49 protein-coding genes and 1 riboswitch (2 of these 50 cut by a window edge) are annotated in these 57,671 nt (G+C 45.8%); of the genes, 23 read left to right on the top strand and 26 right to left on the bottom strand.

Annotated features, from left to right (window positions below; genetic code table 11):
- A protein-coding gene (gene pyrE / locus NX845_RS12815) for an orotate phosphoribosyltransferase (RefSeq protein WP_004735727.1) crosses the window boundary here: on the bottom strand, positions 1-22 show its 5' portion. Its footprint begins 620 nt before the window's first position; the window shows 22 of its 642 coding nt (coding positions 1-22); the start codon lies at positions 20-22; its stop codon lies beyond the left edge, outside the window.
- Positions 23-237: 215 nt separating this feature from the next.
- Entirely contained in the window at positions 238-954 is a 717-nt protein-coding gene (rph, locus tag NX845_RS12810) for a ribonuclease PH (protein ID WP_004735726.1), read from the bottom strand.
- A gap of 283 nt (positions 955-1,237) precedes the next feature.
- Here rph and NX845_RS12805 point away from each other — a divergent pair, with 283 nt between their 5' ends.
- The gene (locus NX845_RS12805; RefSeq protein WP_029405802.1) at positions 1,238-2,104 is read left to right on the top strand and encodes a YicC/YloC family endoribonuclease; all 867 of its coding nucleotides are present in this window, start codon (positions 1,238-1,240) and stop codon (positions 2,102-2,104) included.
- Positions 2,105-2,415: 311 nt separating this feature from the next.
- On the opposite strand, the gene NX845_RS12800 is transcribed toward NX845_RS12805, so the two are convergent.
- The 4 genes from NX845_RS12800 to NX845_RS12785 form a co-directional block, all read right to left on the bottom strand.
- A complete protein-coding gene (locus tag NX845_RS12800; protein WP_004735656.1) occupies positions 2,416-2,628 on the bottom strand; it encodes a cold-shock protein in 213 nt (70 codons plus the stop codon).
- Positions 2,629-3,098: 470 nt separating this feature from the next.
- Positions 3,099-3,731 (bottom strand): alternative oxidase, encoded by a 633-nt coding sequence (locus tag NX845_RS12795; protein ID WP_017081678.1) that lies wholly within the window; start codon positions 3,729-3,731, stop codon positions 3,099-3,101.
- A gap of 212 nt (positions 3,732-3,943) precedes the next feature.
- Entirely contained in the window at positions 3,944-4,369 is a 426-nt protein-coding gene (locus NX845_RS12790) for a phosphate-starvation-inducible protein PsiE (RefSeq protein WP_017079068.1), read from the bottom strand.
- Positions 4,370-4,603: 234 nt separating this feature from the next.
- Positions 4,604-5,974, bottom strand: a complete 1,371-nt coding sequence (locus NX845_RS12785) for an NCS2 family permease (RefSeq protein WP_017080820.1) — start codon at positions 5,972-5,974, stop codon at positions 4,604-4,606.
- A 58-nt stretch (positions 5,975-6,032) separates the two neighbouring features.
- Positions 6,033-6,132, bottom strand: a riboswitch (purine riboswitch).
- Between the two features lie 348 nt (positions 6,133-6,480).
- Here NX845_RS12785 and gmk point away from each other — a divergent pair.
- From gmk to recG, 4 genes are all read left to right on the top strand, one after another.
- Positions 6,481-7,104, top strand: coding sequence for a guanylate kinase (gene gmk, locus NX845_RS12780; protein ID WP_017109197.1), 624 nt, complete (start codon positions 6,481-6,483; stop codon positions 7,102-7,104).
- 292 nt (positions 7,105-7,396) lie between these two features.
- The gene (rpoZ, locus tag NX845_RS12775) at positions 7,397-7,669 is read left to right on the top strand and encodes a DNA-directed RNA polymerase subunit omega (RefSeq protein WP_004735648.1); all 273 of its coding nucleotides are present in this window, start codon (positions 7,397-7,399) and stop codon (positions 7,667-7,669) included.
- Positions 7,670-7,714: 45 nt separating this feature from the next.
- Positions 7,715-9,841 (top strand): bifunctional GTP diphosphokinase/guanosine-3',5'-bis pyrophosphate 3'-pyrophosphohydrolase, encoded by a 2,127-nt coding sequence (gene spoT / locus NX845_RS12770; RefSeq protein ID WP_004735646.1) that lies wholly within the window; start codon positions 7,715-7,717, stop codon positions 9,839-9,841.
- A 457-nt stretch (positions 9,842-10,298) separates the two neighbouring features.
- Complete coding sequence (gene recG / locus NX845_RS12765) at positions 10,299-12,377, top strand: ATP-dependent DNA helicase RecG (RefSeq protein ID WP_102448468.1); 2,079 nt, start codon at positions 10,299-10,301, stop codon at positions 12,375-12,377.
- A 275-nt stretch (positions 12,378-12,652) separates the two neighbouring features.
- Here recG and envZ read toward each other — a convergent pair whose 3' ends face one another.
- Together envZ and ompR are read right to left on the bottom strand one after the other, a co-directional pair.
- Complete coding sequence (gene envZ / locus NX845_RS12760) at positions 12,653-13,948, bottom strand: two-component system sensor histidine kinase EnvZ (protein ID WP_102448467.1); 1,296 nt, start codon at positions 13,946-13,948, stop codon at positions 12,653-12,655.
- 316 nt (positions 13,949-14,264) lie between these two features.
- The gene (ompR, locus tag NX845_RS12755; protein ID WP_004735642.1) at positions 14,265-14,984 is read right to left on the bottom strand and encodes a two-component system response regulator OmpR; all 720 of its coding nucleotides are present in this window, start codon (positions 14,982-14,984) and stop codon (positions 14,265-14,267) included.
- A 178-nt stretch (positions 14,985-15,162) separates the two neighbouring features.
- Between ompR and greB the strand changes: the two genes are divergently transcribed.
- Together greB and NX845_RS12745 are read left to right on the top strand one after the other, a co-directional pair.
- Positions 15,163-15,645 carry a transcription elongation factor GreB gene (gene greB / locus NX845_RS12750; RefSeq protein WP_017079316.1) on the top strand — a complete coding sequence of 161 codons (483 nt, stop codon included), beginning with the start codon at positions 15,163-15,165 and terminating at the stop codon, positions 15,643-15,645.
- Positions 15,646-16,361: 716 nt separating this feature from the next.
- Positions 16,362-18,692 (top strand): Tex family protein, encoded by a 2,331-nt coding sequence (locus tag NX845_RS12745; RefSeq protein ID WP_065682033.1) that lies wholly within the window; start codon positions 16,362-16,364, stop codon positions 18,690-18,692.
- 261 nt (positions 18,693-18,953) lie between these two features.
- Here NX845_RS12745 and NX845_RS12740 read toward each other — a convergent pair whose 3' ends face one another.
- The gene (locus NX845_RS12740; protein WP_004735616.1) at positions 18,954-19,427 is read right to left on the bottom strand and encodes a hypothetical protein; all 474 of its coding nucleotides are present in this window, start codon (positions 19,425-19,427) and stop codon (positions 18,954-18,956) included.
- Positions 19,428-19,601: 174 nt separating this feature from the next.
- Positions 19,602-20,378, bottom strand: coding sequence for a pimeloyl-ACP methyl ester esterase BioH (gene bioH / locus NX845_RS12735; RefSeq protein ID WP_065682032.1), 777 nt, complete (start codon positions 20,376-20,378; stop codon positions 19,602-19,604).
- Positions 20,379-20,471: 93 nt separating this feature from the next.
- Here bioH and NX845_RS12730 point away from each other — a divergent pair, with 93 nt between their 5' ends.
- The 5 genes from NX845_RS12730 to NX845_RS12710 all read left to right on the top strand — a co-directional run bounded on the left by NX845_RS12730 (position 20,472) and on the right by NX845_RS12710 (position 26,120).
- On the top strand, positions 20,472-21,185 hold the full coding sequence (locus NX845_RS12730) for a ComF family protein (RefSeq protein WP_181258648.1): 714 nt from the start codon (positions 20,472-20,474) through the stop codon (positions 21,183-21,185).
- 109 nt (positions 21,186-21,294) lie between these two features.
- On the top strand, positions 21,295-21,879 hold the full coding sequence (gene nfuA / locus NX845_RS12725) for a Fe-S biogenesis protein NfuA (RefSeq protein WP_004735612.1): 585 nt from the start codon (positions 21,295-21,297) through the stop codon (positions 21,877-21,879).
- Between the two features lie 389 nt (positions 21,880-22,268).
- Positions 22,269-22,820, top strand: coding sequence for an ADP compounds hydrolase NudE (gene nudE, locus NX845_RS12720; RefSeq protein ID WP_017079321.1), 552 nt, complete (start codon positions 22,269-22,271; stop codon positions 22,818-22,820).
- A 36-nt stretch (positions 22,821-22,856) separates the two neighbouring features.
- Entirely contained in the window at positions 22,857-23,684 is an 828-nt protein-coding gene (cysQ, locus tag NX845_RS12715; protein ID WP_004735610.1) for a 3'(2'),5'-bisphosphate nucleotidase CysQ, read from the top strand.
- A gap of 228 nt (positions 23,685-23,912) precedes the next feature.
- Positions 23,913-26,120 carry a VWA domain-containing protein gene (locus NX845_RS12710; protein WP_017094149.1) on the top strand — a complete coding sequence of 736 codons (2,208 nt, stop codon included), beginning with the start codon at positions 23,913-23,915 and terminating at the stop codon, positions 26,118-26,120.
- A gap of 78 nt (positions 26,121-26,198) precedes the next feature.
- On the opposite strand, the gene NX845_RS12705 is transcribed toward NX845_RS12710, so the two are convergent.
- From NX845_RS12705 to gspC, 12 genes are all read right to left on the bottom strand, one after another.
- Positions 26,199-26,978, bottom strand: a complete 780-nt coding sequence (locus NX845_RS12705; protein ID WP_054547987.1) for a type II secretion system protein N — start codon at positions 26,976-26,978, stop codon at positions 26,199-26,201.
- Between the two features lies 1 nt (position 26,979).
- Positions 26,980-27,468 (bottom strand): type II secretion system protein M, encoded by a 489-nt coding sequence (locus tag NX845_RS12700; protein ID WP_017086954.1) that lies wholly within the window; start codon positions 27,466-27,468, stop codon positions 26,980-26,982.
- Between the two features lie 20 nt (positions 27,469-27,488).
- The gene (gspL, locus tag NX845_RS12695) at positions 27,489-28,736 is read right to left on the bottom strand and encodes a type II secretion system protein GspL (RefSeq protein ID WP_065682031.1); all 1,248 of its coding nucleotides are present in this window, start codon (positions 28,734-28,736) and stop codon (positions 27,489-27,491) included.
- Complete coding sequence (gene gspK, locus NX845_RS12690; RefSeq protein ID WP_076646114.1) at positions 28,705-29,754, bottom strand: type II secretion system minor pseudopilin GspK; 1,050 nt, start codon at positions 29,752-29,754, stop codon at positions 28,705-28,707. Before gspK ends, gspL begins: the two co-directional genes overlap by 32 nt.
- Complete coding sequence (gene gspJ, locus NX845_RS12685; protein ID WP_405054870.1) at positions 29,738-30,505, bottom strand: type II secretion system minor pseudopilin GspJ; 768 nt, start codon at positions 30,503-30,505, stop codon at positions 29,738-29,740. The genes gspK and gspJ overlap by 17 nt, the downstream gene beginning before the upstream one ends.
- A gap of 40 nt (positions 30,506-30,545) precedes the next feature.
- The gene (gspI, locus tag NX845_RS12680; RefSeq protein WP_017086958.1) at positions 30,546-30,941 is read right to left on the bottom strand and encodes a type II secretion system minor pseudopilin GspI; all 396 of its coding nucleotides are present in this window, start codon (positions 30,939-30,941) and stop codon (positions 30,546-30,548) included.
- On the bottom strand, positions 30,928-31,521 hold the full coding sequence (gene gspH / locus NX845_RS12675; RefSeq protein ID WP_108185763.1) for a type II secretion system minor pseudopilin GspH: 594 nt from the start codon (positions 31,519-31,521) through the stop codon (positions 30,928-30,930). The genes gspI and gspH overlap by 14 nt, the downstream gene beginning before the upstream one ends.
- A 117-nt stretch (positions 31,522-31,638) precedes the next feature.
- Positions 31,639-32,082, bottom strand: a complete 444-nt coding sequence (gspG, locus tag NX845_RS12670) for a type II secretion system major pseudopilin GspG (RefSeq protein WP_004735601.1) — start codon at positions 32,080-32,082, stop codon at positions 31,639-31,641.
- Between the two features lie 88 nt (positions 32,083-32,170).
- The gene (gspF, locus tag NX845_RS12665; protein WP_004735600.1) at positions 32,171-33,391 is read right to left on the bottom strand and encodes a type II secretion system inner membrane protein GspF; all 1,221 of its coding nucleotides are present in this window, start codon (positions 33,389-33,391) and stop codon (positions 32,171-32,173) included.
- Between the two features lies 1 nt (position 33,392).
- Positions 33,393-34,895: a type II secretion system ATPase GspE gene (gspE, locus tag NX845_RS12660; protein WP_004735599.1), complete on the bottom strand. Its 1,503-nt coding sequence runs from the start codon at positions 34,893-34,895 to the stop codon at positions 33,393-33,395.
- On the bottom strand, positions 34,895-36,919 hold the full coding sequence (gene gspD, locus NX845_RS12655) for a type II secretion system secretin GspD (protein WP_017094144.1): 2,025 nt from the start codon (positions 36,917-36,919) through the stop codon (positions 34,895-34,897). Before gspD ends, gspE begins: the two co-directional genes overlap by 1 nt.
- Positions 36,920-36,960: 41 nt before the next feature.
- Positions 36,961-37,857: a type II secretion system protein GspC gene (gene gspC / locus NX845_RS12650; RefSeq protein WP_029222215.1), complete on the bottom strand. Its 897-nt coding sequence runs from the start codon at positions 37,855-37,857 to the stop codon at positions 36,961-36,963.
- Positions 37,858-38,174: 317 nt separating this feature from the next.
- On the opposite strand from gspC, the gene hslR reads away from it, so the two are divergent.
- The 4 genes from hslR (at position 38,175) to NX845_RS12630 (ending at position 43,561) form a co-directional block, all read left to right on the top strand.
- Positions 38,175-38,561, top strand: a complete 387-nt coding sequence (gene hslR / locus NX845_RS12645) for a ribosome-associated heat shock protein Hsp15 (protein WP_017090220.1) — start codon at positions 38,175-38,177, stop codon at positions 38,559-38,561.
- Positions 38,562-38,579: 18 nt separating this feature from the next.
- Positions 38,580-39,473 carry an Hsp33 family molecular chaperone HslO gene (hslO, locus tag NX845_RS12640; protein WP_017086961.1) on the top strand — a complete coding sequence of 298 codons (894 nt, stop codon included), beginning with the start codon at positions 38,580-38,582 and terminating at the stop codon, positions 39,471-39,473.
- A 337-nt stretch (positions 39,474-39,810) separates the two neighbouring features.
- Entirely contained in the window at positions 39,811-41,436 is a 1,626-nt protein-coding gene (pckA, locus tag NX845_RS12635; RefSeq protein WP_004735593.1) for a phosphoenolpyruvate carboxykinase (ATP), read from the top strand.
- A 154-nt stretch (positions 41,437-41,590) separates the two neighbouring features.
- On the top strand, positions 41,591-43,561 hold the full coding sequence (locus tag NX845_RS12630; protein WP_260256862.1) for an AsmA family protein: 1,971 nt from the start codon (positions 41,591-41,593) through the stop codon (positions 43,559-43,561).
- Between the two features lie 88 nt (positions 43,562-43,649).
- Here the strand turns inward: NX845_RS12630 and NX845_RS12625 are convergent, their stop codons facing one another.
- The 3 genes from NX845_RS12625 to NX845_RS12615 are packed head-to-tail and all read right to left on the bottom strand — an operon-like array spanning position 43,650 to position 45,949.
- Entirely contained in the window at positions 43,650-44,585 is a 936-nt protein-coding gene (locus NX845_RS12625) for a bifunctional GNAT family N-acetyltransferase/hotdog fold thioesterase (protein ID WP_004735591.1), read from the bottom strand.
- Between the two features lie 16 nt (positions 44,586-44,601).
- Complete coding sequence (dtd, locus tag NX845_RS12620; protein WP_004735590.1) at positions 44,602-45,036, bottom strand: D-aminoacyl-tRNA deacylase; 435 nt, start codon at positions 45,034-45,036, stop codon at positions 44,602-44,604.
- Positions 45,008-45,949 (bottom strand): virulence factor BrkB family protein, encoded by a 942-nt coding sequence (locus NX845_RS12615; RefSeq protein ID WP_017086963.1) that lies wholly within the window; start codon positions 45,947-45,949, stop codon positions 45,008-45,010. Before NX845_RS12615 ends, dtd begins: the two co-directional genes overlap by 29 nt.
- A 205-nt stretch (positions 45,950-46,154) precedes the next feature.
- Between NX845_RS12615 and NX845_RS12610 the strand changes: the two genes are divergently transcribed.
- Entirely contained in the window at positions 46,155-46,796 is a 642-nt protein-coding gene (locus NX845_RS12610; RefSeq protein ID WP_017079335.1) for a DUF2959 domain-containing protein, read from the top strand.
- Between the two features lie 20 nt (positions 46,797-46,816).
- Positions 46,817-47,347: an AAA family ATPase gene (locus tag NX845_RS12605; RefSeq protein WP_260256861.1), complete on the top strand. Its 531-nt coding sequence runs from the start codon at positions 46,817-46,819 to the stop codon at positions 47,345-47,347.
- A 358-nt stretch (positions 47,348-47,705) separates the two neighbouring features.
- Here the strand turns inward: NX845_RS12605 and typA are convergent, their stop codons facing one another.
- Positions 47,706-49,538, bottom strand: coding sequence for a translational GTPase TypA (gene typA / locus NX845_RS12600; RefSeq protein ID WP_017079337.1), 1,833 nt, complete (start codon positions 49,536-49,538; stop codon positions 47,706-47,708).
- A gap of 564 nt (positions 49,539-50,102) precedes the next feature.
- Between typA and glnA the strand changes: the two genes are divergently transcribed.
- From glnA to NX845_RS12575, 5 genes are all read left to right on the top strand, one after another.
- Entirely contained in the window at positions 50,103-51,512 is a 1,410-nt protein-coding gene (gene glnA, locus NX845_RS12595; RefSeq protein ID WP_004735585.1) for a glutamate--ammonia ligase, read from the top strand.
- 389 nt (positions 51,513-51,901) lie between these two features.
- Positions 51,902-52,471: a DUF4124 domain-containing protein gene (locus NX845_RS12590; protein ID WP_017090213.1), complete on the top strand. Its 570-nt coding sequence runs from the start codon at positions 51,902-51,904 to the stop codon at positions 52,469-52,471.
- A 168-nt stretch (positions 52,472-52,639) separates the two neighbouring features.
- Positions 52,640-53,716, top strand: a complete 1,077-nt coding sequence (gene glnL / locus NX845_RS12585) for a nitrogen regulation protein NR(II) (protein WP_017079339.1) — start codon at positions 52,640-52,642, stop codon at positions 53,714-53,716.
- Between the two features lie 122 nt (positions 53,717-53,838).
- The gene (gene glnG / locus NX845_RS12580) at positions 53,839-55,242 is read left to right on the top strand and encodes a nitrogen regulation protein NR(I) (RefSeq protein WP_065682023.1); all 1,404 of its coding nucleotides are present in this window, start codon (positions 53,839-53,841) and stop codon (positions 55,240-55,242) included.
- A 108-nt stretch (positions 55,243-55,350) separates the two neighbouring features.
- Positions 55,351-57,671: the 5' portion of an EAL domain-containing protein gene (locus tag NX845_RS12575; protein WP_065682022.1), read on the top strand. 298 nt of this gene lie beyond the right edge of the window; only the first 2,321 of its 2,619 coding nucleotides appear in the window; the start codon lies at positions 55,351-55,353; its stop codon lies beyond the right edge, outside the window.

Here is a 57,671-nt window from a genome sequence, read left to right as displayed (position 1 = left end):
ATTCACGTTGATATGCTTTCATGTTTTTCCTCTACGTTTATCCAATAAAACTTAATTAACTTAAACTCTTCTTAGTATCTTCTAAGTAGTCGTGTTTTCCGCTAGGCAACAAGCTTACGAAACCCGTGAGCTTACGAGTAGTAAGTGATTCGGGTGAGTAAGCGCAGTTAACAACGCGGAGGGCGCGAATACGACGAAGATAAAAAAATAGCCCCCAATGTGGGAGCTATCAAATGATTAGTCGGCCAACGCAGCTTTCTGCGCTTCGACGATATCGGTAATGCCCTTATTCGCCAGGGCTAAAAGCTGCATCAGCTCTTCGTGGCTGAACGGTTCGCCTTCTGCGGTGCCTTGAATCTCAATCATCTTACCGTCTTCCGTCATTACAACGTTCATGTCGGTATCAGCTGCTGAGTCTTCAACGTACTCAAGGTCACACAGTGCTTGTGCACCAACGATGCCCACTGAAACTGCCGCTACGTGGCCTTTCATTGGGTTCTTTTTCAGTTTGCCGCTTGCTAGTAGGCTGTTGATAGCATCAGCCATTGCAACGCTTGCACCTGAGATAGAAGCAGTACGTGTACCGCCGTCTGCTTGGATAACATCACAATCGACAGTGATCATGATTTCACCCATTACTTTCAGGTCAACAACAGCACGTAGGCTACGCGCGATCAGACGTTGGATTTCCATCGTACGGCCACCTTGCTTGCCGCTCGCCGCTTCACGACGGTTACGAGTGTGCGTTGCACGTGGCAGCATGCCGTATTCAGCCGTTACCCAACCCTTTCCTTGGCCTTTTAACCAACGCGGTACGTTTTCTTCTACCGTCGCATTACATAGAACTTTAGTGTTGCCGAACTCAACTAATACAGAACCTTCAGCATAAGCCGTGTAGTTACGAGTAATTTTAATTGGACGAATTTGATCTACAGCGCGGTCATTTGGACGCATTGGTATCTACCTTATTAACAGTCTGAAGTGATTTACTATCGAAAGAGTGCATCACCTAAGAAAGGGGTGAGACAGTTTTGATTGGGGCAAGATTATATAGCAGTTTATCTTTCAAATCTATTTACCATTCAAAGCGACTTACGACTTAAAGCGACTTGCGACTCAAAGATACTTACCGTGAAAGGCTATTTATCGCGGAAAAGCGACAGGCTTCGGGTGCACCCCGTATCGTGATACTATGCGTGCGCGTTATTTTCAGAATGATAAAAGACAGGAAAATTCGATGATTTATAGTATGACCGCGTACGCACGCAAAGAAGTAAAAGGCGATTGGGGTACAGCAGTATGGGAAATCCGTAGTGTAAACCAACGCTACCTTGAAACTTACTTCCGTATGCCTGAACAGTTCCGTGGTTTAGAGCCAATCCTACGTGAGCGTTTCCGTAAGCGTCTAGCGCGCGGCAAGGTTGAATGTAACCTACGCTTCGAAGCAAACCCAGCAGCAAAGGGTGAACTAAGCATTAACGAAGGTTTGGCTCAGCAGGTGATCAATGCCGCTAACCAAGTTATGACGATGACAGGTGAAGAGAGCCGTTTGAACCCATTCCAAGTCATGAACTGGCCTGGCGTGATGGAAACGCCAGAGCAAGACATGGATGCCATCAACAAAGATCTACTGGAAGCATTTAACGATGCTATTGCAGAGTTCATTGATGCTCGTGCTCGTGAAGGCGAGAACATGAAGGCGCTCATCGTACAGCGCTTAGATGCAATCACTGAAGAAGTCGTGAAAGTTCGTGCACGCATGCCTGAAATTCTAGAATGGCAACGCGAGCGCCTTCTTACCAAATTTGAAGATGCGAAAATTGAGCTTGAAGGTTCTCGTGTTGAGCAAGAACTTATCCTACTTGCGCAGAAGTCAGACGTAGCAGAAGAGCTAGACCGTTTAGACTCTCACGTGAAAGAAGCAAATGTAGTACTGAAGAAAGGTGGCGCTTGTGGCCGTAAGCTAGACTTCATGATGCAAGAGTTCAACCGTGAGTCAAACACACTAGCGTCTAAGTCTATCAGCACAGACATCACAGCATCAGGCGTAGAGCTTAAAGTTCTTATCGAACAGATGCGTGAGCAGATCCAGAATATTGAATAACAGTTTGTCAGTAACACGCTGTGAATAGCCATTAGCTGAATCAGTGTTGATTAGATCAAGATAAGCTCCTAGTTTTAGGGGCTTTTTTTATGGATACAATAATGACAATCAGGATGAGTAAGTGAGCAGGTTGTTACGCAGGAGATTTGTTTGGAGCAAGAGATAGATATAGCTATAGATAAAACAGAGAAACGGATGTAGCAAAGGATTTTAGAATATTTTGAGGGGGTATTACAGGTGGAACTAGAGGGGAAAGATTTAAGGGAGAAAGTGACGCAAGTTGCTAATGCAACTTGCGCCGACTTAAAATCTTATAGAGCTACAACGTTTGCAGCTTGAAGACCTTTTTGGCCTTGCTCTACTTCGAAAGACACTTGTTGGCCTTCTTTAAGAGTCTTGAAACCTTCAGAAGCGATAGCACGGAAGTGAACGAATACGTCAGCGCCGCCGTTGTCTTGAGTTAGGAAACCGAAACCTTTCTCTTCGTTAAACCATTTTACTACGCCGTTTGTTTTGTTAGACATGATGTGTCCCTTATATAAAAATAAAAAATTAATCGCCAAAAGTGCGATGCGCTGAAAGCTTGAATTATTTAATGTATCTATGAAGCCAAGGGAAACACTGAGAATAACAATGAAGCAATACTAAGGGTTTTACTTTACAACTGATGTTTCATTTAATAACTCTGAAAACAGAGCGAGGCCATTCTTGGTGATCTGGGTCGGGTTGTAAAGCTTTATTTGAAAATAATTGATGTTTTTTTGTTCGGTTGACTCAGATTACAGCCCTACTACGCCATTAAGCTCATTTATAACGCTTTGATCTTAAGAAATTTACTCATAGTACGACTCTCTAAGCACTCCCCCTCAGGTAAGTCCGTATTTCTAGTATCCACAAAAAAGCTCAACCCCATCCCAGGTTTGAACCAGTAATTAAGACGACCTTATTTTCTGGTTGTTGAGCTTTATTTGTCATAATTATGTCTTTTTGATGATTAGCACTGATGATCGGGTAAGTCTTGGGTTTTATAGAGATCGGCAATGTCGTGATTCTTATCTCTATGTTTAGCTTCATCTTCCCTTATGCAGAAAAGCACATCCAAAAACGTAGCATTCTCGGGTAAGCGATAATATTTAATCGCAATGTCAGGAGCGGGATGATTGGGCAACGTGCCATCTTGAATTTTCGAGATATATTCGGAGTAACTATTACAAGCTTCCTCTTCAAAATATCCAACGATCCTATGCGCTGTTTTAGATGAGACTAAGTAGATCACGCCATAGATGAGTAGAAAGATGAACTGTAATAGCATCACTAAAATGCGTTCTATAATGGACGGGTTGGTAACGGTAAGGAAAATCATCAAATGCATCCGTTCATTATCCGCTTCGTCCAGTAGCTCTTTGATCCAACCACCATCGTCTTTCATGCGGCGCAGAGCTTTGAGGTGGTTGAACACTCCCGCCACCATGCCCGGCACCGCTGCTATGGTTTCCAACAACATGGCTCGTTTGGCTAAGTGTTTTCCATAAAACAAGTTAAGTGTCTTTTTGAGAAGTCGAGTAACAAGAAGTGCAACCTTTTCGGAGAATATTTCAGGTTTATAATGAGTGCTTTCAAAATGCATAGCGTGTTCCTTATATGAGTCTAATACTTACCAATCAACATTCATGCCAAAACACAAAGCCTTGTACATCAAGGCAAAAACAACAATAAGAGTCTTATTGACAGCATAATAAAAATAATAAAAGAGACACTTTTATGTCTTTTAGACACATCAAGAGCAATAAAAAACCCAGCAACATGGCTGGGCTCTTATTAGCTTATAACCTGATTGATTTACTCATCCGGCTGCTTGGTTCTTAGATCGACATATGGCCAATAATGGTGCCCAACACGAATCAAGAGTGTTGCTGCGGCCAAGATAAATGCCGCTAAAGATAACCAAACGATCAATACCGCATCGAGTTCTTTCATGCCTAAAGTGATGTAACGAGCAATTGCCATCATCGCAATGTAGATGGGGTATCGCACTGGGATCTTACCGTTCATCACAAACTGCTGAACCATCGCCAACACTTCTAAATAGATAAACATCAGCAGAATGTCGGTCAATTGCACTCGGCGTTCAGCGAAGACATGCATGAACTCTTCGACCATCGCAAACAAGGTCGCCAGTGTGATCGCCACCAGCAATACCGCTTCCATAATGTGGAATACTTTTAAAAACGGCTTACTAAAAGATTTAGGTAAGTTAGAAGGCATAGTCACTCTTCAAAAAATAATTAATCCAGTCTCTACAATAGCATGCATCAATATAAGTCGCGTACTGTCAAAGCATCGACTTGGGGATAACGCCATCAATTCATCGGTAACCACCAGGAAGAAGCAAAGGTAAGAAACAACAGATACAAAAATGGCCCCACATTCACTGCAGAGCCATCTATTTATCTTTTACTTAACGACTGCTACTTAACAAACGTTATTTCGCCATTAGGCTTATAGCAGTATCAGGTAAGTTAAGAACACCACACACAGTCCGTAGATAAGCGGATGTACTTCTTTGCGCTTACCTGCCACAACCATCGTGAATGCGTAGCTGATAAAGCCCATCGCCATACCGTTCGCTGGTGAGAAGCTTAGCACTGTGAACATGATGGTAAAGAAGGCTGCAATGCGTGACTCTTTCTTTTCCCAGTTAATCTGACCAAGGCGACCTACCATGTAGATGCCTACCACAACCATCGCAGGCGCGACCATTGCCGCTGAGAAGATAGAGAAGATTGGGTATAGAAATAGAGACACTAGGAATAAGCCAGCCACCATGACTGCCGCTAAACCTGTTTTCGCACCTTGAGAAGAAGCAATACCCGATTCAGAGAACGCAGTGATCGATGTGGTACCGAGAATCGAACCAATCACCGTACCGCCTGCATCTGCCACTAGTGCCGATTTTGCATTTGGCACCTTACCGTCTTTATCGATGATGCCCGCATCGCGGCCCACACCAACAATCGTGCTCAAGCCATCGAAGAAATCGACAATCAAGAAGATAAGTACGATGAACAACAAATCGAACATTTTCTCAGGCGTGAAAGCTGAGAAATCAAAGATAGCGCCAAAGCTGCCCGCCATACTTGGTGGCATAGAAAAAAATTGGTCTGGGATTGGTGCGTTTGATGTGCCCATGAATACATCAGCAAGAATGGTCAGCGCGATAGCAGAAACGAACGAGATGAAGGTTGCTAGTTTAATGTCACGAACCATACAGCCCAATGCGATAAAGATACTCACATAAGCGATGATCACTTTCGGATCGGAGATGTCACCTAAGCCAACCAGTACAAACGGGTTAGAAACAATGATGCCTGCATTCTTAAGGCCTAAGAAAGCAATGAACAAGCCGAGAGACACGGTAATCGCTAGCTTCAAATCTTCAGGGATTGATTCAATCATCGACTTACGGATATTGGTCAACGAGAAAGCGAGATAAAGGATACCGGATAGGAAGATACCAAATAGCGCTTCATTCCAAAGTACCGCGACTGAACCACTTAACAGTAAGCCTTTGAAGAAGCCGTTCATACTCATACCTGGCGCCAGCATGACTGGGTAGTTACCCCAAATGCCCATGATAAGCGTTGCAATAGCAGCAGAAAGAGCCGTAGCCGTAAAGACAGCCCCTTTGTCCATCCCCGGGATGCCACCCAGAATTGCTGGGTTAACCGCCAAGATATAACTCATCGCTAGGAAGGTAATAAAACCTGCGTATAGCTCAGTGCTGATCGTGGTCTTTCTCTCTGAGAGTTTGAACAGGGTGTCAAGCGAGCCAGACGTTTTCTGGGCTTTCAGGGTGGAGTCGGTATTCACAACAAAACCTATGTAATAAATTAAGAAATTTGAGATTCAAATGCTGTGAGAATAGAGGGATCTCTACACTAAAAACTGTAGTCACCAAGGTAGGCTCGGTAGTAGAAACATCTAGTCCATATCACTAGATATATACAGCATTTAATCGTTTGCGCGGATTGTAAGGATTGAGATTAAAACTTCAACAAATTTTGTCGAGATCACATAAAAAAGTGAAGATGACGAGTCATTACATTTATATGAAGATCAGACTGAGGATCATTTGAGAATAAATAACGATCAAGCCAGTTGTTCTCAATCATCTAAATATGCTACTCTTCGCCTCCATTTTTCTGACCTAATTTTCACCAGTTGTCTCTATTGGTTTCACTCGTTATCTCTTTATAGATGTAACCACCGGAACAATTAGTAGATGCACCACCGGAACAAAAATTAGGGTCAGTGCTATCTTTTATAGTGTCGGTTTATCGCCTTCACTCAATCCAACCAACAGTGGAAATATACAGATGGGCATAGGTACTCTTTACATCGTATCTGCACCTAGTGGCGCAGGTAAATCGAGCTTGATCTCAGCAATGCTGGAAACCAATCCAACCTACGCAATGAAGGTATCTGTTTCACACACCACTCGCGGTATGCGCCCTGGTGAAGAGAATGGTGTTCACTACCACTTTGTAGAGAAACATCACTTTGAAGATCTCATCAAGAAGAGTGAGTTCCTAGAGTATGCTGAAGTATTCGGCAACTACTACGGCACTTCACGTGTTTGGATTGAAGAAAACCTAAACCGCGGTATCGATGTATTCCTAGATATCGACTGGCAAGGTGCTCGTCAGATCCGTGAACAAATGCCTCAAGCGAAGAGTGTCTTCATTCTTCCACCATCAAATGGTGAGCTAGAGCGTCGTTTGAATGTTCGCGGTCAAGATAGCGACGAAGTTATTGCGAAACGCATGAGCGAAGCAAAATCAGAGATTTCTCACTATGCAGAATACGATTATGTGATCGTAAATGATGACTTTGATGCAGCCTTAATGGACTTCAGAGCAATCATTCGTGCGGAACGTTTGAAAGAAGATAAGCAAGCAGCTAAATACAGCGGCATGCTTACAGCACTACTAGCGGAATAATCTCTGATACCAATCGTAGTAAACAACTGGTCATTCTAGCTTGCTAAAAAGCCTGATAACGTCGTTATAATTTTTGATTGTAGGGTCACTACTTATCGAAACTCTTTGTCGATTAGAGCTGCCTTGTTCTCAAGCCTTTTTCCGGCGCTTTTTATGATCACTTATTTACTGTGATGGGTATAACTGGATTTTCCATTGAGATAAGTATACGGTGAGCTAGAAAGTCTCTAGTTAAACTTGTATACTTTCTCGTCATATAAAATTTATTAGTTAATTACTATTTGGAGTCCTCATGGCACGCGTAACTGTTCAAGACGCTGTTGAAAAAGTTGGCAACCGTTTCGACCTAGTTCTTATTTCGGCTCGCCGCGCACGTCAAATGCAAACTGGCGGCAAAGATTCACTAGTGCCTGAAGAAAACGATAAGCCGACGGTTATCGCTCTTCGCGAAATCGAAGAAGGTCTTATCACTAAAGACGTACTAGATGCTCGTGAGCGTCAAGAGCAACAAGAGCAAGAAGCGGCTGAACTTGCAGCAGTAAGCAGCATCGCTCACACTCGCTGATAGAATCAACGTCATTCGAACTAATTAACCTTCCGGGCCTTTAATTTGTATCTATTCGATAGCCTCAAAGACGTTGCCCAAGAATACCTAACAGAGCCTCAAATTGAGGCTCTGCGTCAATCTTATGTGGTAGCGAGAAATGCCCATGAAGGGCAAACCCGTTCAACGGGTGAACCATACATAATCCATCCTGTTGCTGTTTCAAGAATCCTGGCAGAAATGCGTCTGGATATCGAAACCCTGCAAGCCGCCCTACTCCACGATGTAATTGAAGATACTGAAGTTACAAAAGAGGAGCTAGAAGCTCAATTCGGCAATACCGTTGCTGAACTGGTTGATGGTGTATCTAAGCTGGATAAGCTTAAATTTCGTGATCGCAAAGAAGCGCAAGCAGAGAACTTCCGTAAGATGGTTCTCGCCATGGTGCAAGACATCCGCGTTATCTTGATCAAATTAGCTGACCGTACTCACAACATGCGTACGCTTGGGGCACTTCGTCCTGACAAAAAGCGTCGTATTGCTCGTGAAACTTTAGAAATTTATTCTCCGCTAGCTCACCGTCTTGGTATTCATAACATCAAGACCGAACTAGAAGAGTTGGGCTTCGAAGCCCTCTACCCTAACCGTTATCGCGTACTCAGAAATGTAGTGAAAGCTGCGCGTGGTAACCGTAAGGAAATGATCCAACGTATCCATAGCGAAATTGAAGGCCGTCTTGAAGAAGTCGGTTTGTCTGCTCGCGTCGTAGGTCGTGAAAAGAACTTGTTCTCAATCTATAACAAGATGAAAACCAAAGAACAGCGCTTTCACACCATTATGGATATCTACGCTTTCCGCGTAGTGGTTGATACCCCAGACACTTGTTATCGCGCCCTTGGCCAGGCTCACAGCTTGTACAAGCCACGTCCGGGCCGCATGAAAGATTACATTGCGGTACCAAAAGCCAACGGCTACCAATCTCTTCATACGTCAATGATCGGCCCTCACGGGGTACCTGTAGAGGTTCAGATCCGTACCGAAGATATGGAGCAAATGGCCGATAAAGGCGTCGCGGCGCACTGGTCTTACAAAGGCAGTGGCTCACGCAGTAGCAATGGGACAACCGCACAGGTTAAAGCACAGCGTTGGATGCAGAGCTTACTTGAGCTGCAACAAAGCGCAGGTAACTCATTCGAATTCATTGAAAACGTTAAATCTGATCTGTTCCCAGATGAGATCTTCGTGTTCACGCCGAAAGGTCGCATCGTCGAACTTCCTGCGGGTGCAACAGCGGTCGATTTTGCTTACGCGGTACATACCGATGTGGGCAACATGTGTGTAGGGGCTCGTGTCGACATGAACCCTTACCCACTCAGCAAATCACTGAAGAATGGTCAAACCATTGAGATCATCAGTGCTCCGGGCGCACGTCCGAATGCTGCATGGCTCAACTACGTGGTGACCTCACGCGCTCGTACTAAGATCCGTCAGGTTCTGAAGACCATGCGCCGTGAAGAGTCGATCACCCTAGGCCGTCGTCTACTGAATCACGCACTTGGTGAACACTCTATTGCCGATATCGGCCAAGAGAACCTCGAGCATGTATTGTCTGACTTACGCCTAGAAAGCGTTGAAGACTTGCTAGCATCGATTGGTCTTGGCGAGCTGATGAGTATCGTCATTGCTCGTCGCCTACTGGGTGATGCTGACGAACTGACTGAAGTGAAAAACAACAGCGATGCGCCTAGGAAGAAACTAGCTATCCGCGGAGCTGAAGGTCTACTACTGACTTTTGCAAATTGTTGTCACCCGATCCCAGGCGATCACATCATTGCTCATGTATCTCCCGGTCGTGGTCTTGTGGTTCACCGCGAAACGTGTCCAAACGTTCGTGGCTACCAAAAAGAACCAGACAAATACATGGCGGTGGAATGGTCTGACGATTACGATCAAGAGTTCACAGCTGAACTTCAGATCGACATCCAGAACCACCAAGGTGCACTAGCAGAGTTAACGAACGTTATCTCGAAAACGGGCTCAAACATTCACGGTATTTCAACCGAAGAACGTGATGGACGCCTGTACACAGTGACTATCTTGCTGACAACCAAAGATCGTGTTCATCTTGCAAGTATTATGAAAAAGCTACGTGTGATGCCACACGCGCTGAAAGTAAAACGTCGTAAGAACTGATTTAAAAGCAGATAAATAAAGCAGATGAGAGATACGAGTCTCGAGATGCGAAGAGCAAAAGCTTTTCACCACCTCAACTCTTCGTATTTCGAGTCTGCTTTAATTTTTTGTACTGCCCTGTTTTCTGTATCCCCTTTTAGTACCCCGTTTACTCGCACCTCGTATCTGCCCTTATCTTTTCGTATCTCGTTCACCCGTATCCCGCATCTACTCTTATCTCTTCGAATCTCGTTTACCCGCATCCCGTATCTGCTCTTATTCCCTTCGCATCTAGCTTACTCGCATCCCGAATCTACTCTTATCTCTTCGTATCTCGTTTACCCGTACCCCGCATCTGCTCTTATTACCTTCGCATATCGTTCACTCTCATCCCGTATCTGCTTCTAAGCTTTACCCTGTACAAAAATCCAGTAAAATGCTTGAATAGATTATCTCTCTTACGTTTATGAGCCTTGTTATGTCACAGCTTTTATCTGCTATCCCTCTCAACTCTTTATCTGGAGTCGGCGCTAAAGTCGCAGAGAAACTAGAGAAGGTTGGGCTTAACAATGTACAAGACCTGCTGTTTCACCTACCTTTGCGCTATGAAGATCGAACGCGTATCTATCCAATCGTAAAACTGCATGCTGGTTTATGGGCAGCAGTGCAAGGCAAGGTAATGCACGTCGATACCATTTTCGGTAAACGTAAGATGCTCGCAGTAAAGATCAGTGATGGTAATGGCACTATTACCCTACGTTTTTTCAACTTCACTGCAGGCATGAAGAATAACTTTGCTGAAGGCAAACAAGTGCATGCTTATGGTGAGATCAAGCGCGGTAATATGGGGCTTGAGATCGTCCATCCTGATTACAAATTCTTTGCGCCGAGGCAACAGCCAGACGTTGAAGCCAACCTAACTCCGGTGTACCCAACCACCGAAGGGCTAAGACAAGTCACGCTGCGTAATCTTACCGATCAAGCTCTAGATTTAATCGACAAGGCCGCAGTTAATGAGTTGCTTCCATCCGGTTTATACGACCACCAAATAACACTCGCGCAAGCACTGCATACCATTCACAGGCCTCCTCCTGGCATTGACCTAGAGCTGTTTGATGAAGGTAAACACCCTGCGCAGCTGCGCCTGATTATGGAAGAGCTACTGGCGCAAAACCTATCGATGCTGTCTGTTCGTAGTAAAGGGCAGCAAGACAAAGCGATGCCTTTCCCTCCGGTAAACACCCTCAAAGATAAGTTGTTAGCTCAACTTCCGTTTTCACCAACCAATGCTCAAGTAAGGGTGACTAAAGAGATCGAAGCCGACCTTGAAAAGCCACACCCTATGATGCGTTTAGTACAGGGTGATGTAGGTTCAGGTAAAACCTTAGTCGCCGCACTGGCAGCCGTTCGCGCACTCGAACATGGTCAGCAAGTGGCACTGATGGCACCAACCGAGCTATTGGCAGAACAGCACGCGATTAACTTTGCTAACTGGTTTGAGGCGATGGGCATTCAAGTCGGTTGGCTGGCCGGTAAACTCAAAGGTAAGGCTCGTGAAACGGAACTAACACGTATTGCCAGCGGCGAAGCGCAAATGGTGGTCGGTACTCATGCGCTATTCCAAGAACATGTCGAGTTCAAAAACCTTGGCTTAGTGATCATTGATGAGCAACACCGATTTGGCGTCCACCAGCGATTAGAACTGCGTGAGAAAGGCGCAAAGCAAGGCTACTACCCCCATCAGTTGGTCATGACCGCCACCCCAATCCCACGAACGTTAGCAATGACGGCCTATGCCGACCTCGAAACTTCGATTATTGATGAACTGCCACCGGGACGAACACCAATTCAAACTGTGGCAATTCCTGATACCAAGCGCGATGACATTGTTGAACGTGTGAAAAATGCGTGTCTCAATGAAGGCAAACAAGCCTACTGGGTATGTACGCTGATTGATGAATCGGAAGTACTGGAAGCTCAAGCTGCAGCTGATACGGCAGAAGAGCTGCAACGCAAACTGCCTGACGTAAAAATTGGTTTAGTCCATGGCCGTATGAAACCCGCCGAGAAACAAGCGGTGATGCGAGAGTTCAAAGAGAACAAGCTGCATCTATTGGTTGCGACAACCGTGATTGAAGTCGGTGTAGATGTACCGAATTCGAGCTTAATGATCATCGAGAACCCAGAACGTCTTGGCCTAGCGCAACTACACCAACTGCGTGGCCGTGTTGGCCGAGGTTCGGTCGCAAGCCATTGTGTACTGTTGTATCACTCACCGCTATCTAAAACCGCTCAGAAACGCCTAGGAGTGCTACGTGAAAGTAACGATGGCTTTGTGATTGCACAGCGCGACTTAGAAATCCGTGGCCCCGGTGAATTGCTCGGTACCAAACAAACTGGCTTGGCTGATTTCAAGATCGCCGATCTAATTCGTGACCAACGTTTAATCCCAGAAGTGCAACGTATTGCTCGTCATATTCACGATAGCTACCCAGACAATGCCAAGGCGATCATTAACCGCTGGCTAGGCGAGCGCGATGTTTACTCTAAGGCGTAGTTAACATTAAGTCATAGTTAACACTGAGACCGCATTCAAACGTAAAAAAGGCTTCCTCAAGGAAGCCTTTTTAGTGTGCGTTACTTTCATCAAGCAAGAGCGAGATTCCCTATTCGCTCGTTCCTCACGATAGGGAATGACGATCAAAGTAAACTTTCATCATCAAAGTCCATGGTTAGCAATTCGTCATCCTCGAGAGGGAAGAATGACCGAGTCGGGGATCTCTTAACACCTTTCCGAACCGAACCCGTCGCCATAATACAGACCGATGATATTTAAGGCTTCACAGGGAAACTGATCTGCGCTTTTAAGCCACCTTCACTGCGATTATTAACCACTACCGCGCCTTGGTGCTGACTGACAATACGTTTCACAATCGCCAAGCCTAAGCCGGTACCTTCACTACCACGAGCGGTATCACCCCGCGTGAACGGTTCAAACAACTTGCCGACTTGGTCTTCCGGGATCCCAGGGCCATTATCTTCAACGGTCACCCAAGCCAGTTTATTATCGGCCGTCATGCCAGTCGATACCTTGACCCAACCATTGCCATAGCGCAGCGCATTCACCACCAAGTTACTCACGGCACGCTTCATCGCGATCGGGTTACCTAGCGCAGGCTTCATCGACTCTGGAATATTGGTTTCAATTTGTACCTCGTAGCCACCTTCTGAGCTAGAAACTTCTCGGGCAATATCATCGACAAATACCTCTTGGAATGAATCTCGATCAACGGGCTTTAGGTAATCCATAAACTGGCTGATGATCTCATTACACTCTTCGGTATCACTGATGATTCCTTCCGCTAAATAGCTATCTTCTGGCGACATCATCTCGGTCGCTAAGCGAATACGCGTTAACGGAGTACGTAAATCATGACTGATACCTGCCATCAACAAAGCGCGGTCTTCTTCGAGTTCTTGGATACCTTTCGACATCTGATTAAAGGCTCGGGTTACCGAGCGGATTTCTTGCGCACCTTGCACTGGCAATGGTGGTGGAATATCACCACGCCCCACACCTTGGGCGGCTTTCTCTAGCACTATCAAAGGCCGGTTTTGCAAGCGAATGAACAGCCAGCCACCTGCGACAATCAACATCGCCATGATCAGGCTGTTACGGAACAGAGGCGCAAAGTCTTCTTCTTGCAGCTCAGACAGAGGAATACGAATCAAGGAGTTAGGCAGCTGCGCGATGTCCATCCACAACACGTAGCTCTCTTTGCCTAGAATCAGCCGTACTTCTGTTTCAGAGCCCAACTCTTTGGTCATCTCCTCACTCATCAGATCGATTGCTACTGCATGGTAATACTCACCCGCGGCTTCGCTGTCCTTGGCGTGAACCGTCACTCCGAGTTGCTCAAGCACACGTTGACGCAGTGGCGCATCAATCTCGATATCACTGCCTTGATCCAAGACGAGGTTTAGCTCGTGAGCCAGAATCTTATTAAACTGCTGCAAACTCGGCATCAATGCATAGTTAAACACCGCGTAATAAGAAAAGATTTGGCTAGCAACCAACAGGGTTAAAAAGAGCACTATCGACTGAGTAAAGGAGCTACGTATGCGCATAGAAGACCTAAAGTGAGGGATGATAAAGGGATATAGTGGGAACTATAGCTGTAATACCAATCACAGTAAGTAAATGATCATAAATAGCGCCGGAAAAAGGCTTGAGAACAAGGCAGCAATTTTTGATAAGTAGTTATTCTACAATCAAAATTTCTAACGAAGTTATCGAGCGTTTTAACAAGCTAGGATGAGCAGTTATTTACTACGATTGGTATCTCTCATTGTGCTGAATACAAAACGGGCCATCGCATATTAATGAGATGACCCGTAAGATTCACAGAATCGGTAAAGCAGCTATAGAGCTTATAAAGCTGGATTACACAGCTTTGCCATCTGGAACGAATACATAACCCAAGCCCCACACCGTTTGGATGTAACGAGGTTTACTTGGATCTTCTTCAACTAGACGACGCAGACGTGAAATCTGAACATCGATAGAACGCTCCATCGCTGAATATTCACGGCCACGAGCCATGTTCATCAGCTTATCGCGAGACATTGGCTCACGAGCATTCGTCACCAATGACTTAAGTACCGCAAATTCACCTGAGGTCAGAGGCATTGGCTCTTCACCACGGAACATTTCACGTGTACCTAGGTTCAAGCGGAACTCACCAAATGCAACCACAGATTCTTCTGTGCTTGGCGCTCCCGGAGCTTCAATCACTTGGCGGCGCATTACCGCTTTGATACGAGCAAGCAGTTCACGCGGGTTAAATGGTTTTGGTAGGTAATCATCAGCACCCACTTCCAAGCCCACAATGCGATCCACTTCATCACCCTTTGCCGTCAACATAAGGATAGGCAGCGAGTTGTTTGCGTTTCGTAGACGACGACAGATCGATAGACCATCTTCGCCCGGCAACATTAAATCCAATACCATCAAGTGAAAATTTTCACGGGTTAACAGGCGGTCCATCTGCTCACTGTTTGCCACGCTACGCACTTGAAAGCCTTGCTCTGACAGATAGCGTTCTAGTAATGCACGTAGACGAGCATCGTCATCGACCACTAAAATTTTGTAGTTTTCTTGCATGTAATGGTTCCACCTATTAAAGCTCAAACCTAAGGTTAAGCATTCTTGGTAAATTGTATATTGGTATAAGACATTAAAAATGTAACATTATTGGAGAAAAAGTCGCCTAAATAATTGTTAACGTATGTTGCCTTTCTATATATTCTATCTTAGAACATCATTTCATTAAGTCAGATTTATGAAAACCAAACTGATCACCCGAGAAGGTTATAACAAGCTCAAAGCAGAACATGACCACTTATGGCACGAGAAGCGTCCTGAAATCACTAAGATAGTCACTTGGGCAGCAAGCCTTGGAGATCGTTCAGAAAACGCAGACTACACGTTCAACAAGCGTTTGCTTCGTCAGATTGATCGCCGAGTGCGTTTCTTACGCAAGTTCCTGCCTGATGTCACGATCGTGGACTACTCACCGCAACAAGAAGGTAAGGTATTTTTCGGTGCTTGGGTCGAGATTGAGAATGATGATGGGGAAATGAAGAAGTTTCGTATTGTCGGCCCTGAAGAGATCTACGGTGATGCGAAAGGTTATATCTCTATCGACTCGCCAATGGCTAGAGCGCTGCTGAAGAAGGAAGTGGATGATGAGTTTACGGTAACCACACCGGAAGGCGATAAAGAGTGGTTCATTAACTCGATTCGCTACGCAGACGACGCATAGAGCTTATTGCTTATGCCTTGCCTTATGGCTTATGGCTTATGGCTTATGGCTTATGGCTTAGCATGATTAACCGGCCATCACAGATCGAGCAGATAAACCCAAACTCCAGATAAAAGAAAACCCCGCTAGGCTTGCGCCTGGCGGGGTTAAGTCTCTATCGCAGCAATCCGGCTACTGTTTATCTCTTCGAGATAAGGTGCTCCCTGCATCTGTCCTTGATAGTGGCTAAATCCTTTAACCAATTTCCTTTTTGTTCATCGCCATCCTAGCGGTGTCCATTCTAGCCTGTCATCCTGACTGGCGAATCTCATCCAGAGATTATTACTTCCTTGCTGACCACTCATCCTAAGTAATCAAATCTTCATCCTGAAGATACCTAGTCCATTAGGCTTTTTCCTGTTCCTGCCAACTCCCTGTCGACAAGTTAAATATTACGGTATTTGGGCGAGTTTCCTAGATAGTCCCAAAAAACATTTCGAGTGAGAAATACGCCCCAAAATACCATATTATTAAAAATCAACAACTTACAGTTAAATTAAGACATATTTACAGGTTTAAGGCGACTTAGGCTTACATCACGTGTGAGAGATCTCGCACAAAGCGGATATCACAAACGGAAATTCGACTTCTGACACGATAATTACACAGCCAAAGCTAGAAAAAGCGTACGCTCACCCCCATGTATTTGTCATGATATTAAATAAGAGATTCATCGGATGAGCCAAGCTATCTGTCGACTGATTGCTGAAGAACTGAATGTTCGTTCAGAGCAAGTCATCGCCGCAGTCAACCTAATTGACGACGGTAACACCGTTCCCTTTATTGCCCGCTACCGTAAAGAAGTCACGGGTGGCTTAGACGATACCCAACTACGTAACCTTGATAGTCGCCTTTCATACCTTCGCGAGCTCGACGATCGCCGCCAAACGATTCTTAAGTCGATTCAAGACCAAGGCAAGCTCACGCCAGAACTGGAGCGTGACATCACTCAAGCCGACAGCAAAACGCGCCTAGAAGATTTATATCTGCCATACAAACCTAAGCGTCGTACCAAAGGTCAAATCGCGATTGAAGCAGGCTTAGAGCCACTTGCCGATACACTTTGGAATGAACCACAACACGATCCGGAAACCGAAGCCGCTAACTTCATCAGCAGCGATAAAGGCATTGCTGATACCAAAGCGGCACTGGATGGTGCACGTGCAATCGTGATGGAGCGTATTGCAGAAGACGCCAACCTACTTGAAAAGATTCGCCAACATCTCACGCGTAACTCAGAACTCGTTTCACGTGTCGTGACGGGAAAAGAGCAAGCCGGCGAGAAATTCAAAGATTACTTCGAACACAACGAAACACTCAACAAAGTACCTTCACACCGCGCACTTGCAATGCTACGAGGCCGTAATGAAGGCTTCCTAACGTTGGCGATGAATGCTGACCCAGAACAAGAAGAAGGTGTACGTGGTTCATACTGCGAGAACATCATCTCTGATCACTACGGTATTACCCTGAGCAGCGCACCTGCAGATGCATGGCGTAAGCAAGTGATTAGCTGGGCGTGGCGTATCAAGGTTTCTATGCACATGGAAACTGAACTGATGGGCGCGATGAAAGAACGCGGTGAAATCGAAGCGATTGAAGTGTTCGCAACCAACCTTAAAGACTTGTTGATGGCGGCGCCTGCTGGCCCTCGAGCAACCTTAGGCTTGGATCCGGGTTTACGTACCGGTTCAAAAATCGCCGTTGTAGATTCTACTGGTAAGGTTCTGGCAACAGAGACCATTTACCCTCACCCACCACAGAAGCAATACGACAAATCTGCACACGTGGTTGAGCAGATGGTTCGCCAATACAATGTTGATTTGATTGCGATTGGTAACGGTACGGCTTCACGCGAAACAGACAGCTTTGTTGCTGATGTGATTAAACGCGGCAACCTAACAGCACAAAAGATTATTGTCAGCGAAGCGGGTGCATCGGTTTATTCCGCGTCTGAGTTAGCGGCGAAAGAATTCCCGAACATGGATGTATCGATTCGTGGTGCAGTGTCCATTGCTCGTCGTCTGCAAGATCCACTGGCAGAGCTAGTGAAGATTGACCCTAAATCGATCGGTGTGGGCCAATACCAACACGACGTGAGCCAAACTATGCTTGCTAAGCGCCTAGATGCGATTGTCGAAGACTGTGTAAACGCGGTTGGTGTTGATGTGAATACGGCTTCTGCCGCACTGTTAACTCGTGTTGCTGGCCTTTCTAACACCATCGCCCAGAACATCGTGGACTTCCGTGATGAAAACGGTCGCTTCGAAGCACGTACAACACTCAAGAAGGTCGCTCGTTTAGGGCCAAAAGCGTTTGAACAGTGTGCTGGTTTCCTAAGAATCATGGATGGTAAGAACCCACTAGACGCATCTTCGGTTCACCCAGAAGCTTACCCATTGGTGAAAGCTATCGCCGAGAAAAACCACAAAGACATCAAGTCTCTGGTGGGTAATACAGACTTCTTACGTGGTTTACATGCGGTTGATTACACCAATGAGAACTTCGGTGTACCTACGGTAACCGACATCATCAAAGAGCTGGATAAACCGGGTCGAGATCCTCGTCCTGAATTCAAGACAGCAACCTTCGCCGATGGCGTAAATAGCATGTCTGACCTAGAACCCGGCATGATCTTAGAAGGTGTGGTTTCAAACGTAGCTAACTTTGGCGCCTTCGTTGACATTGGCGTTCACCAAGACGGTTTAGTGCATATATCAGCGCTAACCGATCGTTTTGTCTCTGATCCTCATGAAGTCGTGAAAACGGGAGAAATCGTCAAAGTGAAGGTGATGGAAGTGGATGTTCAACGTAAACGTATTGCACTAAGCATGCGTATGAAAGATGAACCTGGCCAAGACAACCGTGCACAACGTTCAAGTACACCTCGCACGCAAAATCGCCCGAATCAAAATTCGCAAGGTGGACAACGCCGCCGTGAGGAACCGCAACAAAACGCGGCGATGGGTGGTGCTTTTGCCGCTGCCTTTGCTAAAGCGAAGAAATAATAGGTCAATGAAACGACTGCGTGTCGTGAAATAAATAGCCTGTAAAAACAAAAAACCTGCATCCCTTAGGGTATGCAGGTTTTTATTATGTGTTCAAAAAAGACATCGAAGTTTGGTTGTATTTTTCGTGTTTATACTCAAAATAATTGGGGTTGCAGCTAGGCAACAAGTAAGTTCAGCCCTATGAACATAGGGGTTCTATGTGATTAGGGTGAACTTAAGCAGTTAACAACGCTGCAGCTTCAAGTATGAAGAGTATATCTATAACACGACCAACATTCCTGATGGAGCATGAGGCGCAACAGCATGACCATAATGATATTTTATGACCTTACGTCGCTTCTCCATCTGTCCCTCTTGAATCGCCGCATCTAAAACATGCTTTGGCAGGCGGAAACGCATGGTATAGCCCTTTCCTTGATCAGCACTGTATGTTCTCAGTGCCAATAAGCTGAACAACCTATCAAAAGGATCTTGTGGCTCTTCTTGGCTAATCGAATTGGCCTCTGACTCGTTCTCCATTTCATAACCTGGATGGTCTGAAGGATCCCAAGCCGACTGCTGCCTTCGCTTATCGTCCGGTTTTACCTTTCGCTCTGCATTGGTTTTCGCCAATGCTACGGCGGGAGCGACAGGTTCTCGAACTCTATTGTCACGCGCAACTTGCTCTGTTTGCACATTAACGGATGGGGCGATCAGTGGCACACTCACTGCAGTTGCAGGTGACACAATCATCGCGAACTCCTCAAGAATCGCCCATCGTTATTGCTATAACACTGTTGCACTGTGAGTCAGCACAACAGGCATAGCCCAACTTACCGCAATCAGCTCAGGAGAGAGTTAGGTCTGAGTATCATGCAACACGTTGGTTAGATTATATATCGACCAAGCCAGCGATAAATTTAGCGATTATTTTTGGGCGAAGCTGACCAGTTCACTGCAAAAGGCATCCGCTTCAGTCATAAATGGCGCATGCGAAGACTGCGTGAAGATATATTGCTCGGTATGAGGTAAGGCTTTGTCCAAATCTTTTGCAACCTTGATTGGCACAAGCCCATCTAATCGACCGTATAAACGCAGCATAGGCACAGAGATCTGCGGCAGTTGTTCACGGAGGTCGACATCAGACAGCATCTTTAAGCCAGCCAATAATGAGTCAGGATTGGGTAATGGGCGCGACAACACCGCTTGCTTGAGTTGTTTTACATCTTGTCTTGCTGAAGGGCTACCCATGGCCTGCAGTGCCATAAAACGTTCGATGGTGGTTTGGAAATCTTCAACCAGCTGCTCGGTGAAGGCGCTTAATACGTTTGGCTGAATGCCTCGCCATAATACGGGTTCTTTTGCGGCGGCGAATTTAGGAGAACTGGCGACAGTCACCAATTTATTGACGTAATCTGAGTGATGCAAAGCCATGTGCGTCGCGACCAAACCACCGAGTGACCAACCCACCCAAATCGCTTGCTTGGGCGCGTCGACCAATAGTTGCTGAGCAATCTCTTCAAGATCTTGAGCGTGGCAGTGCGCGCTGTGTCCATACCCTGGAAGATCGACAACATGCACTCGGAAGTCAGCTTCTAAAGCAGTAACCGTTTGCTGCCATACGGCACCATTCATACCCCAACCGTGAACCAGAACTAAATCAGGCCCTTGCCCAGAAACATGCCAATACAACGCGTCACTCATTCTCAATATTCCCTACTTTTTTCATCGGCGATTATCTGTGCTTTTCAGTATGGTGAGTAAAAGGAACACCATAACCCAAAAGCATCACGAGCTATGTTATCTGATTGGCTACAAAAACACACACCACGTCTGGTCACACCTCAATGCCACCTGTGCAAGCTAGATAAGTCGCACAGTGATGCTCACCCTCGATGGTGTGATTCTTGTCTTAATCTCTTTGAGTCAGTTCCTCGCTGCCAACGATGTGGTTTAAAAACACTGCTCACAATAGAGCAGTGCGGACAGTGCTTATCTCAACCCCCACCTTGGCATCGTCTCTATTGCGTTGGGGATTACACCTTTCCAACAGCACGTTACATTCAACAAATGAAGTACGCCGATAAGTTTTGGTTTGCACGCGATCTGTCAAAGTTATTGGCTTCACGTATCGAGCACCCTGCTCCGCTGATCACCAGCGTACCTCTGCATTGGCGTCGATATATTCATCGTGGCTTTAATCAAAGTCAGCTGCTTGCTAATTACACAGCTCAAGAACTTGGCGTTAAAGATGAGGTGCTGTTCCGTCGAATTCGCTCAACCGCTTCTCAGCAAGGGCTGACTAAATCCGCACGCTTACTTAATCTAAAGAGCGCTTTTACGCTTCGAAAACAAGACTTTCAAGGAACTGTCCCTTCTCACGTCGCGATAATTGATGATGTTGTAACCACCGGCAGTACTGTGTATCAATTATGCCAATTACTACTTGAAGTGGGCGTGAAAAGGATTGATATTTACTGCATCTGCCGCACTCCTGAGCCCTCTGGATAAAAGCTGTGAATCGCTACTTGTACAGCAATCCAACAAAAAAGGGCTGAATTACAAATCTGACAGGAGTAGAATGGCGCTAATAACCTACAAATCTACTCAGGTATTCGTCGTGTCAAATATTACTATTACAGAAACAGCTCAAACTCACTTTGCCAATCTGCTGTCACAGCAGCCTGAAGGTACAAACATTCGTGTGTTCGTGGTAAACCCAGGCACACAAAACGCTGAGTGTGGTGTTTCTTACTGCCCAACAGATGCTATCGAAGCGTCTGACACTAAGCTTTCTTTCGACGCTTTCTCGGCATACGTTGATGAGCTAAGCCTACCATTCCTAGACGAAGCTGAGATTGACTTCGTAACTGACAAAATGGGCTCTCAACTCACGCTAAAAGCGCCAAACGCTAAAATGCGTAAAGTATCAGACGACGCAACTCTGATAGAGCGTGTTGAGTATGCAATCCAAACACAAGTGAACCCACAGCTTGCTGGCCACGGCGGTCACGTTAGCCTAGTAGAGATCACTGAAGAAGGCGCAGCTATCGTTGCATTCGGCGGCGGTTGTAACGGTTGTTCTATGGTTGACGTAACGCTTAAAGAAGGCATCGAGAAAGAACTTCTTCAACAATTCGAAGGTGAATTGACGGCCGTTCGTGATGCAACTGAGCACGATCGCGGTGAGCACTCTTACTACTAATCATTTTACGACTAAGCACTTTACGACTAGGTACTTCATGGTTAGCTACTTCACGACCAAGTACCTTACAACTAAGTGCTACTACGACTAAGCACTCATCCAGTCTTAGCCGGTAGAAAGTTAAAGATTCAATCGAAAGGTTGATGCGCAAGCATCAACCTTTTTTTGTGTTTAAAACAGCAGAGCGCTTTCGAACCGTCTATTTCTCATTCAATGCTCATAATGACGGGCGGGTTACCATTTGGAGTAAGGTATTCAAGTGATCGCAATCGGTTCCTGATCCAATAATTCCAGGATATGAAAACTCGGATCTAGGAACTCAACTCTATTTCCCCTATATTAGAATGACTTTATAAGAAAGAATTCCAATGAGCTAAGGAGCGAGCGCAATGACAAAAAGGACCAAGCCAGAAATTTTGGCTCAACAAACTGTCGCTCAATCAAAACTATTCTCTATCGAGTCTCTCGATTTACGCTTTTCAAACGGTGTAGAGCGTACCTACGAACGCATGAAGCCCAGCGGCCGCAACGCAGTAATGATGGTTCCGATTACTGAACAAGGCGATATTCTGTTAGTGCGTGAATACGCAGCAGGCACAGAGCGCTATGAACTCGGCTTCCCAAAAGGGCTAATTGATCCAGGCGAGCAGCCCAATCAAGCCGCCGTTCGTGAACTAAAAGAAGAGATTGGCTTTGGTGCCAACAAGCTTACTCCCCTAAAAGAAGTGATCCTTGCACCCTCTTATTTCTCTAGCAAAATGACGCTGTTTATCGCAGAAGAACTCTACCCAGAGAAACTAGAAGGTGACGAACCAGAACCACTCGACATTGTGCGCTGGCCACTTGCTCAAGCCGAAGAACTGTTAACGCATCTCGACTTCTGTGAGGCTCGCAGTATTACAGCCCTACTATTAGCCCTTCGTGTATTAAACAATAATTAGAACATTCAGGCTCGCTCGAAGAGTAAGAGAATATTTATGCCAATAACAAAAGATTTGTCTCACCTCCTACCCTCTATCATTGAGATTGCTCGCTCTGCAGGCCAACTCATCTTAGAGATTTACGAGAAAAAGGATTACGAAGAGTTCACTAAGAGTGATGACACTCCAGTAACCAGTGCCGATCTTGCAGCACATAAGCTGATATTAAAAAAACTCAGTGAATTGACGCCTGATATTCCCGTATTATCCGAAGAAGACGCCGACATCAGCCTAGAGCAACGCTCTCAATGGGATCGCTACTGGTTGGTTGACCCATTAGATGGCACGCAGGAGTTCATCGCTAGAAGTGGCGATTTCGCGACAATTATCGCCCTAATTGAACATAACAAACCGGTTATGGGTGTGGTTTATGCGCCAGTTTCGGGTGTGAGCTATTACGCTTACAGTGGTAAAGGCGCTTGGAAAATCCCTGACCTTAACGACAGCGTGAAAATCAAAACGCATCGCCACGAACTGCCAAACCAATCGATCGCAATGGCAATCAGTCGTCGACAAGACATCAATCGAATCACTAACCGTATGAGCTCTGCTTGGAACTATGATTTGGTTCCTTTAGGCTCTGCTGCGCTGAAGGCATGCTTGGTTGCCGAAGGCGCTGTCGATTGTTATCTACGTATTGGACCAACCGGAGAGTGGGATACCGCGGCAACCCAGTGCATTGTTGAAGAAGCGGGAGGCCGAATCCTAAGCACTCAATTAGAGCCACTCTCGTACAATGAAAGAGAGACGCTTGAGAACCCGAACTTCATTGTTCTTGGCGATGCCGACTTACCTTGGGCAGAAATCTTACAAGGTAAAGATTAACTTTATCTAAAGCACCACTATCGATGATGTGGTGCTTTTTCTTCTCAAAACCCTGAACCAAAATAACAATTCCATCAATAGAAACTGACTATTTTATCATTATCATTCATAAAGTTAAGTAGCTCAAAGTTCTTATTCATACCATACTTGTTTCATTGACAAAATTTATACCGACCGATAAAAACATTCCTTATATGTATCTATATTAATTTCATATATCACAAGGATATGGTAGTGAACGTCAATGCTAGGCTTACTAAAAAAACTCTGATTGCTACGTCCGTAGCGTCTATTTTACTTTCTGGTTGTGGGAGCGATAGTGGTTCTTCAGATAGTTCATCAAATGAGGGGGCAGTACAGAAAGACGCGTTAATTTCTACGTTAACTCTCCCTGTTGGTGATTCGGAATGCACTAATGGTGGCTTGAAAGTTATTGCTGGTTACGATGATAACGAAAATAACGTACTAGAAGATAGTGAACATGTTTCCAACAAAACTATTTGTCACGATGGGATAAATAATACCCAGCAAGAAGGTAGCGATATCTTCAATCAAGCTCTAGTGTCGGTTGCTTTAATAGCTAAAACGGACACCAGATGTGATGCAGGAGGGCAACTTGTTACTCTTGGGGTAGATACTAACAATAATAGTATTCTTGATAGCAGCGAAGTTCAGTCATCAGAAGTATTGTGTAGTATCGGGGCAGATTTCGCGCCAAGTGCCGTAATCAACTCAATTACAGCTAATCCGGCCATCGTTGCTGCAAGTGCACAAACAACGCTAACTGCAACCATCAGTAACCTTCAGTCGAATGATAAAGTCACTTGGTATAACGAAAATGGTGATGAATTAACGACATCCGATCCGCTCCAAGTCACCATTCAGGCGGGTGCTGCAGTCGGCCAAGAGAAGTATCAACTCAGCATTGAAACGACCAACGATCAAGGTCAAACCGTACTACAAACCAAAGAGATCATCATCACCGTCGCGGAAGCTCCTGCGCCAACACAGTCTGTCGTTCTCGACAGCCAACAAGTGTTCTTACCTGAAGGTTATACAACCAGTGCTCTTACTGGTGATGTAACAGGTACTATTATCTACGCTGAGCCTGTGACTACCGCAGCGGCCGCTTCGACAAGAAGCTCACTTCCAACACCAGATAACACTGAACTTGCAGGGTTTGTTGCAGAGAGAGGGGCATTAACGGGACAAACAACAGCTCAAGAAATCCTTGTTGCTGGTGTTAGTGCTTTTGCATCTGAACTAAATAGTGCCCAAGTTGTACAAACCTCTCTAACCACTTTGGAAAATGGTGATGTTAATGCAACCTACAAAATCACATTACGAACTGGGTTAAAACTCACGGACATTCTGAATACTCTAATAAATCAAGTAGCCGTGAATAAAGTTGGGGGGACAGCAAGTGCCCTGGTTCCTGCTGCTTCTGAAGTAATACAAACTGAGTACCAACTTGATATTACAACTAGCTACAACAAGGTTGCAGACAGTGCAGTTATTACCAGTACATTGGTGCAAAACGACAAGGTTTTGAATTACTCAGATCTGATTGTCTCAACGACATCGGAAAGTATCCAAGCATCTAAAGATGCAACACTGCAACTGCAAAATGACACGTTTACCGCTCTTGATCAAACGACTTCTAAAGCAGATTTCCTATTTGTCATTGATAATTCAGGCAGCATGGGTAATGAGCAGCAAGCGATCAGTGATTTGACTGTAGCCTTTACTGACACAATTCAAAACGCGGGTGTGGATTTCATGGTTGGTACCATTACAACAGATTCAGATGAACTGCGTGGGAATGGGTTTACTAATGACTTAGTCCAAATTGCTGAAGATTTTAAACCTGGTACCAGAGGGAGCGCTACGGAACGTGGGATATATTACTCTGAACTTGCACTCCAAACCGATGGAACTGCAGAACTCGCAGGATACCCAAGATCTGGCGCTTCACTATCAGTCGTCATCATGAGTGATGAACCCAGTCAATACAAACAGTACAACACTTCAGAGTTTGATCCAAACAACAACTTATTCCTTGATAACGGCTATCGAGTTTACTCTATTGTCGACCCATCAGATGCGGCTCGCAGCCAATATGATGACCTTGCTACATCTACTCTAGGTAAGACCTTGAATATCAATGTTACTTCTGAGTACAAGGCGTTTGTTGAGGTGATGGCCCAAAATGCTGGGGCTTCAAGTGCTGGCTATAAGCTTTCTAAAGCTGAAGCACAACATATTCTTTCATCATCGATTCTAGTCACCGTTAACGGCACGAAAGTAAACCGTAACTCTTCGAACGGTTGGCAATATTACCCACTATCTGAGTCTATCGTATTTACAGGGGCAGCTATTCCGACACAAGGCGCTGATATTGTGATTGCTTATCAATATGTAGATGACGCAAAGTAACTATTAGTCCATAAAGAAAGGGCGATAGAATTTAATTCTACCGCCCTTTCGTTTACTCGTTCACTTTTTAACAAAGCACTAAAAGCGGCCTTGATAAGTAAATTGGTATTTACCTTGGCTATCAGGATTGCCCAACCACTTAAGCTGACTCTGCATTGCTGGCGGGAATTCAGCGCCAGGCTTAAACCATGCCGCCGAGGTGTAGCTTTGATTCGGCGTTACGCTCGCTGAGAACTCGCTGTCTACCTGATCGCTCTTCTGAGCGCCTTTGGCTGCAATTGTGTTGTCTTCACAGGTAATATCCGCAATCACAGGGCCAAGATCTAACGAACCCACTGGCGAGTCGACAGCGGCACCAGACCAAGCAAGCGTACCTTCACCCGATTGGCACCAAGGTTGAGCATGAACAGCATGTTTGATTGTAAGTTCAACTTGTCCGGCAATAGACACTGGCACTGGGATAGCAGGCGCATATTTCATCACGTTGCTGGCTGGCATTGATGCCACTAAGTTTTCCGCGTAAGCACCACTCATGCTATACCCGACACGTCCTTTACCTGATAAGTTCATGTCGCTGTTGCGGCCAAAGCGAACCGCAAGTTCTGCTTTGGCTTGGAATAGTTTAGAGAACTGGAAGTCCCACTGCACTGAGCCGTAATTGACACGCTGCCACGCGATATTGTTAGCGCGACCTTGCCAAACGGTGCCCTCAACGCCTTCAATGCTTAAACCACGCACGACGGGTGCATGCTTGAGAGCAAAAGCGGCAGGCAAATGCAGCAACAAGCTTACCGAGAAAAAAACGATAAAAATGACGCTGAATAACAGGCCGTATTTGAAAGATAAACCGCGTTTCACATTAACCTCGTTTAAACTGTAGTCGGTTGATCTCAATAACCCCAGGGCTATCAGAGCGATCAATATCCATAAACTCAACCTCAACACCCTGCTTTTCTTTCAGGTATGTCAGCCAGTCAACGAACTTATTAAATGGCACAGGCTTAATCCACACTTGCAGCATCTCACCACGTGGTTGTACTCGTATCAGCTCGATGTTAAAGCGGCGCATAGAAGCAGGCACAGATTGGTTCAAGGGCTGACTGGCACTGATGCCACCGCTGCCTCGTAGTTCAACCACTTGATTCGCTTTGTCGGTTACCCAAGCAAGAAGCTGCTTCTCACTTTGAATACGACTTTGTGCAAGTTCAGCTCGCTGACTGAGTGGCTGTAATAACCCCCAATAAACGACACCCAACACCAATAAAACTGAGCAACCAACAACTAATCGTTGCTCTCTTTGACTTATTGAAGTCCACCACGCTTGGAGTGGTTCAATCATATTTCTCATCACTGATCTCCTTACGCAGGTTATTGATGGGGTTTAAGAGTAAAGCTGCCAAATACGGCATCGCCATTGCGATTCAATGGCCCTTGCTCAACGACAAACTTCTCTTCGAGTTTCACCCTTGCGGTCTCAAAGTGTTGGAAGTCAGAACTTTTAGCCTGCAGTCGAACCTCAGAACGGTTGCCATCGTAGCGAATGCTTTCAACTTCGATCGTCTTCACTTGCCCTAAGGTTTCAGGCAACAATGCTAGCCAACCGAGTAAGGAGTCACCTTCGCCTGAACCACCGTATTTCTTAGCTTCATCATTCATCTGACGCTTAAGGTAGCTTATTGTCGGAATGCGTTGTTTACCTGGCAGCACAGCTCTAAAAATACGTTCACTCTCGGCTCTGTAAGCTTCGGCTTGCGCTTCATACTGCTGAACCTTCAACACTTGTTGAGTCACAATCACGGCCACCAGCAAACAAGCAGCAATCGCCACTTTCTGCCAAACACGCCAATATTTACTGAATGAAGATTTGGTTTTAAAGGTGCCAGTCAGTAAATTTACGCCGCTTGTGATCGCTTGCTGACTCAATAAAGACATCACCAATTCCGCAGGCTTTGCTTGCCACTCGAGACCGCTTTGCTGTTGAACGTCGTCGCTCGGCATCGCGGTATAGCTGAAGATAGTCGTCGCTTGCTCTTCGTCGTCAGCGACAACCCAATCACTTTGCAAAAACATCGGTAACCATGCTTCGCTGATTGATACGGCTTGATAGTGACCTTGACGTTGAGAGTGACCTTGGCGTAATAACCAATGTTGGTCGATCTGTAATGCACTGATGCCTTGATCTTCCAAAGGCACGGCTAGTGTATCTGGTAGCACCTTGCGGAAGATTATATTGGCTTCGCGAAACAGGTCTAAAGCTTGTTTTAACCATTCACGATCCACACCACACACGGTAGCGTGAGTGGCATCTTTATCTAAAATAGTCAGGTGTAAGTCTTCGATATCTTGTGCGACTTCGTCTTCTAATAAGAACGGCAGCATAGAATCAAACTGGCGAGCAGCACCTTTCGGGATCTCAACACGCTTAATTAAGCATTCACTTCCCGGCAATAAAGCGATACAGCTGCGCTTTTCAGCGTAAGGCGTTAACTCGTCAAGCTGTTCCCAGCTAGACAGTTCACCGCTTGCTATCACTTCTTGTTGGCTTGTCGACCAAACTAACCACTGCACAGGGCTTTGTGGTTCGCTACTCAGTCGAACGGTCAGAAACTCGCTCACTGATTCCTCCAAAACGACGGCGTACTACCGTCACTGTTTCTCGATTACTACTATAGAAAAGCGTCCGTATACGTACACGTGACTGCTCAACTAATACCTCTGCATCTAGCTCAAAATAGGCGCTATCTACAGTTAAATATGCTTTCGCTTTCTTGCTGACTTCGGCACTTACACCAACAATGGCAGGTTCAGCCATGAAAGCATCTACCGTATCCCAACCATCAAACGGGCGTTTGTCTATCAGCTGTTTGGCATCCGACTCACTTAAACCGGGGGCAAACATCGCTTCCAATAAAGGCGCTTGCTTTTCCGTGAGAGTATTCACATTCAAGCGGAAATCATCGGTGGGTAAAGCGCAAACAAATGGGCGAACCTTATTCATCACTTCACCAGTGACCTGATAAACCGCTCGTAGCTCCGATTCATCGGCCATTAAGCCATTCGCCGCCAAATAAGAGGGCTTCATCGCTTCATACGTGCTGTCTTCTACGCCAGACGAAGAGGTGGTTCGTGTATCCGCATCAACAAATTCCCACGTTGAATTTGCGATAACCTCAGCCTGATAAGGCTCAACGTCTTGGTTTTCCAATAAGGTTTGCCAAACCGTGATTAAATAAGGAGTCTGGTTACTTGAAGTGGTCGCCACTCCGGCTAAGGCATTAAGATTAAAACATGCCTGAGCATCAACAATGCGGCCCTTAACTTGGCCATAATCCAATGGGTATACCTGCTCTTCTAAAGCCCATGGTTGGCTTAGGTTCACGGTATCACTGTCTTTGTAACTTTGCCTAATACCGTCTTGCACCAACGCTTCTACACCAATGCTGTACCAGTAAGCCTGTTGGTAATTCAGTTGGTTACCAACACGCTTGAATTGCGTAAACAAACGCTCGGACATGCTGCCAGCAATGGTTGCCATGATCGCCAATAGCATCAAAATAATGATCAGCGCGACACCACGCTGCTTGCGCCCCATGGCAGACCTTGTCAGTGCAAACTTGTTAGTTCGATGAGTCATTATTCCCCTCATTACTACTTGAAGAGTCACTGTTTGAAGAATCATCGGCCTGATCTAGAGTGCCACCTGGAGTGAGATAAACACGCTCTATCTCACCATAGTCTTTTAGTGTCAGCTTAAGCCTCACTGCTTTCGGCAGTGATTTATCGGTTTGCCACTCTTTCCCCCAGCGGCTTCCGTCATAAAACTCGAATTCCAAGCTTTCAACATCATCAAGCAGAGGGGTAATCACACCTTCTTGGCCTGCAGGGGTATCGGGATAACGCCACCATACACGCTCAAGTGTTTCTTCTTTAATGCGGTAGCCAACCTTCGTGACTTCACCGCGAGGAAACTGCTGTTGTGGGTTGTGCCAACCTAGGCGAGTAAACATGATGCCTACACTGTCGGAATCCAGTAAATACTCTTTCATTAAGATCAGCTTAGATGATGCTTCTTCAGCGTTGGTACGAAATTTTCGCACCGCCATCTGGCGAAAATCATTATCTAAAATGACTAAACTGCGTTGCAGTTGGTTCAAACGAGCACTGCGCTCAATAGAGATCTCGTTGCTTCGCTGTACCTGATTAACCACCTGATAAGCCGCCATGCTTAACGTGGCAAAGATAGCGATCGAGACCAAGACTTCAATTAGGGTAAAGCCTCTCCCTTTGGAAGATAGACCTTGTTTACGCGGCGTACGCTTATTTTCCGACATGCTCTTACTTAGCGACACGCTCTTAGTTAGCGAGCTGTTCTTAATTGACAACATGCTCTTAGTTGACCACACGCTTTTAATTGACCACATGCTCTTAATTGACCACATAGCTTCGCACCGTAACGACTGGAGACGCTTTCTTACTGGTTGCCGCACTCACATCAAAAGCCTTTAATAAATCATCGCTGGTATCGATAGGGGTAATCTTCCAGAACCACTCCCTTCCCGCTAACTCTTGCGTGCCCTGTGCTTTTTTAAGCTTCTCAGGATGTAGCATGACTAGGGCCATTTGATTATCAACGACCATCGCCGCGAAGGTTTTTTCTTCGAGATAACTGAGCGTATTGATGTGCTGGGTGACAGCACGAATCACACTGATCGCCGCCGTAGCGAAGATAGCCAGCGCAACCAATACTTCAAGCAGAGTCATTCCTCGAGAACCAAGAGGCATACCGCGAGAACGATAAGGAGAACGGTTATTCTTCTTCATCTTCTTCTCCCGGCTCTAGCAGTCGAATCTCACCATTATCCAATACTCGAATGCGCCAACCATCTTGTATTGTGTCACCCGTGTTTGGGTAAAACGACAGTACAAATGGCGTCATTTCAGCACTCGACAAGATGTAGATCTGTGGTGGCTTGGGCTTCTTTTCCTCTTCCAGATCCGCAAACATGTCTTCATCAAATAAGCTTCCCGGATTAAAAAGACGATCATCGTCTTCCCACGCGCCACCACCTAATGTCAGCGACAGTGCCAGTTCTTCCGGTAATTCAGTTGAAGAAGGGATCTTTTCGAACTCCGTTTCTTGCCAGCCATCAGACTTCAAAGTCATCAGAACGTAAGTCGATTTTTTTTCATCAACACGAACACCAAAATCTAAGCCACTCAAAATAGCCTCTTCATTGAGTAGCTGAATTCGCTGATAAAAGCTTTGAGCGTATTTTTTAGCAACATCTTTGCTATTGGTAGGGATGGTCGAGATCACCGCGACCGCCGATACTGACAGTAATACCAACACCAAAAGAATCTCAATCAAGGTGAAACCTGGCTGTGTTTGCTTAGTTTTCACCTTGTAGACTCCATTTTTTGCGTACTACCATCAATAACGTATCAAGCGACAATGACGTATCAAGCAACAATAACGAATCAAACAACAGGAACGTATCAACCGACAACAAGCCGAAGCTTATTGGAAGTCCTGCATGTTCCAGTTGCCGATATCCGCAGCAATACCTTCACCACCTTCTTGACCATCTGCGCCAAGAGTGAAGATATCAATTGTGCCGTTATCACCAGGACTTAGGTATTGGTACTCATTGCCCCATGGGTCGTTAGGTAGACGCTTGATGTAACCGCCGTCTCGGTAGTTACGAGGCTCAGGGCTGCTTGGCTTTGTCACCAACCCGTCAAGGCCTTGATCTGTTGTTGGGTAAACGCTGTTATCCAGTTTGTACATGTCGAGCGCGTTCTCTAGCGCCACGATATCAGTGATGGCTTTTTGTTGATCCGCCTTCTCTTTGTTACCCAACAGGTTAGGTACAACAAAACTTGCTAGAACACCAAGGATAACGACAACAACCATGACTTCTAATAGGGTAAAGCCTGACTGTTTTTTCATTTTATTTTTCATTATTTTCTCCAAATTACAGATAGCGAGTTAAGGGGAATGATGTCCTTCTTCTCGATAATCCAAAAACTAACGTCTGATGAGCAGCAGGTTAACCACTCATTAAATTGTTCATTTCAAGCATTGGCATCAGCGTCGCCATCACGATAAACAGCACTAAGCCAGCCATCAACGCAATAAGCGCTGGGGTAAAAATGCCTAACGCGATATTGACCGTCGATTCAAAGCTTTGATCCTGGTTATCTGCCGCTCTTGTCAGCATCTGTTCCAATTGGCCACTCTGCTCACCACTGGCGATCATATGCAGCATCATCGGGGGAAAGAGTTTGGTTTGATCAAGCGCTTTACGCAGGCTTGCCCCTTCTCTAACGCTATCTGATGCCTGTAATACTTGTTGTTTCACGTGATGATTCGACATCACATCTACCGCGACCTTCATCCCTTCAAGGATAGGAATCGCACTAGAGGTACAGATAGAAAGTGTTCGTGCAAAGCGAGAGGTGTTGATCCCTTTCGCTATCTTGCCGATCAACGGGATGCTCAATAATTTGCGATCCCAGCTCATGCGAACGCCCGGCTTTTTCAGCGCAGTCTTAACCAACACAATCACACCAATGGTCAACACCAGTAATTGGATGCCCCAATTCTGGATAAATTCACTCGATGCTAATAAAAATTGTGTCGACTGAGGAAGCTCTTGTCCCATTTGGATAATAGGCTCAACGATCTTAGGCACTACCGTTGCCAGTAGGAACGACACAATCGTCACCGCAAACACCACCAGCACGATTGGGTAGATCATCGCTTGCAGCAACTTAGAACGCATCTTCTGACGGTTTTCTGCGTAGTCAGCCAATCGTTCCAATACCGCATCGAGGTGTCCTGACTTCTCACCAGCAGCAACCATGGCTCTGAATAGCTCATCGAAGATATGGGGATAATCAGACAAGCTGTCTGCTAACGAATAACCTTCAGTCACCTTAGATCTCACCGCGAGTAGCATGGTGCGAATACGAGGTTTCTCAGACTGTTCGGCAACGGCTTTCAAACACTCTTCCAACGGCATACCAGATTGAACGAGCGTGGATATTTGACGAGTAATAAGCGCAAGATCAGGTGTACTGATGCCGCGTTTAAAGCTGGTCGATGGCTGAGCACCTTTTGCTGTTTTCGCTTTAGCCTCGGTCATCTCAACCGGCATCAAGCCAAGTTCTTTGATTCTTTGGCGAGCCTGACGAGCATTATCTGCTTCAATTGAGCCTTTTTTACTTTTGCCTTTGGCATCCAGTGCTTTGTATTCAAATGCCGCCATACTAGACTTCCTTGGTCACGCGCATCACTTCTTCTAGGGAAGTTACCCCTTTCAGAACTTTGCTCAAGCCATCATCTCGAATACTTGGTGTTGTGCCACGAATTGCTTTATCAATCGCCTGCTCACCCGCTTCACTGTGAATCAGCTCTTGTACTGAGTCATCAATCATCAGCAGCTCATGAATACCCGTACGACCTCGATAACCCTTATGGCCACACTCTTCACAACCTTTGGCATGGTAAAGCGTCAGGCTTTCTTTCTTCTTCAACCCAAACAGTTTCTTCTGCTCTTTATCGGCTTCATAAGGTTCTTTACATTCGTTACATAAGGTACGAACCAAGCGCTGAGCCAAAACACCCAGCAGTGAAGAAGAGATCAAGAAAGGTTCAATGCCCATATCACGCAGACGTGTAATCGCACCAACGGCAGTATTGGTATGCAGAGTCGACATAACTAAGTGACCTGTCAAAGAGGCCTGGACAGCGATCTCTGCGGTCTCCAAGTCACGGATCTCACCAATCATAACAACATCAGGATCTTGACGAAGAATGGCACGTAAACCACGCGCAAAGGTCATATCAACCTTAGGGTTCACTTGTGTTTGACCAATGCCATCGATATCGAATTCGATTGGGTCTTCAACGGTTAAAATGTTTCGTTCATTGCTGTTGAGTTCTTGCAGACCTGCGTACAAGGTCGTCGATTTACCTGAACCTGTCGGGCCAGTCACCAAGATAATGCCGTGTGGGCGCTGAATCAGCTTACGGAAGTTTTCATGGTTTTCTGCTGTCATACCTAAACTGTGCAAGTCTAGACGAGTGGCGTTTTTGTCCAACAGACGCATTACCACACGCTCACCGTGCGAAGAAGGCATGGTTGAAACACGAACATCAACCGCTCGGCCACCAATACGCAGAGAGATACGGCCATCTTGTGGCACGCGTTTTTCTGCAATATCCAGTTTAGCCATAACCTTGACACGTGAAACCAATAGCGGAGCCAGTTTACGGCTTGGCGCTAGAACATCACGCAGCACACCATCAACTCGGAAACGGATACAAAGTGACTTTTCAAAGGTTTCGATATGAATATCCGAAGCACCTTCCTTGATCGCCTCACCCAGCATCGCATTGATTAACTTGATGATTGGCGCGTCGTCTTCTGATTCAAGTAAGTCTTCGTCTTGAGGCAGCTCTTCCGCTAGTGAGAAGAAATCATCACTATCAGCACCAATGTCTTCCATGAGCTGACGAGCTTCTGACGAGTCACGCTGATAAGCATCGGTCAGTTTTTTATCAAACTCATCGAGAGTAATCGCTTGTGGCGTAAAACCATTTTTCACCACTCGACTCACTTCAATGATCGCCGCCGATTTCAGTGGCTCAACATAATAAAGTATCGGTGCGCGCTCTGGATGTTGATACTCCAACACCATCTTATAGCGATTCGCAAAGCTAAACGGCAAGCGCTGATAAGTACGTGCCGCCCCTACCAATTCAGCCATTATTCTTGTTCCATTTGATCGATGAAGGCTTGAATTTCAGCCGGGTGATTCATGTCGGCACCAAATTTAGGCAATACCGGGATGTTATCGTCGGCCATTAATTTCAGTCCTTGCTCAGCCTTGTACAACTGCTCAGCACGGATGAAGTTGTATTTACGCTGAGTGATACCATCGGCTGTCATACCATCACGAATAATGGTTGGTTTGATGAAGACCATTAAGTTCTTTTTCTCAACCTGAGTACTGGTTGATTTGAACAGGTGTCCAAGCACTGGGATATCACCCAAGAACGGCACCTTCGATTCACTTTCCAATGCGCGTTCATCAATCAAGCCACCAAGCACCAGCATTTGACCGTCTTGAACAATCACTGATGTATTTAGCTGTCGCTTAGCAAAACGCACATCAACCGCACCATTGGCGCCTAATACGTTCGATACTTCTTGTTCTATTTGCAGTTGAACTGAGTCACCTTCGTTGATTTGTGGCACCACTTTAAGCTTGATACCCACTTCTTTACGTTCAACCGTTTGGAATGGGTTATCGTTACTTGAGCCTGCGGTCGAGCCAGTTAAAACAGGCACCTCTTCGCCCACAATGAACGACGCTTCGCCGTTATCCATCACAGTGATACTTGGAGAAGATAGGATATTTGAATTTGAATCGGTCGCTACTGCACTGATCAAGGCAGTCCAGTCACCCATTACCACGCTCATTGCCGCGCCGTTCACGCCAGAAAGAGCAGAAGCTAAAGTTGAGTAGTCACCTTCTTTCGTAACGGTATTAAAACCAGTCACATTACCATTATCATCTGTTATGGTTGTGGTTTCCTCACTATCTTTTGCTTCTTCCAAACCAACCATTACGCCGCCAATCGATGCACCAGTGTTGCTGTACTGAATCATGGCACCCGTTTCTAGGTTACCCCATTGCACACCAAGATTAACACCGTCACCTTCTGCCATCTCGACAATCAGGGCTTCAATCAAGACTTGAGCACGACGAATATCCAACTGTGCGATCACATCCTGCAGCGCGTTCATAATATCCGGCTGAGCGGTAATAACCAGAGAGTTGGTATCGCTGTGAGCGGAGATCATCACTTGGTTACGTTGCGATGAGCTGCCTTTGGTTGAAGATTGCTTTTCTGATTGCAGGTTGTCCGACACGCCTTTCAGCACATCAACTAAATCTTCTGCTTTTGCGTACTTAAGGTAAATAACTTGGTTGTTGCCCTTGGTTGCCATTTCAACATCAAGCTGTTCAATCAGCCTTCTTAAACGGCTACGTACTTTAGGGTCGCCTGAGATAAGAATCGCGTTGGTACGCTCATCAGCAACTAATTTAGGTTGTAGGAAGGCAGGTGTATTTTTAGCATCTGTGGTTTTGCTTAACGCATCAACGATACGTACCATTTCTGCCGCAGAAGCATTCTTTAGCTCAACGACTTCAATCTCTTTATCACCCGCTTGGTCAACGCGCTTGATGATTTCAGCTAAACGATTAACAACGGCTGCACGGCCTGTAATAAGGATGATGTTGGCTGGGTCGTAGTGCACAACGTTACCCGCGCCTGCATTGTCGTTTAGTTGACGAAGCAGAGGAGAAAGTTCACGCACCGAGACATTACGAACCGTCACAACACGTGTCACCACGTTGTCGCCTTTGATCGTATCACTGTCTCCAACGACTGGAATTGCCGATGTTTTCGAATCTTTGGCCTTGATGATCTTAAGAACACCTGAGTCCATTTCGACAACCGCGTAGCCATACACTTCCAATACGTTTAGGAAGAAGCTGTAATATTGCTCTTCATTGAGTACGTCGTAGCTGCGTACATCGATTTTTCCGCGCACCGAAGGGTCAACGATGATCGTCTTCTCTAGGTTACGACCAACAATATTAATAAACTCTTGAATATCAGTGCCTTTAAAGCTGGCACTAAAATCACTCGCGATGGCTGCGGGTGTGCAGATTAAGCTTCCTGCCAATAACCATGCACTTTTCTTAAACCAATGCTTCACGTACTTCTCCTACACTTTCGTCCTTCGTTAGACGCAAAGTTTTAAAATTCAATAAACACTTCATGTTGTTGACCATCTCTCTCGACGACGAGGTTTAGCTCTGTCAACTCTGAGATAGAACGGAATATGTTGCCCATAGCAGCAGGGTCTGTCAGGTCTTGTCCATTTAACTGAGTGGCAATATCTCCGTTTTGGAGCCCAACAGAGTTAAAAAGTTCTGAATCTTTGCCAGGGCTCACACGATAACCAATCACTTTATCGTCGCGTTTCACCTGAGACAGTCGAACATATTGGAAGATTTGTTGCGGATCTTTCATTATCTTCGCTTTAATTTCATCTAGCTTCTCTTCTGCAGAAGCTGGGTTGTTGCCACGCACAGAAGAAGAGGTACGAGGTGGCGCAGGCGCTGATACAGACAAACGCTTGTACTCAATACCTTCAAGCATCAGGGTTTCGTCTCGCCCAGAGTTATCGATGATCACACGATCGACCAATACGGCCTTGAGCTTAGCTCTAGTGCCTTCAATCTCTTCGTTAATTCCGTAGGTCGCTTGTGTGCCGCGATTGGCAATCACAGCCAAGCTCAGTTTTGGATTAGAACTGGCTACTGCACCCACCAAAACGAGATTCAGTCGCGTCTTTGGCGCATCTTGGATAACTTGCTGCTCAACCACAGCAGGCGTGGTTGGGTTATAAGCACCAAACATGTTGCTCTGCTGCAAAGAAGAGATATCAAGAGTCGATTGAGGCGTTGAAGACGAGGAAGCCGTTGCTACCCATGGCACCACGGTTTGCTCAGCAGGTTCAATAAACCATGCAAGCTGTCCTAAAATCCATGCGGAAGCTGCGATCAACACACAACAAAGAACAAGGCTCAGTTTCTGCTGGAGTAAAAATCCATTCTCTAAAAATCGGCTCAGCACCGGAGAGTTATCCATGCGAAGTTTGAGCTCTAAAAAGTTCACGTTCCCTAACCCTTTCTATAACGAATAAAGCTGTAACCTACTAAACTATCAGCTTTTTTGTTCATACATTCTGTTCCAGCTTATTAAAAGCATAAGATCCTGAACTATATCATAGCAAATCTATAAATCGGCATTACCTGAGCTATTTTGTAATCTTCCTTGAAAAAAAAGCCAATCGCCTCCACATAAGCTTCTACTAAATGTGATAAGCGTCATCAAACAAAATAAGTTGCATACTGTGAATAACAGTTAAACCGCATTCATTTCTAACTGAAAAGGCACTGTCCTATATGAAAACGACTAATGAAGCTGTCAGACTCGATAAATGGTTGTGGGCAGCACGCTTTTATAAAACTCGTTCAATTGCTCGCAACATGGTCGATGGTGGCAAAGTCCACTATAATGGTCAGCGCAGTAAACCCAGCAAAATCGTAGAACTTGGGGCAGTGGTTACCCTGCGCCAAGGGAATGAAGAAAAGACGGTCACCATAGAGAAAATATCCGCACACCGCGGCGGGGCGCCAGTCGCTCAAACCCTCTATGAAGAAACCACCGAAAGCTTGGCAAAAAGAGAAGAGTTTGCACAACAACGCAAGCTAAATGCTCATAGCCCAGCACCAGAACGTCGCCCAGATAAAAAGCAACGTCGTGACATCATCAAGTTCAAGACTCAATAAGCTAGAAGGAATAGCCAAATGGCAGACCCAATGTCTACAAGTAATGTTTTAAATCGCTACCTATTTGAAGACCTATCAGTACGTGGTGAATTGGTACAGATGGACGAAGCGTACCAACAGATTATTTCTAGCAAGGAATACCCAGCTCCAGTACAAAAGCTGTTGGGTGAGCTACTGGTTTCAACGACGCTACTAACGGCGACGCTAAAGTTTGAAGGTTCTATCACGATGCAACTGCAAGGTGATGGTCCAGTATCTCTCGCTGTTATTAATGGCGATAACGATCAGAAGATTCGTGGTGTTGCGCGCTTTGACGGTGATATTGCTGACGACGCTGGCCTGCACGACCTTATAGGTAAAGGCCACCTAGTGATCACTATCGATCCTAAAAAAGGTGAGCGTTACCAAGGTATCGTTGGTCTTGAAGGTGACACTCTAGCTGAAGTCCTTGAAGGTTACTTCGCAAACTCTGAACAGCTAAAGACTCGTCTATGGCTACGTACGGGTGAACATGAAGGCAAAGCACACGCTGCGGGTATGTTGCTGCAGGTTATGCCAGACGGCACCGGTACGCCAGATGACTTCGAGCACCTGGAGCAGTTAACTGACACGGTTAAAAACGAAGAACTATTCTCTCTAGAAGCAAATGATTTGCTGTACCGCCTATATAACCAAGAGAAGGTTCAGGTGTTTACCCCTCAACCTGTCGAGTTCTTCTGTGGTTGTTCTCGTGAACGCAGTGGTGCCGCTATCATTACTGTTGCTCAAGAGGAAATCTACGACATCCTGAGTACGGAAGGTAGTGTTGCGCTTCACTGTGATTACTGTGGCACAAACTACTCGTTCGATAAGGGCGACGTTGATGCACTGTACGCAGAAGCAGCAGATAAAGGCGACAATACGGTTCATTAATTTACAGCGTACCAAAAACACGTAATTTACCCCAAAAAGGTCAGCACTAAGCTGGCCTTTTTTGTGATCAAAATAGCGCAAAGCCCGTAACATCTCGTAATAAAATCACCGCTTAATTTTAATCAATTAATAATGTTCTCGCCCCTAGCGCAAAGGTTTGCGTACAGGATAGACTAGTCGGGCCAATATGTGACGAGACGCTTAAAACCTCACGGTTAATATGGATATTTTTTGAGCTGTATCCCTGTTTCCCCCGAGCCTCGTTGTTAGCATGGTGAGCAGATAACAATAAAAAATTAATACAAAATCCCTACAAAATATCCTACAAGGAGCACCTATGACCGTTATGGAACATACTAAGGCTGCACAAATTGATCTAACTAAGCACGGACTGACTGGCGTTACTGAAGTTCTTCGTAATCCTAGCTACGAGCAGTTATTCGTTGAAGAAACACTGCCAGGTTTGGAAGGCTACGAAAAAGGCGTAGTAACGGAACTAGGCTCTGTTGCGGTTGACACTGGTATCTTTACTGGACGCTCACCAAAAGATAAGTACATTGTTAAAGATGACACTACGCGCGATACCATGTGGTGGTCAGATCAAGGCAAAAATGACAACAAACCGATTACAACTGAAGTATGGAGTGAGCTGAAAGAGCTTGTGACAACTCAGCTATCTGGCAAACGCCTGTTTGTCATCGACGGTTATTGTGGTGCTAACCCAGATACGCGTTTAAGTGTGCGTATTATCACTGAAGTAGCGTGGCAAGCGCACTTCGTTAAGAACATGTTCATTCGTCCAACTGACGAAGAGCTAGCAACGTTCGAACCTGATTTCGTGGTAATGAACGGTGCTAAAACAACGAACCCTAACTGGGAAAAGCAGGGTCTAAACTCTGAAAACTTCGTTGCTTTCAACCTAACAGAGCGCGTTCAAATCATCGGTGGTACTTGGTACGGCGGTGAGATGAAGAAAGGCATGTTCGCAATGATGAACTACCTGCTTCCTCTGCAAGGCATTGCTTCAATGCACTGTAGTGCAAACGTTGGCGAAGAAGGCGACGTAGCTGTATTCTTCGGCCTATCAGGTACCGGTAAAACAACCCTATCAACCGATCCTAAACGTGAGCTAATCGGTGATGATGAGCACGGTTGGGATGACGATGGTATCTTCAACTTCGAAGGTGGTTGTTACGCGAAGACGATTCGTCTATCTAAAGAAGCAGAACCAGAAATCTACAATGCAATCCGTCGCGATGCTCTGCTAGAAAACGTAACGGTTCGTGGTGATGGTTCTATCGATTTCGATGACGGTTCAAAAACAGAGAACACTCGTGTTTCTTACCCGATTCACCACATCGACAACATTGTTAAGCCAGTATCAAAAGCCGGTCACGCTCAAAAAGTTATCTTCCTGACTGCTGATGCGTTTGGTGTGTTACCACCTGTTTCTAAACTGACTCCAGAACAAACTAAGTACCACTTCCTATCTGGCTTCACAGCTAAGCTAGCAGGTACAGAGCGCGGTATTACTGAACCAACACCAACGTTCTCTGCGGCATTTGGTGCGGCATTCTTAACTCTTCACCCAACTCAGTACGCTGAAGTGCTTGTGAAGCGTATGGAAGCGGCTGGCGCTGAAGCTTACCTAGTGAACACAGGTTGGAATGGCACAGGCAAACGTATCTCAATCCAAGATACTCGCGGCATCATCGACGCTATCCTAGATGGCTCAATCGACCAAGCTGAGACTAAGGTTATCCCTATGTTTAACCTAGAAGTACCGCTAGCGTTGCACGATGTTGACCCAGCGATTCTTGACCCACGTGATACTTACACTGATCCACTACAATGGGAAAGCAAAGCGAAAGATCTAGCAGAGCGCTTCATCAACAACTTTGATAAGTACACAGACAATGCTGAAGGTAAGTCACTGGTTGCGGCAGGTCCTCAACTAGACTAACCCAATCATCTGCTCGGGCTTAGCCAAAAGCTAACGCCCAATTTAAAATGATATTTTTGTAGCAAGCCCCTCTTTTGAGGGGCTTTTTTGTTGCTGCTTGCCCCTTTTTGTTCCACTCTGTTTTGAGACTATTGAAATTTAAGGCTTTCAGGGAATGAAAAAGGTATTCATGGTGATTGGCATTGTGGTGGCCATCATCGTTGCGACTATCGCAGCGTTGTTATTAAGCCTACAAACTCAATACCGATCGGATGTTGCTAACTTTTTTATCAAGCATACGCTTGAACAACCTGTACTCATTGAAGACGTTGAGTATCAGGCGCCTTATCACATCACCTTGATGGGCATTACCCGAAGCCAACCTGATAAACAAAAACCTCTCTATATCGACAAGATCGATCTTTGGTTCAATCCCAGCTCGATTACAGAAGCTAAACTGGTCTTGGACTCCGTCTTGATCAGTGGCCTACAGTTGGAAATAAGCGATCTAGAGGCATTCACGCCGTTATTCACCCAACCAAACATCAAGCTCCATCAGCTCGCCATCAATAATCTCGACTTTTCGACCCCAGACTTTAATGCGCGAGGCATCGACCTCCAGATCTCCGATCCAACGTGGGATGACAACAACGCATTACTGCCTTATGGCAAAATCCAACTCTCAGCCACGCAGCTGTATTGGCAAGGAGAAGCCTTCGATAACCTGTTGTTTGACCTAGACTTAAAACCTAGTGACAGCACGCTTTATGGCGCTTCATTTGACTGGCGCGGTGCCAAGATTTCAGGACAAGCAGAGCAGTATCAGCAAGATTGGTCGTTGGTAAATGTGACCGTCGATGGCTTACGACTCAATCAGAAACAGACCCAAAGCCTACTAAGCAAAGAGTGGGATGTAGCCGGTATTCAGATCAATCACATCAATAGCTTAGATATTCTGCGCAGCGACGTGGAATGGCAAGATGGTCACCTCGCAGCTTTTGATGCCTCACTAGAAAATATCCAACTGCCTTTTGAGCTGTGGAAGCAACAGACAGCCATTTTCTCTCTGCAAGCAGAGGGAGTGACCATTGATGATGACATCTTCATAGAGCCAAGTATCAAGCTCAATTTAGATCCGAACCAGATTCTGATTGAAGACTTCTATACTCAATTCTTACAAGGCAGTATTCAGCTTAATGGCGAAGTAACCCCTAGCAGCATTCAATTAGCGCAGCTCGACCTGCAAGGCATAAAGTGGATTACGGAAAGCCAAGATAAAGTTCTACCATCCGCTCGCCTATTGCCTTGGCTGACACAGCTTCAGCAAGCCTCTATTGACCGACTTAATATAGAACGTAGCCAACTTATCCAACTCGCAAACAAACCTTACTGGCAGGTCTCAGGGCTGCATGTAGAAGGACATCAAGTTCAACTGCTGCAACAGAGAAAGTTAGGACTGTGGCAAGGCAAGTTGATGGTTAGCGCCAACGATGCAAGCTATCAAAATATTGTCAGTGTTCAACCCGTGGTTGAAATGAATAGCGAACAAGGGAAATGGACGCTGACACGCCTGTTTATGCCACTAAAGCACGGCTATATTGAAGCCAACGCAACACTCGACTTCAACCAAATCAGTAAGCCATGGAGCTTAGATATCTCTGCCGATGGATTACCCATAGCACCCATGCTGCAGCAACTCGAATTACCGCTCGATGCAACCGGCTATGGTGAGTTTGAACTTCAAGCCGCAGGCTTGTATGGCGATTCTTTGATGCTCGGTTACTCAACCACTGGGCAACTCACTGGCAGTGTTCGCCAAGGTGTGATGACCTTTAACGATAAGCTTTCTGAAACATCGACTGATAACGTGTTTGAAATCCCAGAGCTTAATGCGAATTTTGACCGTGGTCGCTTCACTCTCGAACCAATGCACATTATTGGTGCGTCCGCAGCAGAGCAAGGTACACAAAGAGTTCAAACGCTCAACGGTGAGGTCTCTGGAGAGCTCGATTTGCTAGAAACTAGCAAACACACTCTATCCATTTCGTTATCGGACCAATGCCATCAAATCTCAGGAAAGCTCACCCAAGCTGAGTATTCCGAGATTAACGACTGCCAACAAAAAAGCGCCACTCCACAGGAGTAGCGCCTTCTATCTTTAATCTTTATCTGTATCTGTATCTGTATCTGTATCTGTATCTGTATCTGTATCTGTATCTGTTAGCCAGTGTCAGCTATACGCTTACGTTGGAGTCTGTTGATAATCGCTTTTTGTAGTCAGGGATCAGCATATAGGTTCCCGTAAACTCAACCGCTTCCACATCGCCACTGTTAATGGTCACATGAATGATGATGCGAGCTTTTCTGCCCGACGCGAGGCGATCTAAATCACCACTGATCCCATCCAATGACGTAGATGCGACTGGATTTTGCTCGACTGGGTGACGATAACGAATATTACTGTCTGCCAGCACGATATCACCGGTCAGCCCACGTTCTTTCATCAGTAGCCAAGTCATTCCCCAACCCGTTAGAGTCGCCAAGGTAAAAGCTGAGCCAGCAAACATGGTGTTATGAGGGTTAAGGTTGGGATTCAACTGAGCGCTACACTCAAACTGATAACCCGTGTATTGGTTAATCTTGATGCCCATTTTGTCACTGATCGGGATCTGATTTTCCCAACGCTGCTGAAGCTCATTACACCATTCTGGTTTGCGCAGTACATCAGCCATTGGATCAAGAGGTTTCACCATCTGTTGATGACGCACAGGGCCACGCTGGTCATTAATTTCACCACGACGTTCAAACTCATTCTTTTCATAGAATGAGATCGCATCTTCACGTGCATTACACACCAAACGCTTCGCCCCTTCTTGACGTGCCAGTGACTCTAGCGCAACCAAGATGAGTGAGCCCATGCCTTTACTTTGGCGAGATTTCTTCACCGCCATATAGCGAATCTGCCCCTCTAGATCTGGGGTGATATAGAGACGACCAATCGCCATCGGGCGACCTCGACCATCGACAATCATGCGATGGTGACTCATGGCATCGTATTCATCGCGCTCTGAACCTACCGGCATTCGCCAAGGTTCACGGAGCATCTGCCAGCGAAAATGGTAATACTTGTTCAGCTGATTTTCGGTGGTCGGTGTTATGAGTTTAAACATGCTTATTCCTTTAAGCCTAAACCTGCAGCCAGAATGTTACTGGGCCATCATTAACCAAAGACACTTTCATGTCGGCTGCGAATCGGCCACGTTCCGTTGGCAACACTGATTCACACTGGTCAGAGAAATAGTTGTAAAGACGCTCTGCATCTTCTGGGTGAGCACCACGAGAAAATCCTGCTCGTGTGCCTTTCTTGGTATCAGCTGGCAGAGTGAATTGAGAAACCACTAATACCTTACCTTCTACCTGCTTTACATTGAGATTCATTTTATCGTCTTCATCTCCAAAGACACGATAAGTGGTCACTCGTTCCATCAAACGTTTGGCTTTGGCTTCGTCATCACCTTTTTCTACGCCTAACAGAACCAATAAGCCTTGCTCAATTTCACCCACTACTTCGCCATCAACACGGACGGCAGCTTCACTTACTCTCTGGATCAGTGCTATCACTGTTGTTTCCTTGCTCTGTGATTTTTTCTTTATCCGACGAGTGTACCATTTCTTGAGAGTCACTCCACTGTTCCTGCTCGCCCAACGCGGCCGTCACCTCAGCACCCACCAACACAATCAACCAGCACAAATACACCCAGACAAAAAGAATGGGAATCGCTGCTAATGCGCCATAAATCAATTGGTAAGAAGGGAATTGAGTAATGTAAGCCGCGAAGCCTTTCTTACTGAGTTCGAACAACAGAGCCGCAACCAGAGAGCCCGCTGCCGCATGAGAAAAGTGTATCTTTTTGTTGGGAACCAACAGATACAGACCGAAAAACGCAAAGAATGAGGTAATCAAAGGGAGCTTGCGAATCACGGTATTAAAGGCACTCGACACGACTTCGTTTTGTAACAAGTTCAATGATGTCACATACGACGTTGCAGCAATGCTCGCCCCAATCAAAATAGGTCCAAGCGTTAGCACCATCCAATACATTGAAAAGGACAACACGGCCCGACGCTTTTCTGTTACTCGCCAGATGTAGTTAAGGTTCTTATCGATGTTGGAGATCAGCATCAATGCCGCAATGAATAAGAACACACTGCCCACCGCTGTCATTTTTCCGGTATTGGCAACGAACTCGAGTAGAGCACCATGCACCGCATCCCCAGATGCTGGAACAAAGTTGGTAATAACGAAGTTTTGAATCACTAGACCAACATCAGCAAAGACTGAAAATGACGATAAGATAGAGAGCAAAACCGTCAACATCGGTACGATCGAGAGCAAAGTAATGTACGCCAAGTAACCCGCATTCACATTGACCCTATCGTGCGTCATTCGCGCCAAAAGATAGCGGGAAAACTGAATGCTCCCTGTGACTGCGTTTTTTATCTTCAACTTGTAACTCCCTGGTAACTCGTTCATAGTCCTAATTAATATTCCGTTGTATTAATCACAGTAAGTAAGGGTTCAAAAATAGCGTAGGAAAAAGGCTTGAGAACAAGGCAGAGTTTTTTGATAAGTAGTTATTCTACAATCAAAAATTCTAACGCTGTTATCGAGCATTTTAACAAGCTAGGTTGAGCAGTTATTTACTACGATTGATATTATTTAACTATAGGAAACTAGGATGCCTTATTTAATAGTTATAGTCCTCTCTATTTTTACTCTTACTGGATGCCAATCCGCTTATTACTCCGCCATGGAGCAAGTGGGTTACCACAAGCGTGACATTATGGTCGATAGAGTGGAAGACGCTAAAGAGTCGCAGCAGGATGCTCAGGAAGAGTTTACTAGCGCACTTGAAGCCTTGAGTAGCCTGACGAATTTCAGTGGCGGCGACCTTGAAGACATGTACAACCAAATCAACGATAAATACCAAGACAGCGAGAAAGCCGCACAAAATGTCAGTGATCGCATTGCTGCGATTGAAGACGTGTCAGATGCGCTGTTTGCAGAGTGGCAGAGCGAGTTAGACCTCTACACCAGTGCTTCACTGCGCCGTTCGAGTGAACAAAAACTGCGAGAAACCCAATCGTCTTACAAGACCATGCTTTCAGCAATGAAACGCGCTGAGAAGAAAATGGACCCGGTACTCAACACCCTTCGCGACAATACGCTTTATCTAAAGCATAACCTCAATGCGAGTGCTGTCGGTTCGTTGCAGGGCGAATTTATGAGCTTAGAAAAAGACATCGCCTACGCGATAGAACAGATGAATGCTGCAATAGCAGAATCGGATAAGTTCCTAGCTCAACTGAACCAGAAGTAGCGCTACAGATAAAGAACACGATGCAACCGATCATTATTACTGGCGGCCCCGGAGCCGGGAAGACAACACTGATCAATGCCTTGGGTGACATGGGTTACCCAACCTTCGCTGAGTCCTCTCGCCAGTTAATAGAACAGCAGAGCCAACTTGAGAACGGTATCTTACCTTGGTTCGACCTACCGGGCTTTGCTCGCCTGTGTCTCACTGTCATGAATGAGCAAAAGGAACAGGCCAACCAGCATCCGGTTGCGTTTCTCGATCGCGCCATTCCAGATATCTGCGGTTACTTAACTCAGGCAAACCTTGAGATTGACGAAATCTACCGAGAAGCTAGCCAAGGCTATCACTCACAAGCCTTGTTCTGTCGCCCTGAGGCATCGATTTACGTACAAGATGATGTGAGGCCTTATCCGCTTGAAGAGGCATTAGAGATTCACCACGCGTTAGTCAGAGTCTATCAAGAGCTTGGGTATGAGATTATCGAGGTGCCATTTATGTCAGTCGAAGAACGGGCTCTATTTGTTAAAAGCCACCTAGGTATCAAAAACTAGATCCCCACTCGGTCGTTCCTCCCTCTTGAGGATGACGAATACTTAAATGCTCTTCGTATCTCGCATCTCGTTTACCCGCATCTAAACAAACTTCCGTCATTCCCTACAGTGAGGAACGAACGTGATAGGGAATCTCTTGGATGCCGTAAAAGAAAGATTCCAGATATCTCGTCCCTCGATTCTGGAATGACGATTCGATAAATAAATATGGAACACGCTCTTCGTATCTCGCATCTCGTTTACCCGTATCTACGCTAGCACCACATAAAACAAAAGCCCCGAGCAGCTAGGCTACTCGGGGCTTTCTTACTTATTCTAAAACGTATTGCTTGATAGCTAGAAGCTAGTCAGCTGGCAATTAAGCCTTAGCTGGACGTGCTGCACGCTTACGGTCGTTTTCAGTAAGAAGTTTCTTACGGATACGTACGTTTAGTGGCGTTACTTCTACTAGTTCATCTTCATCGATAAACTCAAGAGCTTGCTCTAGAGTGTGCTTGATCGGTGGAGAAAGAACTTGTGCTTCATCAGTACCAGATGCACGAACGTTCGTTAGTTGCTTACCTTTCAGACAGTTTACTGTTAGGTCGTTTGAACGGTTGTGAATACCGATTACTTGGCCTTCGTAAACTTCATCAGCGTGCTCTGTGAATAGACGACCACGAGCTTGAAGGAAGAACAGTGCGTAAGTCAGTGCTTTACCCGTTGCGTTCGAGATTAGAACACCGTTGTTACGTTGACCAATGATACCGCCTTTGTGAGGACCGTAATGATCGAACGAGTGGTAAATAAGACCAGAACCAGACGTCATTGTAAGGAATTCAGTTTGGAAACCGATAAGACCACGAGAAGGCATCATGAAGTCCATGCGAACACGGCCTTTACCATCTGGTGCCATATCCGTTAGCTCACCCTTACGTAGACCGATGCTTTCCATGATCGCACCTTGGTGCTCTTCAACTACATCGATAGTAACCGTTTCAAACGGTTCCATTCTCTGACCATTTTCTTCTTTAATGATTACTTCTGGACGAGATACTGCAAGCTCAAAGCCTTCACGACGCATGTTTTCGATCAGGATAGAAAGGTGAAGCTCACCACGGCCTGATACGCGGAAACGGTCTGGGCTTTCAGTTTCTTCAACACGTAGTGCAACGTTATGAACCAATTCTTTTTCTAGACGCTCAAGGATGTTACGTGAAGTAACGAACTTGCCTTCTTTACCCGCGAACGGAGAAGTGTTTACTTGGAAAGTCATTGTTACTGTTGGTTCATCAACAGACAGTGGTTCCATTGCTTCAACATTGTTTACGTCACAGATAGTGTCTGAAATTTTCAGCTCACCAAGACCCGTGATTGCAATGATGTCGCCAGCGTTAGCTTGTTCTACTTCGTGACGCTCAAGACCTAGGTAACCAAGTACAGTACCTACTTTACCGTTACGTTTCTTGCCTTCAGCATTCACGATAGTTACTTGTTGGTTTGGCTTAACAGAACCACGAGTAACACGAGCAACACCGATAACACCTACGTAAGAGCTGTAATCAAGTTGAGAAACTTGCATTTGTAGTGGACCTTCAAGGTCAACTGCAGGCGCTTCTACTGTATCAACAACAGCTTGGAACAATGGTTCCATGTCTGTGCCAACTTCGCCTTCTTCCATTGTTGCCCAACCGTTTAGAGCTGAAGCGTAAACAACAGTAAAGTCTAGTTGCTCATCAGTCGCGCCTAGGTTGTCGAACAAGTCAAATACTTGGTCCATAACCCAATCAGGACGAGCACCAGGGCGGTCAATCTTGTTGATAACAACGATTGGCTTAAGGCCGTGTGCAAATGCTTTTTGTGTTACGAAACGAGTTTGAGGCATTGGGCCATCAACTGCATCAACGATCAGAAGAACTGAATCAACCATAGACATGATACGTTCAACTTCACCACCGAAGTCCGCGTGTCCTGGGGTATCTACGATGTTGATACGGTAATCATTCCAGTCAATTGCTGTGTTCTTAGCAAGGATTGTAATGCCACGCTCTTTTTCGATGTCATTCGAATCCATGACACGCTCTTCAGCTTCACCACGAGACTCAAGAGTGCCTGACTGTTGTAGTAGTTTATCAACCAAAGTCGTTTTACCGTGGTCAACGTGCGCGATGATCGCGATATTTCTTAACTTATCAATCTGTGGAGTAGACATGGATTCTCGATTCACTCATAAAAGGTAGCCGTCAATTATCTCAAAAGTTTGGATAATAACCGCTAGCTTGATTTAAAAAACGGTCAATAATATACCAGATTTTAGACAAAAACCCAGAAATATGTGATCTCAACCAAGGCTTTTTTCTTTATTAGCGATTCATATCCGCTTAACTTTGATTCAGTACAGTATCTAACAGCCTAATTCGTAGGATTCTAAAAAAGCATCCGCCGCAAGATGGACAGCCAAATCTCCGGCAAAATAACAAAAGTGGATTGACAACTTAGGCAATTCATTGCTGAATGGTGCTCGCTTATGTTTCATATTGGTGCACAGACAAGCAGTTGCACCAACAAGGTGCATTAGAAGATCATTTTGGTGCAAAAACCAAAATGAACGAAATAAGAAAACAAGTAAATCATTGAAATTAATGGAATAATTTTTTTGGCACGTTTTTGGCTATAGATAAATCAGCATCGATTAATGCACTTATAGACATTAATCAATGCTAGTTTCAACCGAATCGAGCTAATACCGAATTAATAACACTGGAGGTTATCCAAGATGTCAGTAGAAAATGTACTATCCCTGATCCAAGAGAACGAAGTTAAATTTATCGACTTACGTTTTACTGATACAAAAGGTAAAGAGCAGCACATCTCTATTCCTTCTCACCAAGTTGATGCAGACTTCTTCGAAGAAGGTAAAATGTTTGACGGCTCTTCAGTAGCTGGTTGGAAAGGCATTAACGAATCTGACATGGTAATGATGCCAGACGCAGCTTCAGCTGTACTGGACCCATTCACAGAAGATGCAACGCTAAACATCCGTTGTGACATCCTTGAGCCTGCAACAATGCAAGGCTACGATCGTGACCCACGCTCTATCGCTAAGCGTTCTGAAGAATACCTACGTTCTACGGGTATCGCAGACACAGTTCTAGTTGGTCCAGAGCCAGAATTCTTCCTATTCGATGACGTTAAGTTCTCAAACGACATGTCTGGTTCTTTCTTCAAGATTGATGATGTAGAAGCAGCTTGGAACACAGGTTCTGACATCGAAGGCGGTAACAAAGGTCACCGTCCTGGCGTTAAAGGCGGTTACTTCCCAGTAGCTCCTGTAGATTCATCTCAAGACATCCGTTCAGCAATGTGTCTAGTAATGGAAGAGATGGGCCTAGTAGTTGAAGCTCACCACCACGAAGTAGCAACTGCGGGTCAAAACGAAATCGCAACTCGCTTCAACACGCTAACAACAAAAGCGGATGAGACTCAAATCTACAAGTACGTTGTACACAACGTTGCTCACGCATTTGGTAAAACAGCGACATTCATGCCTAAGCCACTAGTTGGTGACAACGGTTCTGGTATGCACGTTCACCAATCTCTAGCAAAAGACGGCGTTAACCTGTTTGCTGGTGATAAGTACGGCGGCCTATCTGAAATGGCGCTTTACTACATCGGTGGTGTAATCAAGCACGCTCGTGCAATCAACGCATTTGCTAACCCGTCAACGAACTCGTACAAGCGTCTTGTACCTGGTTTTGAAGCTCCGGTAATGCTTGCTTACTCAGCACGTAACCGTTCTGCTTCTATCCGTATCCCAGTAGTACCAAGCCCGAAAGCACGTCGTATCGAGCTACGTTTTGGTGACCCAGCAGCGAACCCATACCTATGTTACTCAGCAATGCTGATGGCTGGCCTTGACGGTATCAAGAACAAGATCCACCCAGGCGAAGCTATGGATAAAGATCTATACGACCTTCCAGCAGAAGAAGCGGCTGAAATCCCAACCGTTGCTGAATCTCTAGAAGTAGCGCTTAAAGCACTAGACGACGATCGTGAGTTCCTAACAGCTGGCGGCGTATTCTCTGACGATTTCATTGATTCTTACATCACACTGAAATCTGACGACGTACAACGCGTGAACATGGCAACACACCCACTTGAGTTTGAACTGTACTACTCAGTTTAATCTCCTGTAGAGATAAGCCATTTCTTACTGCAACCTTGTAAGAATCGCTGACTAAATATTAGGCTCGCCTCGCAGGCGGGCCTTTTTTATATACTCCCTCTCCCAGCTTCCTCGTACCATATTCGATACCAATCGTAGTAAATAACTGCTCACCCTAGCTTGTTAAAACACTCGATAACGTCGTTAGAATTTTTGATTGTAGAATAACTACTTATCGAAAAATCCTGTCTCGTTCTCAAGCCTTTTTCCTGCGCTATTTGTGAACATCAACTTACTGTGATTGGTATTAAACAAAAGCCCTCAGAGGCTGCTGCTATAAATACAATAAAATCAATAACAAAACCAACGCCAAACGTGAAATCACCTAGCGGTGAAAAGAGGCTAAAGATATGAAAAATATACTGTTCCTGATCGGGTTAACAGTCGCGCTCTCGTGCTCTGCTCAAACGGTGTATACCTGGGTGGATGAGGATGGTGTTCTCCACTTTAGTGATAACCCTAGCGCTCAAGATGCCAAATCTCTTCGCCTACCGGATGTGCAAGCATCAGCGCCGGCTCCTAAATTTGAAGCCTCGACGCCCGTTGATGCTGCAGCTTCATCTACAACTAAAACGGCAACGCCAGCTCAGGCTCAGGGGAAAACAGAAAGCACGAAACGTGAGGCACCAGCTCAACTAGCCCTCACCATGCTGACTCCCGTTCATGACCAAACCATCCGTAGCAACCGTGGCTTAATCCCTGTTCAAATAGAACTTAGCCGCAAACTTGGTATTGGAGAACAGTTGCAATTGATGCTCGATGGTCGTCGTTATGGCGCACCACAAACCCAACCGAATTGGGAACTGAAAGGTATCGATCGAGGTACTCACACCATTGCAATTCAAGCACATAGAAGCGGCAAGCTTATTGCATCTACTAGTCCAGTCACCGTGTATTTACATCGAGCGACGCTCAAGTAGGCCAATGTGTTAAAAGAGACTGAATTACCTCTACTTTTCACCTAATCGAAGCAGCTTTCAGCGACTCTAATGAATTATCTTTAGCTTCTGGTTGATATGCGCCATACTTGAACTTAGCTACGCACCAATTTGGTGCAGTGAGAAAAACACCAGTTCAAGGACGAAATAGTGAATCGATCAGCCAAAAGCGACAGCATAGATACACATCATCTTTCCAGCGCCATTCTCGACAATATGGTGACTTCAACATTGATGCTCGATGAGCAACTGTATGTCCGATACGCCAACCCGGCGGCTGAACAACTCTTTTCACAAAGCGCGCGACGCATCGTCGATCATCCACTGAGCCAACTTATTCAACACGCCTCACTGGATTTGGCGCTTCTGACGCAACCGCTACAAAGTGGCCAGAGCATTACCGACAGTGACGTTACCTTCGTTGTTGATAACCGCCCACTGATGCTTGAAGTCACGGTTAGCCCAATCTCTTGGCAACGAGAGACGCTGTTATTGGTTGAGATGCGCAAGATAGACCAGCAAAGACGCCTCAGCCAAGAGCTCAACCAACACGCACAACAACAAGCAGCTAAGCTGTTGGTACGCGGGTTAGCACATGAGATTAAGAACCCACTCGGTGGCTTAAGAGGTGCGGCGCAGTTACTTGGGAAAATGCTTCCTGATCAGTCTCTTAATGAATATACGCAGATCATTATTGAGCAAGCAGACCGCCTAAGAGCGTTAGTCGATCGCCTGCTTGGCCCTCAAAAACCGGGGACCAAGTCAGAAGAGAACCTACACCAGATACTTGAGAAAGTCAGGCAGCTCGTAGAACTCGAGTCGGGTTCAACGCTCGCCATCGAACGGGATTACGACCCGAGCTTACCGGACATTCTGATGGATTCAGCACAAGTTGAACAAGCGATGCTCAATATCGTGAGCAACGCGGCGCAGATTTTAAAGGCCCAAGAATCAGGGAAAATCACCATTCGCACCAGAACGGTGCATCAAGCCAATATTCATGGGCAGCGACACAAACTCGCAGCGCGCATTGAGATCAGCGATAACGGTCCGGGCATCCCCGATGATTTAAAAGACACGCTGTTTTACCCAATGGTCAGCGGACGAGAGGGTGGCACAGGGCTAGGACTATCGATTTCTCAAAACCTGATCGATCAGCACAATGGAAAAATTGATGTTGAGAGCTGGCCGGGTAACACCACATTCACGATTTACCTACCCATTTAGGTCAACAGAACCTCGCGATTGGACAGCGAGAGGGAAGGCTTAACTCAGTAACACAAAGATTAAAGACATCATAAAAACAACAATGATTATCACAATAGATTTGGCTGCAAAGGAATTGAATTATGAGTAAGGGATACGTTTGGGTCGTCGATGACGACAGTTCTATACGCTGGGTCGTAGAGAAAACACTGTCATCTGCGGATATAAAGTGCGAAACATTTGCTGATGCTGAGAGCGTATTACTTGCTCTTGAGCGCGAAACACCAGACGTTTTGGTGTCCGACATTCGCATGCCTGGCATTGACGGGATTGAGCTGTTACACCAAGTTCACCAGCGCTCTCCCGACCTGCCAGTGATCATTATGACCGCGCACTCAGACCTAGATGCAGCGGTGAACGCTTATCAAAAAGGGGCTTTTGAGTATCTGCCTAAGCCGTTTGATATTGATGAGACACTGACTCTAGTAGAGCGAGCCATCGCACACAGCCAAGAGCAAAAGCGAGAACAAGCCAGCGAAGTAGCCGAAGATACCAACGCACCAGAAATCATAGGTGAAGCACCGGCAATGCAGGAAGTTTTCCGAGCTATTGGCCGTTTGTCTCGTTCATCCATTTCGGTTCTTATTAATGGTGAATCGGGGACTGGTAAAGAATTAGTCGCGCACGCACTGCATCGCCACAGCCCAAGAGCTAAAAAGCCATTCATTGCGTTAAACATGGCGGCAATCCCTAAAGACTTGATCGAATCAGAGCTGTTTGGCCACGAGAAAGGCGCTTTTACTGGCGCTAACAGTGTTCGCCAAGGACGCTTTGAGCAAGCCAACGGCGGTACTCTGTTTCTTGATGAAATAGGCGATATGCCACTCGATATTCAGACTCGACTACTGCGCGTGCTTTCTGATGGCCAATTTTATCGCGTCGGTGGGCATTCTGCGGTTAAGGTTGATGTTCGTATCGTTGCAGCAACCCACCAAGATCTTGAGCGCTTGGTGCATGACGGTGGTTTCCGTGAAGACCTTTTCCATCGACTGAACGTTATCCGAATCCATATTCCGGCACTGCGCGAACGTAAACAGGACATTGAAAAGCTGACTCACCACTTCCTAGCATCCGCCGCAGAAGAGCTTGGTGTAGAAGTGAAGACACTGCACTCAGAGACCATCATGAAGCTCAATCAGCTAAATTGGCCGGGTAACGTACGTCAACTTGAGAACATCTGTCGTTGGCTCACAGTCATGGCGAGCGGCAGTGAAATACTCCCTTCAGACTTGCCTCCAGAACTGTTGCAAGAAAAAGTGGTGACGACCTCAGGGACTGGAGACAACTGGCAACAACTGCTCGCTAATTGGGCAAAATGTGCGCTTGATTCAGGAGAAAAAGAGCTACTAACTTATGCGCTGCCAGAGTTTGAACGTATACTGCTAGAGGCTGCACTCAACCATACCAATGGTCATAAACAGGATGCAGCCAAAGTTTTAGGTTGGGGAAGAAACACTCTAACTCGTAAACTAAAAGAACTGTACTGACCTGATATGACTCTCGATGCAGCTACTTTTTTAACCAAAAAAGGGTCGCTTGGTTTGAATAGTGTCGGTACAATTAAGGTATGCCATCCACTAAAGTTGTAGCTAAAGATGTCTTTGAAAACACAAATTACCTTGAGAACTGCTGTGGTTCTGCCATTCGTGATGATTTTTCTGTTCACTATGAGCGTAATGGTTTTCACTCAAAAGCAAAGCTACAAAGAGATGGTGAGTGATGTTAGTGCACGCCAACTAACATCACTTACTGACCATGTTCATCAAAGCCTGTCCAACTTTTTAGAAAAGCCATTTCACGCGAACCTCTCGCTCAGCCATAACATCGGCTACCATCACCTTTACCAAGCGGGAAACCTTAGCAAGGTCCAAGACTACATTCTTTATACGTTTTCAGACCATTTCACTGCTATACCTCAACTCGATGTGATCGGCTTTGGTTCTGAAGATGGTAACTATGTCGGTTTTCGTAAAGAAGCTAACAACGGCTATACCTTGATGGTACAAGACGAGCGTACTAGCGATCAGCTTGTCATTTACCGTGGCAGCAAGATCAGCGAAGACATTCGATCTGTGATTTCAGGTTACGACCCGAGAGTCCGCCCTTGGTACACACCCGTTTCGACGCAAAAAAAGGCTGTATGGTCGCCAATTTATGCCAATGCAGATGAACGCCAAGAGATCACCTTATCTGCCCTCGCCCCTATCTATGATGACAACGAATTCAAAGCCGTCGTCGTTAGCGACATTAAGATCAATACCTTCAATGCATTTCTCAAAGAACTCAAAGATAAAACGGATGCCTCTGTTTATATCATTGATAAACAGCAACGCTTGGTCGCTCACTCAGGCGGAGGTAGCGTGGTCTCTTGGGGAACAGGGAAAACCAATAAGGGCCAACGCTTACTGGCATCAGAGAGTGCTAACCCGGTAATACGTGAAAGTGCTAGCTACGTAGACCAATTTCACCTAATCGATAATTTGGGCGTGCAGCGCTTTAGCTTCCGCCTAGACAACGAACGATACTTCAACCAGATCACCCCTTATGAAGATGAGCACGGCATCACTTGGTTTATTGGTATGTCGATTCCTGAAAGCAATCTGCTCGGTGAATTACCTGAAAACCAAAGAAACAGTTGGTTGCTCGGGCTAGCGCTGAGTTGCATTGGTGTCATTGCTGGGTTAATTGCCTTTAATCGCGTAACCCAACCCATCACCTCAACAGCGGATGCGGCAAAGCGTCTTGCTAAAGGCGATTGGGACACGAGCATGCCAAAGACAGGGCATATCTATGAAACTAGCATGTTGGTGGAGTCATTCAATGAAATGGCCAACAACTTAAAGGCTTCCTTTCAAGCATTACAGTCTCAGCTTACCTATGATTCATTAACCAAGCTATACAGCCGCGAAGGCTTTATCGACGCTGCCAAGAAAAACCCAGCAAACGAAAAAGGCACACTTTATTTAGTGGGTATTGATCGCTTCCGAGACATCAATGACAGCCTGGGTCATTACAATGGTGACCAATTGCTTATCATTGCGGCCGCTCGTTTAAGAGGCACATTGCCATCCGAGTACCTATTAGCTCGCACTGGCGGTGATGAATTCGCCATTTACGCCCCGAACGTCATCCAAAGCGAGGAAGCTCAACTACTGACGAATCGCCTGCTTCAAACCTTTGCTTCCCCATTTTCAATGGAATCAGAAAGTGTCGTCATTAAGGTATCGATGGGCGTCGTCGGTGTATCTAACGTCCACGACATTGCGCTATTGCTGCGTAGTAGTAGCATTGCTTTGAGCAACGCAAAACAAGACAAAGCTAGTGTCAGTATTTACAGTCCTGAGATGGGTAAAGCATCAAGACATCGCACTAAGATGCTGGCGCGGATGAACCGAGCGATTGAACTTCAACAGTTCGAACCCTTCTATCAACCTATTATTGATCTAGAATCCGGATCGACCATTGGGGCTGAAGCTTTAGCACGCTGGATAGCCGATGAAGGCGTAATTTCACCACTTGAATTCATTCCTCTCGCTGAAGAGAGCGGGCTGATTTACGATATCGGCAAGCAAATTCTACATAAGTCGTGTCGCGATACTGCCATCGCAATTGAGTCAGGAAAATGGAGCAAGGACTTCTCTATTCACGTCAACCTGTCGGTCGATCAACTAAGTGAAAGTGGCTTTGTTGAACAAGTAAAAGGCACGCTACGTGACACCAAGCTACCAGCAAGCAACCTAACACTAGAGATCACTGAGTCACGCATCGTCGACAATGACCCAGCCATCATCGATAACATGCTGACGCTAAAAGCATTAGGCATCTCGATTGCAATTGATGACTTTGGTACCGGCTATTCGTCACTGGCTTATTTACACAAACTGCCATTTGATTGCCTGAAGATCGATCGCAGCTT

The sequence above is a fragment of the Vibrio sp. NC2 genome (assembly GCF_025195005.1).
Lineage (GTDB): Bacteria > Pseudomonadota > Gammaproteobacteria > Enterobacterales > Vibrionaceae > Vibrio > Vibrio splendidus.
The sequence above is the reverse complement of the archived record's forward strand: the minus strand, read 5'-3'. Positions and strand labels throughout refer to the sequence as shown.

Bases quoted from the DNA above. Each gene is read 5' to 3' on its own strand.
- rph (WP_004735726.1), bottom strand. From the start codon at position 954: ATGCGTCCAAATGACCGCGCTGTAGATCAAATTCGTCCAATTAAAATT.
- NX845_RS12805 (WP_029405802.1), top strand. From the start codon at position 1,238: ATGATTTATAGTATGACCGCGTACGCACGCAAAGAAGTAAAAGGCGAT.
- NX845_RS12800 (WP_004735656.1), bottom strand. From the start codon at position 2,628: ATGTCTAACAAAACAAACGGCGTAGTAAAATGGTTTAACGAAGAGAAA.
- NX845_RS12795 (WP_017081678.1), bottom strand. From the start codon at position 3,731: ATGCATTTTGAAAGCACTCATTATAAACCTGAAATATTCTCCGAAAAG.
- NX845_RS12790 (WP_017079068.1), bottom strand. From the start codon at position 4,369: ATGCCTTCTAACTTACCTAAATCTTTTAGTAAGCCGTTTTTAAAAGTA.
- gmk (WP_017109197.1), top strand. From the start codon at position 6,481: ATGGGCATAGGTACTCTTTACATCGTATCTGCACCTAGTGGCGCAGGT.
- rpoZ (WP_004735648.1), top strand. From the start codon at position 7,397: ATGGCACGCGTAACTGTTCAAGACGCTGTTGAAAAAGTTGGCAACCGT.
- recG (WP_102448468.1), top strand. From the start codon at position 10,299: ATGTCACAGCTTTTATCTGCTATCCCTCTCAACTCTTTATCTGGAGTC.
- envZ (WP_102448467.1), bottom strand. From the start codon at position 13,948: ATGCGCATACGTAGCTCCTTTACTCAGTCGATAGTGCTCTTTTTAACC.
- ompR (WP_004735642.1), bottom strand. From the start codon at position 14,984: ATGCAAGAAAACTACAAAATTTTAGTGGTCGATGACGATGCTCGTCTA.
- greB (WP_017079316.1), top strand. From the start codon at position 15,163: ATGAAAACCAAACTGATCACCCGAGAAGGTTATAACAAGCTCAAAGCA.
- NX845_RS12745 (WP_065682033.1), top strand. From the start codon at position 16,362: ATGAGCCAAGCTATCTGTCGACTGATTGCTGAAGAACTGAATGTTCGT.
- NX845_RS12740 (WP_004735616.1), bottom strand. From the start codon at position 19,427: ATGATTGTGTCACCTGCAACTGCAGTGAGTGTGCCACTGATCGCCCCA.
- bioH (WP_065682032.1), bottom strand. From the start codon at position 20,378: ATGAGTGACGCGTTGTATTGGCATGTTTCTGGGCAAGGGCCTGATTTA.
- NX845_RS12730 (WP_181258648.1), top strand. From the start codon at position 20,472: ATGTTATCTGATTGGCTACAAAAACACACACCACGTCTGGTCACACCT.
- nudE (WP_017079321.1), top strand. From the start codon at position 22,269: ATGACAAAAAGGACCAAGCCAGAAATTTTGGCTCAACAAACTGTCGCT.
- cysQ (WP_004735610.1), top strand. From the start codon at position 22,857: ATGCCAATAACAAAAGATTTGTCTCACCTCCTACCCTCTATCATTGAG.
- NX845_RS12710 (WP_017094149.1), top strand. From the start codon at position 23,913: ATGGTAGTGAACGTCAATGCTAGGCTTACTAAAAAAACTCTGATTGCT.
- NX845_RS12700 (WP_017086954.1), bottom strand. From the start codon at position 27,468: ATGAGAAATATGATTGAACCACTCCAAGCGTGGTGGACTTCAATAAGT.
- gspK (WP_076646114.1), bottom strand. From the start codon at position 29,754: ATGACTCATCGAACTAACAAGTTTGCACTGACAAGGTCTGCCATGGGG.
- gspJ (WP_405054870.1), bottom strand. From the start codon at position 30,505: ATGTTGTCAATTAAGAACAGCTCGCTAACTAAGAGCGTGTCGCTAAGT.
- gspI (WP_017086958.1), bottom strand. From the start codon at position 30,941: ATGAAGAAGAATAACCGTTCTCCTTATCGTTCTCGCGGTATGCCTCTT.
- gspG (WP_004735601.1), bottom strand. From the start codon at position 32,082: ATGAAAAATAAAATGAAAAAACAGTCAGGCTTTACCCTATTAGAAGTC.
- gspF (WP_004735600.1), bottom strand. From the start codon at position 33,391: ATGGCGGCATTTGAATACAAAGCACTGGATGCCAAAGGCAAAAGTAAA.
- gspE (WP_004735599.1), bottom strand. From the start codon at position 34,895: ATGGCTGAATTGGTAGGGGCGGCACGTACTTATCAGCGCTTGCCGTTT.
- gspC (WP_029222215.1), bottom strand. From the start codon at position 37,857: ATGGATAACTCTCCGGTGCTGAGCCGATTTTTAGAGAATGGATTTTTA.
- hslR (WP_017090220.1), top strand. From the start codon at position 38,175: ATGAAAACGACTAATGAAGCTGTCAGACTCGATAAATGGTTGTGGGCA.
- hslO (WP_017086961.1), top strand. From the start codon at position 38,580: ATGGCAGACCCAATGTCTACAAGTAATGTTTTAAATCGCTACCTATTT.
- pckA (WP_004735593.1), top strand. From the start codon at position 39,811: ATGACCGTTATGGAACATACTAAGGCTGCACAAATTGATCTAACTAAG.
- NX845_RS12630 (WP_260256862.1), top strand. From the start codon at position 41,591: ATGAAAAAGGTATTCATGGTGATTGGCATTGTGGTGGCCATCATCGTT.
- NX845_RS12625 (WP_004735591.1), bottom strand. From the start codon at position 44,585: ATGTTTAAACTCATAACACCGACCACCGAAAATCAGCTGAACAAGTAT.
- NX845_RS12615 (WP_017086963.1), bottom strand. From the start codon at position 45,949: ATGAACGAGTTACCAGGGAGTTACAAGTTGAAGATAAAAAACGCAGTC.
- NX845_RS12610 (WP_017079335.1), top strand. From the start codon at position 46,155: ATGCCTTATTTAATAGTTATAGTCCTCTCTATTTTTACTCTTACTGGA.
- NX845_RS12605 (WP_260256861.1), top strand. From the start codon at position 46,817: ATGCAACCGATCATTATTACTGGCGGCCCCGGAGCCGGGAAGACAACA.
- typA (WP_017079337.1), bottom strand. From the start codon at position 49,538: ATGTCTACTCCACAGATTGATAAGTTAAGAAATATCGCGATCATCGCG.
- glnA (WP_004735585.1), top strand. From the start codon at position 50,103: ATGTCAGTAGAAAATGTACTATCCCTGATCCAAGAGAACGAAGTTAAA.
- NX845_RS12590 (WP_017090213.1), top strand. From the start codon at position 51,902: ATGAAAAATATACTGTTCCTGATCGGGTTAACAGTCGCGCTCTCGTGC.
- glnG (WP_065682023.1), top strand. From the start codon at position 53,839: ATGAGTAAGGGATACGTTTGGGTCGTCGATGACGACAGTTCTATACGC.